The 56,878-nt window shown below is 60.2% G+C and carries 51 protein-coding genes, 2 tRNA genes and 2 pseudogenes; 28 read left to right on the top strand and 27 right to left on the bottom strand.

The genetic code is table 11. The annotated features are described in order from the left end of the window. Window positions 1–127 precede the first annotated feature (127 nt). Complete coding sequence (locus AWB69_RS28755; RefSeq protein ID WP_062090225.1) at window positions 128–589, top strand: GNAT family N-acetyltransferase; 462 nt, start codon at window positions 128–130, stop codon at window positions 587–589. A gap of 33 nt (window positions 590–622) precedes the next feature. On the opposite strand, the gene AWB69_RS28750 is transcribed toward AWB69_RS28755, so the two are convergent. From AWB69_RS28750 to AWB69_RS28725, 6 genes are all read right to left on the bottom strand, one after another. Continuing rightward, window positions 623–1,627: an asparaginase gene (locus AWB69_RS28750; RefSeq protein WP_062090224.1), complete on the bottom strand. Its 1,005-nt coding sequence runs from the start codon at window positions 1,625–1,627 to the stop codon at window positions 623–625. 60 nt (window positions 1,628–1,687) lie between these two features. Then, the gene (locus tag AWB69_RS28745; protein WP_062090223.1) at window positions 1,688–2,614 is read right to left on the bottom strand and encodes a CysB family HTH-type transcriptional regulator; all 927 of its coding nucleotides are present in this window, start codon (window positions 2,612–2,614) and stop codon (window positions 1,688–1,690) included. A 38-nt stretch (window positions 2,615–2,652) separates the two neighbouring features. Beyond that, window positions 2,653–3,711, bottom strand: coding sequence for a sulfate/molybdate ABC transporter ATP-binding protein (locus AWB69_RS28740; protein ID WP_062090222.1), 1,059 nt, complete (start codon window positions 3,709–3,711; stop codon window positions 2,653–2,655). Between the two features lie 15 nt (window positions 3,712–3,726). After that, the gene (gene cysW / locus AWB69_RS28735; RefSeq protein ID WP_062090221.1) at window positions 3,727–4,656 is read right to left on the bottom strand and encodes a sulfate ABC transporter permease subunit CysW; all 930 of its coding nucleotides are present in this window, start codon (window positions 4,654–4,656) and stop codon (window positions 3,727–3,729) included. Further along, the gene (gene cysT, locus AWB69_RS28730) at window positions 4,653–5,549 is read right to left on the bottom strand and encodes a sulfate ABC transporter permease subunit CysT (protein ID WP_062090220.1); all 897 of its coding nucleotides are present in this window, start codon (window positions 5,547–5,549) and stop codon (window positions 4,653–4,655) included. The genes cysW and cysT overlap by 4 nt, the downstream gene beginning before the upstream one ends. 167 nt (window positions 5,550–5,716) lie before the next feature. Further along, window positions 5,717–6,766, bottom strand: coding sequence for a sulfate ABC transporter substrate-binding protein (locus tag AWB69_RS28725; protein WP_062090219.1), 1,050 nt, complete (start codon window positions 6,764–6,766; stop codon window positions 5,717–5,719). 292 nt (window positions 6,767–7,058) lie between these two features. On the opposite strand from AWB69_RS28725, the gene lexA reads away from it, so the two are divergent. The 3 genes from lexA to AWB69_RS28710 all read left to right on the top strand — a co-directional run bounded on the left by lexA (window position 7,059) and on the right by AWB69_RS28710 (window position 9,057). Beyond that, window positions 7,059–7,715, top strand: a complete 657-nt coding sequence (lexA, locus tag AWB69_RS28720; protein ID WP_062090218.1) for a transcriptional repressor LexA — start codon at window positions 7,059–7,061, stop codon at window positions 7,713–7,715. 162 nt (window positions 7,716–7,877) lie between these two features. Continuing rightward, entirely contained in the window at window positions 7,878–8,264 is a 387-nt protein-coding gene (locus tag AWB69_RS28715; protein ID WP_231937275.1) for a hypothetical protein, read from the top strand. Between the two features lie 151 nt (window positions 8,265–8,415). Beyond that, window positions 8,416–9,057, top strand: coding sequence for a DUF2939 domain-containing protein (locus AWB69_RS28710; RefSeq protein WP_062090217.1), 642 nt, complete (start codon window positions 8,416–8,418; stop codon window positions 9,055–9,057). 147 nt (window positions 9,058–9,204) lie between these two features. Here the strand turns inward: AWB69_RS28710 and AWB69_RS28705 are convergent, their stop codons facing one another. Beyond that, a complete protein-coding gene (locus AWB69_RS28705; RefSeq protein ID WP_062090216.1) occupies window positions 9,205–9,711 on the bottom strand; it encodes a universal stress protein in 507 nt (168 codons plus the stop codon). A 400-nt stretch (window positions 9,712–10,111) separates the two neighbouring features. On the opposite strand from AWB69_RS28705, the gene nodI reads away from it, so the two are divergent. Both nodI and AWB69_RS28695 read left to right on the top strand, forming a co-directional pair. Further along, on the top strand, window positions 10,112–11,077 hold the full coding sequence (gene nodI / locus AWB69_RS28700; RefSeq protein ID WP_082913636.1) for a nodulation factor ABC transporter ATP-binding protein NodI: 966 nt from the start codon (window positions 10,112–10,114) through the stop codon (window positions 11,075–11,077). A gap of 69 nt (window positions 11,078–11,146) precedes the next feature. Further along, complete coding sequence (locus AWB69_RS28695) at window positions 11,147–11,947, top strand: ABC transporter permease (protein WP_062090215.1); 801 nt, start codon at window positions 11,147–11,149, stop codon at window positions 11,945–11,947. Between the two features lie 129 nt (window positions 11,948–12,076). Here the strand turns inward: AWB69_RS28695 and gnd are convergent, their stop codons facing one another. The 3 genes from gnd to AWB69_RS28680 all read right to left on the bottom strand — a co-directional run bounded on the left by gnd (window position 12,077) and on the right by AWB69_RS28680 (window position 16,502). Continuing rightward, window positions 12,077–13,063 carry a phosphogluconate dehydrogenase (NAD(+)-dependent, decarboxylating) gene (gene gnd, locus AWB69_RS28690; protein ID WP_062090214.1) on the bottom strand — a complete coding sequence of 329 codons (987 nt, stop codon included), beginning with the start codon at window positions 13,061–13,063 and terminating at the stop codon, window positions 12,077–12,079. A 6-nt stretch (window positions 13,064–13,069) separates the two neighbouring features. Further along, window positions 13,070–15,166, bottom strand: a complete 2,097-nt coding sequence (gene tkt, locus AWB69_RS28685) for a transketolase (protein ID WP_062090213.1) — start codon at window positions 15,164–15,166, stop codon at window positions 13,070–13,072. Between the two features lie 283 nt (window positions 15,167–15,449). Next, window positions 15,450–16,502, bottom strand: coding sequence for an NADP(H)-dependent aldo-keto reductase (locus AWB69_RS28680; protein WP_062090242.1), 1,053 nt, complete (start codon window positions 16,500–16,502; stop codon window positions 15,450–15,452). A 205-nt stretch (window positions 16,503–16,707) separates the two neighbouring features. Here AWB69_RS28680 and AWB69_RS28675 point away from each other — a divergent pair, with 205 nt between their 5' ends. From AWB69_RS28675 to AWB69_RS28665, 3 genes are all read left to right on the top strand, one after another. Beyond that, window positions 16,708–18,150 carry an MFS transporter gene (locus AWB69_RS28675; RefSeq protein ID WP_062090212.1) on the top strand — a complete coding sequence of 481 codons (1,443 nt, stop codon included), beginning with the start codon at window positions 16,708–16,710 and terminating at the stop codon, window positions 18,148–18,150. A 217-nt stretch (window positions 18,151–18,367) separates the two neighbouring features. Next, on the top strand, window positions 18,368–18,613 hold the full coding sequence (locus tag AWB69_RS28670; protein ID WP_062090211.1) for an AbrB/MazE/SpoVT family DNA-binding domain-containing protein: 246 nt from the start codon (window positions 18,368–18,370) through the stop codon (window positions 18,611–18,613). Further along, window positions 18,613–19,038 (top strand): type II toxin-antitoxin system VapC family toxin, encoded by a 426-nt coding sequence (locus AWB69_RS28665; RefSeq protein WP_062090210.1) that lies wholly within the window; start codon window positions 18,613–18,615, stop codon window positions 19,036–19,038. Before AWB69_RS28670 ends, AWB69_RS28665 begins: the two co-directional genes overlap by 1 nt. Window positions 19,039–19,302: 264 nt before the next feature. Here the strand turns inward: AWB69_RS28665 and AWB69_RS28660 are convergent. Together AWB69_RS28660 and dusA are read right to left on the bottom strand one after the other, a co-directional pair. Next, window positions 19,303–19,378: transfer RNA gene (locus AWB69_RS28660), tRNA-His, on the bottom strand. 99 nt (window positions 19,379–19,477) lie between these two features. After that, window positions 19,478–20,479 (bottom strand): tRNA dihydrouridine(20/20a) synthase DusA, encoded by a 1,002-nt coding sequence (dusA, locus tag AWB69_RS28655; RefSeq protein ID WP_062090209.1) that lies wholly within the window; start codon window positions 20,477–20,479, stop codon window positions 19,478–19,480. 284 nt (window positions 20,480–20,763) lie between these two features. On the opposite strand from dusA, the gene AWB69_RS28650 reads away from it, so the two are divergent. Then, window positions 20,764–21,057: a hypothetical protein gene (locus AWB69_RS28650; RefSeq protein WP_063977937.1), complete on the top strand. Its 294-nt coding sequence runs from the start codon at window positions 20,764–20,766 to the stop codon at window positions 21,055–21,057. Window positions 21,058–21,318: 261 nt separating this feature from the next. Next, window positions 21,319–21,744, top strand: coding sequence for a hypothetical protein (locus AWB69_RS28645; protein ID WP_062090207.1), 426 nt, complete (start codon window positions 21,319–21,321; stop codon window positions 21,742–21,744). Here AWB69_RS28645 and AWB69_RS28640 read toward each other — a convergent pair. From AWB69_RS28640 to AWB69_RS28625, 4 genes are all read right to left on the bottom strand, one after another. Then, complete coding sequence (locus AWB69_RS28640) at window positions 21,741–22,847, bottom strand: enoyl-CoA hydratase/isomerase family protein (RefSeq protein ID WP_062090206.1); 1,107 nt, start codon at window positions 22,845–22,847, stop codon at window positions 21,741–21,743. The genes AWB69_RS28645 and AWB69_RS28640 overlap by 4 nt on opposite strands. 63 nt (window positions 22,848–22,910) lie before the next feature. Further along, on the bottom strand, window positions 22,911–23,525 hold the full coding sequence (locus AWB69_RS28635) for a TetR/AcrR family transcriptional regulator (RefSeq protein WP_062090205.1): 615 nt from the start codon (window positions 23,523–23,525) through the stop codon (window positions 22,911–22,913). Between the two features lie 108 nt (window positions 23,526–23,633). Next, window positions 23,634–23,915 carry a DUF1488 family protein gene (locus AWB69_RS28630; protein WP_062090204.1) on the bottom strand — a complete coding sequence of 94 codons (282 nt, stop codon included), beginning with the start codon at window positions 23,913–23,915 and terminating at the stop codon, window positions 23,634–23,636. Between the two features lie 61 nt (window positions 23,916–23,976). After that, a complete protein-coding gene (locus AWB69_RS28625) occupies window positions 23,977–24,348 on the bottom strand; it encodes a hypothetical protein (protein WP_231937274.1) in 372 nt (123 codons plus the stop codon). A gap of 87 nt (window positions 24,349–24,435) precedes the next feature. Between AWB69_RS28625 and AWB69_RS28620 the strand changes: the two genes are divergently transcribed. Both AWB69_RS28620 and AWB69_RS28615 read left to right on the top strand, forming a co-directional pair. Then, window positions 24,436–24,741, top strand: coding sequence for a hypothetical protein (locus tag AWB69_RS28620; RefSeq protein ID WP_062090202.1), 306 nt, complete (start codon window positions 24,436–24,438; stop codon window positions 24,739–24,741). A 135-nt stretch (window positions 24,742–24,876) separates the two neighbouring features. After that, on the top strand, window positions 24,877–25,194 hold the full coding sequence (locus AWB69_RS28615; protein WP_156529001.1) for a hypothetical protein: 318 nt from the start codon (window positions 24,877–24,879) through the stop codon (window positions 25,192–25,194). A gap of 31 nt (window positions 25,195–25,225) precedes the next feature. On the opposite strand, the gene AWB69_RS28610 is transcribed toward AWB69_RS28615, so the two are convergent. Together AWB69_RS28610 and AWB69_RS28605 are read right to left on the bottom strand one after the other, a co-directional pair. Further along, window positions 25,226–25,564: an SMR family transporter gene (locus tag AWB69_RS28610; protein ID WP_062090200.1), complete on the bottom strand. Its 339-nt coding sequence runs from the start codon at window positions 25,562–25,564 to the stop codon at window positions 25,226–25,228. A 3-nt stretch (window positions 25,565–25,567) separates the two neighbouring features. Next, window positions 25,568–26,071 carry a heme-degrading domain-containing protein gene (locus tag AWB69_RS28605; RefSeq protein ID WP_062090199.1) on the bottom strand — a complete coding sequence of 168 codons (504 nt, stop codon included), beginning with the start codon at window positions 26,069–26,071 and terminating at the stop codon, window positions 25,568–25,570. A gap of 450 nt (window positions 26,072–26,521) precedes the next feature. Here AWB69_RS28605 and AWB69_RS28600 point away from each other — a divergent pair, with 450 nt between their 5' ends. From AWB69_RS28600 to AWB69_RS28585, 5 genes are all read left to right on the top strand, one after another. After that, window positions 26,522–30,232, top strand: a complete 3,711-nt coding sequence (locus AWB69_RS28600; protein ID WP_062090198.1) for a YadA family autotransporter adhesin — start codon at window positions 26,522–26,524, stop codon at window positions 30,230–30,232. A 258-nt stretch (window positions 30,233–30,490) separates the two neighbouring features. Continuing rightward, a tRNA-Met gene (locus tag AWB69_RS28595) sits at window positions 30,491–30,567 on the top strand. 192 nt (window positions 30,568–30,759) lie between these two features. After that, on the top strand, window positions 30,760–31,146 hold the full coding sequence (locus AWB69_RS46110) for a DUF2946 domain-containing protein (protein ID WP_075644008.1): 387 nt from the start codon (window positions 30,760–30,762) through the stop codon (window positions 31,144–31,146). Window positions 31,147–31,229: 83 nt separating this feature from the next. Beyond that, window positions 31,230–31,601 carry a copper homeostasis periplasmic binding protein CopC gene (copC, locus tag AWB69_RS28590; RefSeq protein WP_062090197.1) on the top strand — a complete coding sequence of 124 codons (372 nt, stop codon included), beginning with the start codon at window positions 31,230–31,232 and terminating at the stop codon, window positions 31,599–31,601. A 7-nt stretch (window positions 31,602–31,608) separates the two neighbouring features. After that, window positions 31,609–32,055 (top strand): copper chaperone PCu(A)C, encoded by a 447-nt coding sequence (locus AWB69_RS28585; RefSeq protein WP_062090196.1) that lies wholly within the window; start codon window positions 31,609–31,611, stop codon window positions 32,053–32,055. A gap of 182 nt (window positions 32,056–32,237) precedes the next feature. Here the strand turns inward: AWB69_RS28585 and AWB69_RS28580 are convergent, their stop codons facing one another. Next, window positions 32,238–33,365, bottom strand: coding sequence for a J domain-containing protein (locus tag AWB69_RS28580; RefSeq protein ID WP_062090241.1), 1,128 nt, complete (start codon window positions 33,363–33,365; stop codon window positions 32,238–32,240). Between the two features lie 242 nt (window positions 33,366–33,607). Then, window positions 33,608–36,091 carry a penicillin-binding protein 1A gene (locus AWB69_RS28575; protein ID WP_062090195.1) on the bottom strand — a complete coding sequence of 828 codons (2,484 nt, stop codon included), beginning with the start codon at window positions 36,089–36,091 and terminating at the stop codon, window positions 33,608–33,610. A gap of 648 nt (window positions 36,092–36,739) precedes the next feature. On the opposite strand from AWB69_RS28575, the pseudogene AWB69_RS28570 reads away from it, so the two are divergent. Then, window positions 36,740–37,004 (top strand): annotated as a pseudogene (locus AWB69_RS28570) (plasmid mobilization protein); the annotation flags it as partial. A 363-nt stretch (window positions 37,005–37,367) separates the two neighbouring features. On the opposite strand, the pseudogene AWB69_RS50885 reads toward AWB69_RS28570, so the two are convergent. After that, window positions 37,368–37,532: pseudogene (locus AWB69_RS50885) on the bottom strand (DUF2177 family protein); the annotation flags it as partial. Window positions 37,533–37,922: 390 nt separating this feature from the next. On the opposite strand from AWB69_RS50885, the gene AWB69_RS28565 reads away from it, so the two are divergent. Next, window positions 37,923–38,603 carry a PspA/IM30 family protein gene (locus tag AWB69_RS28565; RefSeq protein ID WP_062090194.1) on the top strand — a complete coding sequence of 227 codons (681 nt, stop codon included), beginning with the start codon at window positions 37,923–37,925 and terminating at the stop codon, window positions 38,601–38,603. 274 nt (window positions 38,604–38,877) lie between these two features. Beyond that, window positions 38,878–40,065 carry a tetratricopeptide repeat protein gene (locus AWB69_RS28560; protein ID WP_062090240.1) on the top strand — a complete coding sequence of 396 codons (1,188 nt, stop codon included), beginning with the start codon at window positions 38,878–38,880 and terminating at the stop codon, window positions 40,063–40,065. Between the two features lie 377 nt (window positions 40,066–40,442). Here the strand turns inward: AWB69_RS28560 and glgX are convergent, their stop codons facing one another. After that, window positions 40,443–42,647, bottom strand: coding sequence for a glycogen debranching protein GlgX (glgX, locus tag AWB69_RS28555; RefSeq protein WP_062090193.1), 2,205 nt, complete (start codon window positions 42,645–42,647; stop codon window positions 40,443–40,445). Between the two features lie 411 nt (window positions 42,648–43,058). Between glgX and AWB69_RS28545 the strand changes: the two genes are divergently transcribed. The 4 genes from AWB69_RS28545 (at window position 43,059) to AWB69_RS28530 (ending at window position 46,663) form a co-directional block, all read left to right on the top strand. After that, a complete protein-coding gene (locus AWB69_RS28545; RefSeq protein WP_062090239.1) occupies window positions 43,059–44,474 on the top strand; it encodes a DUF2252 domain-containing protein in 1,416 nt (471 codons plus the stop codon). 251 nt (window positions 44,475–44,725) lie between these two features. Then, on the top strand, window positions 44,726–45,172 hold the full coding sequence (gene mscL / locus AWB69_RS28540) for a large conductance mechanosensitive channel protein MscL (RefSeq protein WP_062090191.1): 447 nt from the start codon (window positions 44,726–44,728) through the stop codon (window positions 45,170–45,172). 372 nt (window positions 45,173–45,544) lie between these two features. Then, window positions 45,545–46,036 carry a hypothetical protein gene (locus AWB69_RS28535; RefSeq protein ID WP_062090190.1) on the top strand — a complete coding sequence of 164 codons (492 nt, stop codon included), beginning with the start codon at window positions 45,545–45,547 and terminating at the stop codon, window positions 46,034–46,036. Window positions 46,037–46,453: 417 nt separating this feature from the next. Further along, a complete protein-coding gene (locus tag AWB69_RS28530) occupies window positions 46,454–46,663 on the top strand; it encodes a dodecin (protein WP_062090189.1) in 210 nt (69 codons plus the stop codon). Window positions 46,664–46,801: 138 nt separating this feature from the next. Here AWB69_RS28530 and AWB69_RS28525 read toward each other — a convergent pair whose 3' ends face one another. From AWB69_RS28525 to AWB69_RS28510, 4 genes are all read right to left on the bottom strand, one after another. Further along, on the bottom strand, window positions 46,802–47,905 hold the full coding sequence (locus tag AWB69_RS28525) for a BMP family ABC transporter substrate-binding protein (RefSeq protein ID WP_062090188.1): 1,104 nt from the start codon (window positions 47,903–47,905) through the stop codon (window positions 46,802–46,804). A gap of 73 nt (window positions 47,906–47,978) precedes the next feature. After that, entirely contained in the window at window positions 47,979–48,908 is a 930-nt protein-coding gene (locus AWB69_RS28520) for an ABC transporter permease (RefSeq protein ID WP_062090187.1), read from the bottom strand. An 8-nt stretch (window positions 48,909–48,916) separates the two neighbouring features. After that, window positions 48,917–50,023, bottom strand: a complete 1,107-nt coding sequence (locus AWB69_RS28515) for an ABC transporter permease (RefSeq protein WP_062090186.1) — start codon at window positions 50,021–50,023, stop codon at window positions 48,917–48,919. Then, a complete protein-coding gene (locus AWB69_RS28510; RefSeq protein WP_062090185.1) occupies window positions 50,023–51,612 on the bottom strand; it encodes an ABC transporter ATP-binding protein in 1,590 nt (529 codons plus the stop codon). Before AWB69_RS28510 ends, AWB69_RS28515 begins: the two co-directional genes overlap by 1 nt. Window positions 51,613–51,881: 269 nt before the next feature. Between AWB69_RS28510 and AWB69_RS28505 the strand changes: the two genes are divergently transcribed. Then, window positions 51,882–52,814, top strand: coding sequence for a LysR substrate-binding domain-containing protein (locus AWB69_RS28505; protein WP_062090184.1), 933 nt, complete (start codon window positions 51,882–51,884; stop codon window positions 52,812–52,814). Between the two features lie 6 nt (window positions 52,815–52,820). Here AWB69_RS28505 and AWB69_RS28500 read toward each other — a convergent pair whose 3' ends face one another. After that, window positions 52,821–54,191: an 8-oxoguanine deaminase gene (locus tag AWB69_RS28500; RefSeq protein WP_062090183.1), complete on the bottom strand. Its 1,371-nt coding sequence runs from the start codon at window positions 54,189–54,191 to the stop codon at window positions 52,821–52,823. Window positions 54,192–54,710: 519 nt separating this feature from the next. Here AWB69_RS28500 and uraH point away from each other — a divergent pair. Both uraH and AWB69_RS28490 read left to right on the top strand, forming a co-directional pair. Continuing rightward, complete coding sequence (gene uraH / locus AWB69_RS28495) at window positions 54,711–55,064, top strand: hydroxyisourate hydrolase (RefSeq protein WP_062090182.1); 354 nt, start codon at window positions 54,711–54,713, stop codon at window positions 55,062–55,064. 92 nt (window positions 55,065–55,156) lie between these two features. Beyond that, a complete protein-coding gene (locus AWB69_RS28490; RefSeq protein WP_062090181.1) occupies window positions 55,157–56,350 on the top strand; it encodes a urate hydroxylase PuuD in 1,194 nt (397 codons plus the stop codon). Window positions 56,351–56,878: the final 528 nt, after the last annotated feature.

The following is a 56,878-nucleotide window of genomic DNA, read 5'->3' as shown; positions in this document are numbered from 1 at the left end:
TGGCCGCTTCCGGCACGTGGCTCCTGGAAAACGAGCGCGGCTGGATCTTTTTGCCTTTGCTGAAGCGCACTATGATCTCCCACACTATTTCGCACTGTTCCAATCACCTGTCGGGAAACGCACGACCATGACATCAACACTCCCTCCTCAGATCAGATCGGTGGTCGTTGCTGACTTTGATGCGTGGTTGACGCTATGGCGCGGTTATCAGGCTTTCTACAAGACCGATATCCCCATGGACACCACGCTGCGCACATGGATGCGAATGCTCGATCCATCGGAGCCGGTATTTGCTGCAGTGGCGGTAATGGATGGCCGCGTAGTCGGGATGGTGCACTGGATCATGCATCGGTCGTGCTGGACTACCGGCGACTATTGTTATCTGCAGGACCTATACGTGGAACCGGATATTCGCGGAGCCGGGATTGGACGCAAGCTGATCGAGCATGTCTATGCCAAGGCCGAAGAAGCACAATGCTCGCGCGTCTGGTGGCTGACGCATGAAACCAATACCGACGCAATGCAGTTATACGACCGCATCGCGGACCGGTCGGGGTTTGTGCAGTATCGGAAGATACTGGGCGGATAGAACGCTAGCGCCGGAAGTCCGGCGTCGCCACGATCAATAGGTATCGAACACGCGCTGCAGGTCTGCCGACGCAGTGCCCGCCGCCAACGCCAGCATCAGCAGCACACGCGCCTTGTACGGGTTCAAAGCGTCTGCCGTGATCGAACCAAGTGCATCGTCCGGCGCGGCGCCATTGCGCATCACATGCCCCGCTCCTACCCGCGAGGACCGCACCACCGCCACGCCTTGCCTGACGGCTTCGGCAACGGCCTGTTGAAGCGTTGAATGAAGTGAGCCATTGCCCGTCCCGGCGATCACCAGGCCTTTGACGCCGGCGGCAATGAATGCATCGATAGCGGCGCGCGACGCCCCCGCATAACTCGTCACGATCTCGACCGCGGGCAGATCAGCGGACATCTGGAACGGGCTGCGCAGCGTATGCGGCCTCACCACTGAGCGCTGGAATTCCACCTGGCCGTCCTGCACCCAACCAAGCGCACCGCCTTCGGGGGACCGGAAGGCGTCGACGGCAAAAGTGCTCGTCTTGGTCACATCGCGGGCGCAGTGAATCTGGTTGTTGAACGCGACCAGCACGCCCTGCTTCCACGATACCCGGCTTGCCGCCACCGTCACGGCGTTGAGAAGATTCAGGGGGCCATCGGCGGACAAGGCTGTCGCCGGCCGCATGGCTGCCGTCAGCACCACGGGCTTCTCGCTTTTGACGGTCAGATGCAGCAGGTAGGCGGTTTCCTCGAGCGTGTCGGTACCGTGCGTGATGACAATCCCGTCGATATCGTCCTGCGCCAGCAACGCGTTCACCCGCGCGCAGAGTGTGGCCCATAGCGCCGGAGTCATGTCCTTGCTGTCGATGCTCGCTACTTGCTCGGCGTGGATCTGCGCGACTTGCGAGAGCGAAGGCACGGCGCCGAGCAGTTTATCGACGCCGAGTACGCCGGCCTTGTAACCCGAGGTTTTCGAGGCATCGCCGGCCTCGCCGGCGATGGTTCCGCCGGTGGCCAGCACCGCAATCCGCGGCAATGAAGTGTGTGAGGAGTTCATGGCCGTAATTGTAGCGGAGCGGCGGCCGGCTGCTTTTTAAGCCGTTGAGCTTTTCAAGGCTTAGGCAGCTTCCCGCAGTTGCGCCGCGATCTGCGCTTCGTCGAGTTGCGGCGCGAACATCTCGATCAGCCTGTACGCATACGCCCTCAGGAAAGCGCCCTTCCTCAAGCCCACGCGCGTGGTGCTGGCTTCGAACAGATGTTGCGTGTCGAGCGCGACGAGTTCGGTATCGCGTTTTTCGTCGAAGGCCATCGCGGCCACAATGCCGATGCCCATGCCCAATTCCACGTACGTCTTGATCACGTCGGCATCGATAGCGGTCAGCACCACGTCCGGCAGCGCGCCCGCTTTCGCAAACGCCTGGTCAACATGCGAACGGCCGGTGAAATCGTGGTCATACGTAACGATCGGATATTCCGCGATCTCGTCGAGCGTGATGTTCTCGCGGCCGACCAGCGGATGCCCCTTTGGCACGACCACCGTGTGATGCCACGAGTAGCACGGGAACGTGACGATATCCGGGTACCGGTCGAGTGCTTCGGTCGAGATGCCAATATCCGCTTCGCCATTGATAATCATCTGCGCGATCTGTTGCGGGCTGCCCTGACGCAGCGCGAGATGGACCTTCGGGAACACTTCCGTGAACTGGCGGATCACTTTAGGCAACGCGTAACGCGCCTGCGTGTGGGTGGTCGCGACCACCAGATGGCCGTTGTCCTGATCGGCGAACTGGCGGGCCACGCGGCGCAGGTTCTCGGCATCGAGCAGCATCCGCTCGATCACCTGATGCACCTCTTTGCCCGGCTCGGTCAGACCCGTCAAACGCTTGCCGCGTCGAATGAAGATATCGACGCCGAGTTCGTCCTCGAGGTCCTTGATCTGCTTCGATACACCCGATTGCGACGTATAAAGCACGTTCGCGACCTCGGTCAGATTCATGTTCTGCCGGACGGCTTCGCGTACGAAACGCAATTGCTGGAAGTTCATGTCAGCCTCTCTTTTTCAGTATGCTTGATTCAGTAAGCTCAATGCGCCGGGAACACACGCAGAACACGCGGCACGGCGGTCACGCCATCGCCAATATTCAGATTTAATCCACGCCAGGTTTCGCGATCCAGTTCCGCTTCCAGCACATTGCCTTCGGCGCCTTCCAGGTCCACGCGCACCGAGCCGCCGAGCGTGACGACACGGCGGACATCGACCACGATGCCATCTCGATGACCGCTCGCCGTCGGGAACAGTGTCAGGTCGTGCGGCCGTACGTAAGCCACCGCAGGACCCGCGAAATTCGCCTCGGTAACGATCGGCTGCGCGGCGCCTTGCGCCACAAAACCGTTCGCATCCACACTGCCCTTGAGCCGGTTCGCCGCGCCAAGGAACTCATAGACGAATGACGTCTGTGGATGATCATAGACATCTTGCGGACTGCCGACCTGCTCCACGTGACCACGATTGAGCACTACGATCCGGTCGGCGACTTCAAGCGCCTCTTCCTGATCGTGCGTGACGAAAATAGTCGAAATATGCAGGTCGTCGTGCAAACGCCGCAGCCAGCTGCGCAGTTCCTTGCGGACCTTGGCGTCGAGTGCACCGAACGGCTCGTCGAGCAGCAGTACTTTCGGTTCGACTGCCAGCGCCCGGGCCAACGCAATCCGCTGCCGCTGCCCACCGGAAAGCTCCGATGGAAACCGCTGCGCCAGCCAGTCGAGCTGCACGAGCTTGAGCAATTCATGCACTTTCTCGCGGATCACCGCTTCGGACGGCCGCTCCTTGCGCGGTTTCACGCGCAGGCCGAACGCCACGTTCTCGAACACGGTCATATGCCGGAACAGCGCGTAATGCTGGAATACGAAACCGACCTGCCGCTCGCGCGCGCCCACGGCCGCGACGTCCTCGCCGTTCAGCACGACCGAACCGGTGTCCGCGTATTCCAGCCCCGCGATCACGCGCAGCAGCGTGGTCTTGCCACAGCCCGACGGCCCGAGCAGCGCGACGAGCTCGCCCGACGGGAAGTCGAGCGAGACGTTGTCCAGCGCGACGAAATCGCCGAAGCGCTTCTGCAAATTGCGAACGATGATGCTCATGGTGATTTTCGCCTTCTAGTTCTGGATTGACGCGACCGGCATATCGGCGGGCCGTGCCTGCACCGCTTCAATCGATTGCGACATGCGGCGCTCGGCGAGCAGCTTGAGCGCGAGCGTGACGAGCGCGAGCAACGCAAGCAGCGACGCCACGGCGAAAGCTGCCGAAAAGTTGTACTCGTTGTAGAGGATCTCGACATGCAGCGGCATGGTGTCGGTTTGTCCGCGAATGTGGCCCGATACCACCGATACCGCGCCGAACTCGCCCATCGCCCGGGCATTGCAGAGAATCACGCCGTACAGCAGACCCCACTTCACGTTCGGCAAGGTCACGCGGCGGAAGATCTGCCAGCCCGACGCGCCAAGCACGTGTGCGGCTTCTTCCTCATCGTTGCCTTGCGCCTGCATCAGCGGGATCAGCTCGCGTGCGACAAACGGGAACGTGACGAAGATCGTCGCCAGCACGATGCCGGGCACGGCGAAGATGATCTGCACGTTGTGATCGATGAGCCAGGGGCCAAACCACCCCTGTGCGCCGAACATCAGCACGTAGATCAGCCCTGAGACGACTGGCGAGACTGAAAACGGCAAATCGATCAGCGTCGTGAGGAGGGCTTTGCCGCGGAATTCGAACTTCGCGATGGACCACGACGCCGCCAACCCGAACACCACGTTCAGCGGCACCGCAATAGCGGCAACAATCAGCGTGAGTTTGATGGCTGACCACGCGTCGGGGTCTTTCAGCGAATCGAAGTAGTAGTCCACGCCCTTCGCAAACGCCTGCGCAAACACGGCAACGAGCGGCACGACAAGAAACAGCGCCAGGAAAATCAGCGCGATGATCGTCAGGACCCAGCGCACGGCGCGCGGTTCGGTGACCGGATCGAGCTGGTGTTCCGTCACGCGGGACACGGTCGCGCCTACCGCATTCTGGTTGGCCGCACTCATGCTTTCGCCCCGTCGATATGCAACGCACCGGCCGAAGCGGGTGCGGGACCCGCTCCGCCGCGGCTCGTACGCCGTTGCAGGAACCATTGCAGCGTATTGATCAGCAGCAGCATCAGGAACGACACGCACAGCATTACCACGGCGATCGCGGTCGCCCCGGCGTAGTCGTATTGTTCGAGCTTGGTGATGATCAGCAGCGACGTGATTTCGGACTTCATCGGTACATTTCCGGCGATGAAAATCACCGACCCGTATTCGCCCAGTGCACGCGCGAACGCGAGCGCGAAACCGGTCAGGATTGCGGGAAACAGCGATGGCAGCACCACGCGGCGAAACGTCAGCCAACGCGTGGCGCCAAGGCACGCGGCCGCTTCTTCCTGCTCGCGCTCGAAATCTTCCAGCACGGGCTGCACGGTTCGCACGACAAACGGCAAGCCAATAAACGTCAGCGCCACGAGCACGCCCAACGGCGTGAAAGCCACCTTGATCCCGAGCGGCGCGAAAAACTGGCCGATCCAGCCATTCGGTGCGTACACGGCGGCCAGCGCGATGCCGGCAACAGAAGTCGGCAACGCAAACGGCAGATCGACGACGGCGTCCACCACGCGCTTGAACGGGAACGTGTAGCGCACCAGCACCCAGGCCACCAGGAAGCCGAACACGGCGTTGATCAGCGCGCCGCCGAGAGCCGCCGTAAACGTCAGCCGATACGACGCCATCACACGCGGCGAAGTCACCGCGCGCACGAACGTCGCCCAGTCGAGCGTGGCCGTCTTGGCGAAGGTCGCGGCGAGCGGAATCAGCACCACGAGGCTCAAATACGCCACCGTGATGCCGAGCGTCAGGCCGAAGCCCGGCAGTGCGCTGGGCTTGCGGAAAGTGAAAGTCGTCATGCGTGAATCATCCAGTTCCGCCGCGCCGCGGGGACGGCGCTTCGGGGTCGAGCTTCGGGTGGGTTTCCTGGCCGTCTATGCGGCCGTGGTTTTATTCAAGCTTCTTTTACGACTACAGCACCGCGAGCGCGCAAGCGCCGGCGATGCTGCCCTTCAAACCGCCATGCTTACTGCGGCTGGTAGATCGAATCGAACACCCCGCCATCGGCGAAATGCGTCTTTTGTGCGTTGGCCCAGCCACCGAACGAGTCGTCGATGGTGTAGAGCTTGATCTTCGGGAACTGCTTCGTCAGCGCGGCGGGAACAGCCGTGGAACGCGGCCGATAGAAATTGCGCGCGGCGATCTCCTGACCTTCTTCGCTATACAGATACTTGAGGTAAGCCTCGGCCAGTTTGCGCGTGCCGTGACGATCGACCACCTTGTCGACGACCGCCACCGGCGGCTCGGCCAGGATGCTCACCGACGGCACCACGATCTCGAATTTGTCCGAACCGAATTCCTTCAACGACAGGAACGCCTCGTTTTCCCACGCGATCAGCACATCGCCCTGACCACGTTGCACGAAACTCGTCGTCGCGCCCCGTGCGCCCGAATCCAGCACGCCGGCATTCTTATAGAGCTTGGTCACGAAGTCCTTCGCGGTCGTCGCGTTGCCGCCTGGCAGATGTTCTGCATACGCCCACGCCGCAAGGTAGTTCCAGCGCGCGCCGCCCGACGTCTTCGGATTCGGCGTCACGATAGACACACCCGGCTTGAGCAGATCCGGCCAGTCCTTGATCTGCTTCGGGTTGCCCTTGCGCACGAGGAACACGATCGTCGATGTGTACGGCGACGCGTTGTCCGGCAAGCGCTTTTGCCAGTCCTGGGCGACCAGTCCCTTGGCTGCGAGCGCATCAATGTCGTAAGCGAGCGCCAGCGTCACGACGTCAGCCTGCAAGCCGTCGAGAACCGAGCGCGCCTGACCGCCCGAGCCGCCGTGCGATTGCTTGAACGTGATGGTTTCACCGGTTTCAGCCTTCCATTTCTTGCCGAATGCCTGATTGAATTCCTGGTACAGCTCACGCGTCGGGTCGTACGACACGTTGAGGAACGACGTGTCGGCATGCGCTTGCGCGATCATTCCCGCGGTCATCCCGCTCGCCGCCGCTGCCCCGATCACCGCCGTGGCAAACAGCTTCCTTGCACGTGCGCCCCACCCCGAATTCCGACTCAGCATTGCCCCGTTCTCCGCCTTATGTGTTTGAGCAGCCGAGTCTATCGACGGGCTTTCATTATTAAAAATAATTGTTATTCATTCTTTTAGATGAAAAAGTGCTAATGACGGCTGGAAGCGGCGTTGCGGCCATCAAACAGGCGTTGAAGCACCGGATTTTGGGCTCCGTGTGGTTCTGACGACGCCGAACTTAAAGTAAAGCTTGAAAAGCGTCGAATACTGTATAAAACTACAGGTATCTGTTCATCCATACAGTGGACGACCGGCCATAAAGGGGCAAAAGCACGTGACCAAAATGAGCAAACTGACTGCGCGGCAGCAAGAGGTTTTCGAACTGATCCAGCGTGCGATCGAACGCACGGGCTTTCCGCCCACACGCGCCGAGATCGCAGCCGAACTTGGTTTTAGCTCCGCTAATTCCGCCGAAGAGCATCTCCGGGCGCTGGCGCGTAAAGGGGTGATCGAACTGGCCGCGGGTTCATCGCGCGGCATTCGCTTGCTGACCAATGGCGGCCTTGACGATGGTCCTCATCAGTTCACGCTGCCCCATGCCAGCATCATGCAATTGTCGTTGCCGCTGGTCGGGCGCGTGGCGGCCGGTAGCCCGATCCTCGCGCAGGAACATATCTCCCAGCATTTCGCCTGCGACCCGGCGCTGTTCTCCAGCAAGCCGGACTATCTGTTGAAGGTGCGTGGTCTTTCCATGCGCGACGCGGGCATCTTCGACGGTGATCTGCTCGCCGTGCAGAAGAAAAACGAGGCGAAGGACGGGCAGATAGTCGTGGCCCGGCTCGGCGACGACGTCACGGTGAAACGCTGGAAACGTCGTCCGGATGGTGTTGAATTGATCGCTGAAAATCCTGATTACGAGAACATCTTCGTGGCGTCAGGCAGTGATGACTTTGCGCTGGAAGGTATTGCGGTCGGGTTGATTCGTTCCGGCGAGCTTTGATTTCTGGTTTCTGATTTTGCAGGGCGGCGGGTGTTCCGGGTGTTCCCGCTCCCAGCCGCGCTGCCCTTGAATTCCGGCCCTATAAAGCGTGACGGACATCGCATCCGCGATGAACCGGTGCGCGTCCTATTGTTATCGATCATCGGTTATCGGAGAAACATCATGGAACGATTCGCCCGGCTGTTTTCTGCTTCTTTTTTATCCGCATCGTTCGCGCCGACGGCACGTGCGCCGCTGTCGTTTCGGCAATTCCGCGAGTTCGGCCGCTTGCGGCACCTGCGCTCGCTGATCTCCTGCAAGACACCAAAGCCCGCCGACACCCCCGATCTCTTCGACGAACTGCCCGTCCTGCCTTCGCGGCAACCGGCATTCGCCCGGGTATCGCTGAGTGCATCGGTGCATACGCAGGCCGAACAACGTGCGCCGGTGCGGGTTTATCGCGGTGAATCGCGGGTCATCATGGTCGGCAATATTGCAGCGGTATCGCGCATGATCGACCGCTGTATCGACGAGGAGCGTGCGGGCGCTGAAGGCGGATTACTCGCCTGATTCGAAGAAACAATAGAATTTACAGGGGTGAAGCAGGGATAATTCTGGCGCCGTTGCGGTCCATCTGAAGGGTCGAGTCGTTTCTGGTTTCTACTCTCTACTCGTGCATTCGAGCCGCATCCACCTCATCAGCCAAAAGGCGCCTTAGCGTATGTCCCGTACCAGCAAGTCCGTTGTCATTGCGTTGTTGGTTGTTATTGTCGTGGCGGTACTCGGCTGGATCTATGCGTCGCCGTATATAGCGCTCGACCGGTTGAAGCGCGCCGCCGACGCCCGTGACGCTCAAACGGTGAATCAGTATGTCGACTTTCCGCTGCTGCGTGAAAGCCTGAAGGACCAGGTCGGGCAGTTGTTGACGCGAAAGATCGACATACAGAAGAGCGGCAATCCGTTAGCGATGATCGGCGCCATGATTGGCGCAGCGCTAATCGGCCCGCTGGTTGACTCGTATGCCACGCCCGACGGCGTGGCCGCGATCCTCAATGGCATTCCCCCACGAGGCGATCCGGGCGAGAAACCACCGGTTCCGTCCGAGGCAAGCGGCGCTGTTGCCGTGGCTCCGGGAGCCGTGCCAGCGCCTCAGCCGCAGCCGGCGCCCGCCCAACCGGCGCCTACCGTCGCTTCGCCGCCCGCACCGAAGCCGCCGCCGCAAACTACGGCGGGGTATCGAAGTTTCGATACCTTCGCGGTGAACTACCAGCACGGCACCGGCGACGCACGCTATTCAGCCATTTTTCGGCGCTACGGGTTGTTCTCGTGGAAACTGGTCGCGGTGGAGCTGAACGGCAGCTAGGCGATTGATCGGCTTTCCCACAGCAACAGGACTGTTCGCCCTGTTGCTGCGGGTTGATAGCCTGATCCTGATAGCCTGATAGCGAACCCCGGCTTGGCCGTTTTTTTGCTCCGGGCCCGCGCCCTCAGCCCACGCCGGCGGGCCGCATCAAACATTCGCCTCGGCTTTCGCGGGCATCGCGGCGTGTGCAGCGTCTTCCTCCTCGGCAGATGTACCCGTTGGCGACACTGCCACCAAAATGCTGCATGACACCCGATCCATCAGCGGCGTGTTGCCCGAGCCCATCCACCAGCGCGCGAGACCCGTGCGGCACCGGTGTCCCACCACCACCAGATCCACCTGCAAGCTCTGCGCGAGCCCCGCGATTTCATCGATAGGATGGCCGAACGCAAAGTGGCCCTGCGCCGGAACACCCCGTTCGGTCAGCCACTCCACGCCTTCGCGCAGGATGTCCCGGGCGGCGTCTTCGAAACGGCCGCATGCCATATCGGTGAGGAGGCCGGCGCTTTGGGCGATGCTGGAGCGCATGTCGACAACGGCAAGCACATGCGTTTCGGCTTTCAGGTCAAGCGCCAGATTCGCGCCGTCACGTAACGCCTTGCGCCCCTCGCGGGAACCGTCGTAACACAACAGGATTTTTCGGTAGCTCGCCATGGTGGTTCTCCGCGCTGCATGAAGGCAGCAAAGGGCATCAAAAAACGGTCGTCATAGTCTTGCAGATTCTGCCCCGTGGGCCGGGCGGGCGACAAAACCCGGGCCGCGTTGCCTTCATCATGGTGCGTCCCTGAAACGGTGGCAACGATGGAAAACGCTAATGCGGCCCGGTCGCTTGGCGAACGCCAAGCGGACACCGTGCCAGGTCCGTGAGTCCCTTGATGGGCGGGCCTTCAGGTCATTAGCCCAAGCTTCGCGAAAGCGTCCGGCGACCACAAAATGGCCCCCGTGCGCGCCCGCAGTGCAGTTCAGACAGAGGGACGCGCCTCGTTGGTGCAATCGATTAAACTAGTTAGCTTGTTTTAAGAGCCAACTTCCGACCCAACACCTGAGTTCGCGCATGTCAGATGCAGCAGTGTTACCCGCCGACGCAAACCGCACGACTGCCGCGCCGGGAAATCCGGCGATCGAGTTTATTGACGTCGAAAAACATTACGGTGACAAGACCGTCGTCAACGGCCTGTCGTTCCACGTTTTGCCCGGCGAGTGTTTCGGCCTGCTTGGCCCCAACGGCGCGGGCAAGACCACCACGCTCAAGATGCTGCTCGGCCTGACCGCGCCGGATGCAGGCACGATCCGTCTTGTGGACGAACCCATTCCCGGTCGCGCCCGTTATGCCCGGCGCCGCGTGGGCGTGGTGCCGCAATTCGACAACCTCGATCCGGACTTCACCGTCCGCGAAAACCTGCTCGTTTTCGGCCGTTATTTCGGCATGAGCGGCAGCGAGATTGAAGCCGTGGTGCCGTCGCTGCTCGAATTCGCCCGGCTGGAAAGCAAGGCGAACGCACGGGTAGGTGAGTTGTCGGGCGGAATGAAGCGTCGGCTCACGCTCGCGCGCGCACTCGTCAACGATCCCGACGTGCTGGTCATGGACGAACCGACCACCGGACTCGATCCGCAAGCGCGGCACCTGATCTGGGAACGGCTGCGCTCGCTGCTTGCACGCGGCAAGACGATTCTGCTCACCACGCACTTCATGGAGGAGGCCGAACGGCTTTGCGACCGGCTGTGCGTGATCGAGGAAGGCCGCAAGGTAGCGGAAGGCAAACCCGACGACCTGATCCAGCGGGTGATCGGCTGCGACGTGATCGAGATCTACGGTCCCGATCCGCAAGCCCTTCGCGAAGAACTCCTGCCGTTCGTCGCCCGTATGGAGATCAGCGGCGAGACCCTGTTTTGTTACGTCGATGACCCCGCGCCCGTGCATCAGCGCGTAAAGGGACGGCCTGGCGTGCGTTATCTGCACCGGCCGGCAAATCTTGAAGATGTGTTTTTGCGCCTGACCGGGCGCGAGATGGTGGACTGATCGATGTCGAGCGAACCGAATGTGAACACCGCTGAGTCCCCTGAGTCCTCTCCTAGTGCAACGCGTACGGTGCGCCAGCCTCAACGCGAACCGCTCCTCAGCGCGATGCCCGCGAACGCATCGAACTGGATGTCGGTCTGGCGGCGGAATTATCTCGTCTGGAAAAAACTCGCGATTGCGTCGATGTTCGGCAACCTCGCCGATCCCATGATTTATCTGTTCGGACTGGGTCTCGGGCTCGGCCTGATGGTCGGTCACGTGGACGGCGTTTCGTACATCGCGTTTCTCGCGGCAGGGACGGTGGCCTCGAGCGTGATGATGTCGGCGAGTTTCGAGGCCATGTACTCCGGCTTCTCGCGCATGCATGTGCAGCGCACGTGGGAAGCGATCATGCATACGCCGCTGACTTTGGGCGACATCGTGCTCGCGGAAATTGTGTGGGCCGCGAGCAAGTCGGTGCTTTCCGGCGTGGCGATCATGCTGGTGGCCGGCGTGCTCGGCTACGCGAGTTTTCCGACCATGCTTTATGCGTTGCCCGTGATTGTCCTGACCGGTCTGGCGTTCTCCAGCACGGCGATGATCGTGACCGCGGTGGCGCCGAGTTACGACTTCTTCATGTTCTACCAGACGCTCGCGCTCACGCCCATGTTGCTGCTATCCGGCGTGTTCTTCCCGCTCACGCAATTGCCGGCGGTGGCGCAAAACGTCTCGCTATTGTTGCCGTTGTCGCACGCGGTCGCGCTGATCCGGCCCGCGATGCTCGACCGGCCGGCAGAACATGTCGTGCTGCATGTGGCCGTACTTGCAGCCTATGCCATCGTGCCGTTTTTCATCTGCGCGGTATTGTTCCGTCGACGGATGATGCGTTAACCGCGTGACCGGAAGGTAAGACCGGTCGAAGCTGTTTCAATAAAGAGAAAAGCCGTTCCAACTCACGTTGAAACGGCTTTTTTACCCATCTTCAACCCGCTTGCCGCTCAGGAAAATCCAGCAAAAAGATCACTTCAGTCCGGGCGTGAATTCCTTGTGACCACCGAACCCGAAGCGCATGGCCGACAGCATACGGTCGGCAAACGAATTTTCTTCACGCGACCGGAACCGCGAATACAACGCCGCCGATAGAACTTGCGCCGGCACTGCTTCCTCGATCGCCGCCTCGATCGTCCAGCGCCCTTCGCCGCTATCGGCCACTTCGGCGGAGTATTTATCAAGCGTGCTATTGCCGGCCAGCGCACCCGCCGTCAGATCGAGCAGCCACGACGACACCACGCTGCCACGCCGCCAGACTTCGGCAATATCTGCAATGTCCAGATCGTAGCGCTGTGCCTCTGGCAACTCGGTCGACGACTTGTGCTTGAGGATGTCGAATCCTTCCGCGTACGCCTGCATCAAGCCGTACTCGATCCCGTTATGCACCATCTTCACGAAATGGCCGGATCCCACCGGACCCACGTGCATATAGCCGTTTTCTACACGTGTATCGCGGCCTTCGCGATTCGGCGTGGCGGGAATATCGCCGCGCCCGGGAGCCAGCACGGAGAGAATCGGATCGTGCCGCTGCACCACGTCCTTGTCGCCGCCGATCATCATGCAATAACCGCGCTCGAGGCCCCACACGCCGCCGGACGTGCCGACATCGACGAAATGGATGCCCTTCTCCTTCAGCTTCGCCGCATGGACAATGTCGTCCTTGTAGAAGCTGTTGCCGCCGTCGATGACCGTGTCGCCCGCGTCAAGGATCTCGTAGAGATCGTTCAGCGTGTCTTCGGTGATCTTGCCCGCCGGCAACATCAGCCAGACCGAGCGCGGCGCGGCAAGCTTCTTCACGAGATCGCCCAGATCACTCGCACCGGTCGCGCCGTCGGCCACGACCGCCTGCGTCGCTTCGGGCGCATGGTCGTACACCACGCAGGTCTGCTCGCCCCGCATCAACCGGCGTGCAATGTTCGCGCCCATACGGCCTAGTCCAACGATTCCGATCTGCATGATGGCTTACTCCTTATGGCTGGTTTTGGCGCGTTCGATCTGCTTTTTCGCTTCGTCGTAGACGTGTTCCGGCGTGAAGCCGAATTTCTTCTTCAGGTCGGCGAGCGGAGCCGACGCCCCGAACGTATGCATCACGATCTGCGAACCGAGGCGGCCGACATAGCGGTCCCAGCCGAGCGCGCCTGCCTGCTCCACGCACACACGCGCGGCGATATCCGGCGGAAACACGGAATCCTTATAAGCGTCGTCCTGCCGTTCGAACAGGTCCCATGACGGCATGGAGACGACCCGCGCCGCGATTCCCTCGCTCTTGAGCTTCTCATAGGTGTCGACGCATACCGACACTTCGCTGCCTGTCGCCATCAGGATAACTTCGGGTTTCTTGCCGCCTTCAGCGTCGGCGAGAACATACGCGCCTTTGTGAACCCCCTTCGCCGATGCATACTTTGACCGGTCAAAAGTCGGCAGCGGCTGGCGCGAGACCACAATGCACGCCGGCCGTTGCGGTTCGGACAATGCGGCACGCCACGATTCGGCGACTTCGTTCGCATCGCCCGGACGATAGGTGCTGAGCCCCGGCACCCCGCGCAATGACGCCAGTTGCTCGATCGGCTGATGCGTCGGACCGTCTTCGCCCACACCAATGGAATCGTGCGTGAACACGTAGATCACCGGCACTTCCATGATCGACGAAAGCCGGATAGGCGGCTTCATGTAGTCGCTGAAAATCAGGAACGTGGAACCGTAGGGCCGCAGGTTCGACAACGCGATGCCGTTGCAGATTGCGCCCATTACGTGCTCGCGAATACCGAAGTGCAGGTTGCGGCCGGCGTAGTTGTCGTACTCGAAACTGCCCGCGCCTTCGAACTTCATATCGGTTTTCGTCGATGGCGACAAATCCGCTGAACCGCCGATCATCCAGGGGAAACGCTTTGCAATGGCGTTCAACACCTTGCCCGATGATTCCCGCGACGCCATGCCCTTTGCATCGGCGTCGAATGTGGGAATATCCGCGTCCCAACCCTCCGGCAACGCGTGCGCTTCGATCTGCGCAAACTCCTTCGCCAGATCCGGATACTTCTTCGCGTAGTCATCGAAACTCTTTTGCCACGCAACGCGTGCCGCCTTGCCACGCGTGCCGATGCCCTCGTTGAAGTGCTCGTACACACCGTCCGGCACGAGGAAACTCGAGTCCTCCGGCCAGCCGTAAAACTTCTTGGCGAGCTTGATTTCATCTACGCCCAGTGGCTCGCCATGCGCCGCGGAGGTGTCCTGCTTATGCGGCGCACCCCAGCCGATAATGCTCTTCACCACGATCAGCGTAGGTCCGTCGGTGTTGGCCTTCGCCTGGTTCAGCGCGGCTTCGAGCGCGGCGCCGTCGTTGGCGTCGTCAACGTGCATCGTGTTCCAGTGGTAGCCCTTGAACCGCGTTTCCACGTCGTCGCTATACGCAAGGTCCGTGTGGCCTTCAATGGTCACGCGGTTGCTGTCGTAGATCCAGGTCAGATTCGACAACTTCAGATGCCCCGCCATGGAGGCCGCTTCGTGCGAGATGCCTTCCATCATGTCGCCGTCGCCGCACAGCGCATACACGTGATAGTCGAAAATCTGCGCATCCGGCTTGTTGAAATGCGACTCGTACCAGCGCCCGGCCATCGCCATGCCGACGCTATTTCCCAGCCCCTGCCCGAGCGGACCCGTCGTGGTTTCAACGCCTGACGTCATGCGGTATTCCGGATGGCCCGGCGTCTTGCTGTCGAGTTGCCGAAAATGCTTGATGTCATCCAGCGATACAGCCGGACCATCCGTTGGCTTACCGGCGTGATCGACGGCTTTCACCCCGGTCAGGTGCAGCAGCGAGTACAGCAACATGGACGCGTGGCCAACCGACAGCACGAAGCGGTCGCGATTCGGCCACAGCGGTTCAGCCGGGTCATAACGCAGATGGTTTTGCCACAGGTGAAAGCCCACCGGCGCAAGCGCCATCGGGGTGCCCGGGTGACCGGAATTGGCTTTTTGCACGGCGTCCATGGACAGCGTGCGGATGGTGTTGATGGCGAGGGTGTCGAGATCGGAAGAGGACTTCGAGGGGGTTTGTGGCATGAGCGACGACTCCTTTGCGTAGGGCGCGCTGAGGCACGAGAGGCACCACAGCGGCAACCGGGACCTTCGAGCAAGTGTAATGCCATGACAACTGGCGCGTCACCAACGAGCAGCGAAGCGCGCGCCAGCCAAGCACTGGCGCGGCTTATGACAGACGATTACGACATCAACCGAGACAACAACTTTACGCTTGAAACCATGCAAAAACGGATGCAGCGGGTAAAAAATCGTGGCCGTTCTCACTCAGCGTACGACAAGCGTATGACACTTTTCAGCGAAACGATCAGGGTGCGGGATTCGGCTGGGCTTCGTGAAGCGCATCGATTTCGGCCAGGATCTCATCCGACAATTTCACGTCCAGGCTGCCGATGTTCTCGTGCAATTGCGCGAGCGTCGTTGCGCCGATCAGCGTGCTGGTGGTGAACGGCCGGCTGTTCACGAACGCAAGCGCGAGTTGCGCCGGACTCAGGCCGTGACGCCTGGCGAGTTCCACGTAAGCGCTGATCGCCTTGACCGCATGCGGCTTGCTATAACGGGCAAATCGCTCGAACAGCGTGATGCGAGCGCCCGCCGGACGCGCACCGCCCTCGTACTTGCCGGATAACCAGCCGAACGCCAGCGGCGAATACGCCAGCAGGCCGACGCCTTCCTTGTGCGTGAATTCCGACAGCCCCGTTTCGAACGTGCGGTTCACCAGGCTGTACGGATTCTGGATGCTCACAATTCTCGGCAGGCCGAGTTTGTCGGCAGCCTGAAGGAATTGCGCGACACCCCAGGGTGTTTCGTTCGATACCCCGACGTAGCGGATCTTGCCTGCCTTCACGAGATCGCCGAGCACCGTCAGCGTCTCTTCGATAGGCACCGTGTATTCGTCGTTGACCCACGGATAGTTCGCGCGTCCGAACGTCATGGTGCTGCGGTCGGGCCAGTGCAACTGGTACAAATCGACGTAATCCGTCTGCAGCCGTGCGAGGCTGGTATTAACGGCTTCGGTCAGGTTGGTCCGGTCAAACTGGTTGCCCGCGCCGCGGATGTGCCGCGGGTTGTGCGGCTGGCGTGCGGGTCCCGCGATCTTGGTGGCGAGCACGATCTTCTCGCGTGCGCCCGGGTTCGCTGCCAGCCACGTGCCGATGTACGCCTCCGTGCGCCCTTGCGTCTCAGGGCGCGGCGGCACCGGGTACATCTCGGCGGCGTCGATCAGGTTGATGCCGGCATCGAGCGCGGCATTGAGCTGCGCGTGCGCATCGGCTTCCGTGTTCTGCTCGCCCCAGGTCATCGTGCCCAGTCCGATCAGGCTGACATTGACATCCGTTCCACCGAGTTTCCGGTACTCCATTGCTTGCTTCCCCATGTTGGTGTTCAGGTTTTAAAGGCGCTCGCCGAGTGTCGACGCTACCATAGCGCGGCCCTTGCTGCATCGATGCCCATCGCCACGTCGCGCTCCCGGCCCGGTAAGCTATCGGCATGCGCTGCAGTTGCCTTTCATTAGCTTTTCAATATCGCCGCCTTCATTCAAGATCCGAACACGAGAGACGCCTTCGATGCAGGCCCCCGACCTTTCCCGCACCACGTCCGGCGCGGCGAACCCACGCGGTTCCTCCGTCATCGTGATGCTGGTCGCGGCGACCTTCTTCATGGAGAACCTCGACGGCACGATCATCGCCACGGCGCTGCCGCAAATGGCGCGCTCGTTCGGGCTACACCCCGTCGACCTGAGCCTCGGCATTACATCGTATTTGCTGACGCTTGCCGTATTCATCCCCATTAGCGGCTGGGCCGCCGATCGCTTCGGCCTGCGCACCGTGTTCGGCAGCGCGATCGCCGTGTTCACGGTTGCGTCCGTGCTCTGCGGCATGACGTCGACGCTGCCCACGTTCACGGCGGCACGTGTACTGCAGGGGATTGGCGGCGCGATGATGGTGCCCGTCGGGCGGCTCGCTGTATTACGCGCCACGCCCAAGGAAGGCTTGATGCGCGCCATCTCGATCATTACCTGGCCCGGTCTTGTCGCGCCCGTGATCGGGCCGCCGCTGGGCGGGTTTATCACCACGTATTCGTCATGGCGCTGGATCTTTTACCTGAATCTGCCGCTCGGGGTGATCGGCTTGATCGTGGCGCTTCGTTACCTCGATAACACCCGCGATCACGCCGGCCGCCGCTTCGATTTCCTGGGTTTCGTGCTATGCGGTCTTGCCTGCACGACCCTGCTCTACGCAATGGAACTCGTCGGCCGCAACGACACGCCCTGGGCGCTTGCAAGCGGGCTGATCGCGCTCGGCGTGCTCGCGGGCGTGGCGGCATGGTGGCATGTGCGCCGCGCGGCCGAACCGCTCCTCGATCTCAACGCACTGCAGATCAAGACCTTCAGGGTAGCGATGGGCGGCGGCTCGCTGTTTCGCATCGCCATCAGCGCGGCGCCGTTCCTGTTGCCGCTGATGTTCCAGGTCGGCTTCGGGCTGAACGCGTTCGAATCCGGGCTGCTGACGTTGTCGGTCTTCGCCGGCAATTTATCGATGAAAGTCGTCACCACGCCGGTCATGCGGCGCTTCGGCTTTCGTCCGGTGCTGATCGTGAACGGATTCCTGGCGGCTGCGTCGCTGGCGATGATGAGCTTGATATCGCCCACGACGCCGACCTGGATCATCGTCGCCGTGTTGTTTGCGAGTGGCCTGTCGCGCTCGCTGCAATTCACGGCGCTGAACACCCTCAGTTTCGCCGATGTCGCGAAGGCGCAGATGAGCGGCGCGTCGGCGTTGTCCAGTACGCTGTTCCAGTTGACGATGGGGATTGGCGTCGCGGTGGGTGCCATCGCTTTGAGACTCTCGGAATGGATGCATGGTCACGACGCGCAGACTGTCGTGCCGGCAGATTTCAGTATCGCGTTCCTGATCGTGGGGGCGGTGGGATTGCTCGGGGTGGCGGATCTGTTCAGCCTGCATCGCGATGCGGGTGCGCAGGTCAGCGGGCATGGAGGGAACAGGTGAGGCTGGTTAAACCTGAACATCAGGGAAAGCTATCGCACACCGGGTTAGACAAGACGACGCGGCAAAACAAACTCGGAAAAAACAGAAGCCGTTTCGAATTTTGTTATTCGGAACGGCTTTGCCTGCGGCGTAACAAGGTTGAAAGCCGCGATTGCGTAAACTGAATCCGGTGATATTATGTATATACGTAAACGTATATCAATCGGAGCGCTGTAAGATGAACCTGCAAATTGCAAAATGGGGCAATAGCCTTGCGCTGCGCATTCCTGCCGAATACGTGCGCCGCATTGGCGTGAAGGAAGGCGACCACGTTCAGGTTGACTTGACTATCGACGGCGGTCTTAGCATTCGCGCTTCTAAATGGAACCGCGCCGCTTTCGCTCGGGAGCTTGAAACGACCCGCGAGGCAATGCCAATATCGCAGCCTGTCACGGAAGAGTTGCGGCGCGGAGCGCGTTACTGATGGCGACTTACGTAGACACGTCTGTGCTGGTAGCGTTGTGTGTAAATGAACCCATGAGCGTCGCTGTTGCACGTTGGTATGCAGCGTGCACCGAAGAACTGACCTCCGCCGCATGGTGTGTGACTGAATTTGCAAGTGCCCTCGGCATCAAACAACGGACAGCTCAAATATCCGCCAGGCAAGGGGCGTCCGCATGGCAGGCGTTCGAGCGCCTTTGCGCAAGCGATTTGCAACTACTGCCCGTTGAGCCGTCTACGTTTCATCGCGCCGCCGTGTTGACCTTGGACGCAGCAACCGGGCTTCGTGCTGGTGACGCGCTGCACCTTGCTGCCGCGATGGATGCCAAAGTAAAAACGATGGCAACACTCGATGACGTGCTGGCCCGCAATGCCAAACGTATGAAAATCAAGCCTCTTGATTTTTAAGCGCCTGAGGTATCAGGCAAAGCGGCGGCGCGGGTGCTGTTTCGGAAACGCTTCTCAGCGAGTTGCCGTGATCGATTGCCGATCCGTTTGAATGCCCCACGCACGCTCGCAAGTTTTAGCCAAATCAACATCCAGATTTGGCTAAGACCGTACCTGAGTTGTATATCGGCAGATCTTGACCAAATCTGACTGCACAGTAGTTACATGGATTCCAGAAAACAAAAAGCCCAACTCGTGAAAGTCGGGCTTTTTGCTTTAATCTTTTGGGGTGGCTGATGGGGCTCGAACCCACGACAACAGGAATCACAATCCTGGACTCTACCAACTGAGCTACAGCCACCACTGTCTTACTTCTTACCGCCTCTCTAGCTCACCAAGAACTGGCTTGCTGAATCGAGAAACGAGATTATACGAACAAAGATTCGCTTTGCCTAGTCCCTTATTCGATCAATTCGACAGCATCTCGCAGATGAGTGCGCGCTTCATCGAAAATGGCCATATCGCCGGTTGCGAGGCGGCGGCTATCCGAGAGCACGCGACGCCAGCCACGCGCACCCGCCACGCCTCGATACAAGCCCAGCGCGTGCCGCGTAATGCCACCGAGGAACGTCCCGCGCGCCACTTCCTGACGCGCGTAGTCGATCAAGCCGGTCTCGACTTCCTCGCGCGACAACACGGGCGTTTGCACGCCGTAAAAACGCGAATCGACGCCTGCGAGCACGTAGGGGTTGTGATAAGCCTCGCGGCCAAGCATCACGCCGTCGACATGTTTCAAATGCTCTTCCACTTCGTCCAGCGTCTTGATACCACCATTGATCGATATCTCCAGATGCGGGAAATCGCGCTTCAACTGGTACGCATATTCATACTTCAGCGGCGGAATCTCGCGATTCTCCTTCGGGCTCAAGCCCTTCAGGATCGCATTACGCGCGTGGACGATAAACACCTCACATCCTGCATCCGCAACCGTACCGACGAAATCCCGCACGAACGCATAGTCCTCAACCGCATCCACGCCGATCCGATGCTTGACCGTGACCGGAATCGATACCGCATCACGCATGGCCTTCACGCCATCCGCGACTAGTTGCGGCTCGTTCATCAGGCACGCGCCAAAAGCACCGCGTTGCACTCGCTCGGACGGGCAGCCGCAATTCAGATTGATCTCGTCATAGCCCCATTGCTCACCGAGCTTCGCGCTGCGGGCGAGATCGGCCGGTTCGCTGCCGCCAAGCTGCAACGCGACAGGCGCCTCGCCTGGCGTGAACGCGAGATGGCGTGCGACATCGCCGTGCAGTAGCGCGCCGGTCGTGACCATTTCGGTGTAGAGCCACGTATGCCGCGTCAATATCCGATGGAAAGACCGGCAATGACGGTCAGTCCAGTCCATCATTGGAGCAACGCTGACGCGGCGCGGGCTGGGTTTTGATGCTGTTGACATGGGGAACTGCTAATTTTTAAGCGTGAGACGCGTTTTTTTGGCGTCGAATACACAATTTTACCGTAACGCTCGGCACTGAGCATTGGCTGCGGTCCGCAAGCGGATCAGCTGCAAGATCCGGGGCTCACCCCGCGCAAATCGATCTTGCCTTGCCGCTGAAGCCCTGACTGCTGACTACGCCGCACCAAAAAAACGAATCTTCCACCCTCTCCGATGTCACAAAACTAAACGGCAGCGCCTTGCAGCGCCTCGACAGAAACGCGCGCGCCGATCCGGAGAAAACCATGAAATCCCGCGCCCTTGGAACCCTGCCTGGCATTGTGGCCGCGGCGGCTTCGTTGATTGCTGGTGTCAGCGCTGTAACGACCGTGCAAGCCCAGACTGTGCCTCCTGTCGACTCGGCGTCGATGGTAAAACCACCCCCCGCGCCGGGAGCATCTGATGCGCCCAAGGCCCCGAATGCAAGCGGATCGCGCGCCTACAACCCCGACAACATGCCGATGAAACGCCCTGCGCTTCCGGCCAACGGCGACCGCATGCTGCACAACAATCCGGCGAGCGACGCGATCGCGAAATAACCTCGGCACGAGCGTGGCTCGGCGCACGTGACGCTTCTCGTCGAAGTTCACCTGCCGCAGATAGGATCCGCACGTGGCGCAGGCCTGCTGCCGATCTGCGTCGATAAACCGGAAAATATCGAGCAACATTGGCAAGCACCCCGTTGCATCTACCGCAAAGCTCCACCTGATTGCACCATAACGCGGCATACCCGCCCCTATAATGACGCCACCTTAAAATATTGGCGCAGCCGCGGCTAGCGTCCCAAGCGGTGGTTTTTAATGCAAAAAGTCATTCTGCCGTTCGTTGCGGGCTTTCTCGCCGCGCTGTTTTTCCGTGAAGCGACCATCGCGTTGCTGCATGCAGCCGGGGTGGTCGATCCAGCCGGTTATTCCACAGTTCCGTTCCTTCCGCTGGGCATTCCCGAATTCATCGTCAACGCATTATGGAGCGCGGTTTTCGGCATCCTGATGGCGTGGCTGCTGCGGGTCTCGCCCGAGCGCGCGGCGCCGTGGGTCGGCGCGCTGGTATTCGGCGGCATCGTGCTGACGGCCGCAAGCGTGTTCGTGGTGGACCCGCTGCGCGGCATCTGGCCAAGCGGCAACATGCTTCCCCGCCTCGCGCTCGGATTTGCATCGAATGCGATGTGGGGCTGGGGCGCGCTCGTCTTCCTGCGCGCCTTCACGGCCGGCAGCGAAGCGGACTAATCTGCGAGCGCAGCCAGCGGATGGTCGGGCCCGGTCCACGGGCTGTCGAACATCCGCAGCACCTCTTCCCGCGTCACCGCTTCCACACGCACCACCTTCCACGCGGGCTGGTTGTCCTTATCGACAATGCGTGCCCGAATGCCTTCCATCACGTCGCCATGATCGAACGTTGCACGCGTAAGCCCGAGGTCGCGCCGCAGCGTCTCGGCCATGCTGGACGATTTCGCGCGGTCGACAAGTTCCAGCGAGACATCGATCGACAACGGCGAACGCTCGCGTAGCTCGGCAGCCGTATGCGCGGCCCATTCGCCTTCCGGCCCGCTCGTCGCGCTCTCCAGCGATTTCAGACACGCCGCGCCGTTGCCGGACGCAAAATGCCTGTCGATAAACACCCGGTCCCGCTCAAGATCACTCGCCTTGCCCGCGTCCGGCCGACCCTCTGCCTCGATAAACCGCACGACGTCCGCGCCCGTCGCGAAGGTCCTTTCCTTCAGCGCATCTACCAGCCCGGCCAGCGAGTCGTCTTCCATGCAGGTATCGGCGAGACCGGCGTAGAGCGCATCGGCAGCATCGATCGTCGCGCCCGTCGCCGCGAGATAGCGCCCGATCGCGCCCGGGGTGCGCGCGAGAAACCAGCTAACGCCCACATCCGGAAACAGGCCGATACGCGTCTCGGGCATGGCCAGCTTCGTCGACGCGGCAACCACCCGCACGCCGCCCGTCTTCCTCGCGCCTTGCGAAATGCCCATTCCCCCGCCCATCACCACGCCGTTCATCAACGCGATATACGGCTTCGGATACGTGAAAATCGCATGATTCAGGCGGTATTCATCCGTGAAAAATTCGTCGATGACCGCGCGCTCACCCGCCTTCGCCGATTGATACAGGAAACGGATATCGCCGCCCGCGCAGAACGCGCGCGGATGCGGGCTGTAGATGACCACCGCGTGCACCGTCGCGTCGTCGCGCCAGGCTTCGAGCGCGCCGTGAATGGCATGCAGCATGGACGTGGACAGCGCGTTCAGCGCTTTCGGACGGTTCAGCGCGACAAAGCCGATCCCCTTTGCGCGTTCAATACGAATTTCGTCGATGGATTCAGTCATATGCAATGCAGGTTTCTATTCGTGTGAGGGGAAATAGAGCGGGAAATGGAACCGGAAAGCACGTCAACCCGCGGTTGCGGACGGCCGTCGACGAACAGGTTTCTTGTTCACGCCCGGCAAATACAGATTCAGCATTTCATCTATCAGCGTACCGGTCGGCGCGGCGAAAACTGTCGGGGCCGTCAAGCTCAACGACACGATCCCGTGCAACGCTGCCCACAACGTCCCGGCCCGGGCGGCAGGGTCATGAACAAGCGCCAGCGTCCGGGTCAGCACGGAGAGCACCGTCTCGCCGGCCGATGCCATGTCGCTGAACGCGTCATCGGTATAGGCGGGATTCTGCATGAAAATCAGCCGATACACCTCGGGATGTGCCTGCCCGAACTTGACGTATGCATGCGCCATGGCCCTCAAGCGCTCAACCGGCTCTGCTATGCAATCGTGCACGCGCAGTGCCTCAAGCAGCTGCGCGTGACCCTCGACGCAAAGCGCATACGCAATCGCATCGCGGCCGGCGAAATGCAGATAAAGCGAAGCGGGCGAATAACCGATGACCTCGGCAAGCTTGCGCATGGACAACGCGTCAAATCCCTGGCGCACGACGATTGCCCGCGCCGCATCGAGGATATGGCTGCGTAATAACGGCTGATTCGGGAGGTGGGGCTTCGAGCTGACCATCCCGCGCATTTTCCGCAGGACGGGATCCAAGTCAATTCAAACCTGAACGGTGTTTAGCCCGATGAGCGCTAATTCACGCCAGATCAGATTAATGGCTATAACCGCCGGTCAACTCACCAAGCCCGGCGGAAAGTGCCCGCTTTTCAACAACACGGGCGCGCCCTGGCTGATCGACAGATGTTCCCGCGCGACCGCTTCAATTGTCGGACGAGCGGCGTCGAAGGCGCGAATCCAGCCGCCGCTGTCTAAACTTTCCACACCAAAATGATCCTCCAGCGCCTCGACCGAGATTGCGCACGGCACGCGCTCGCCATCGACCAGCGCGGCAAATACCACAGTGAGATTCGTGTCGCGATACGCGGGTGCGTCGGCTGGGAAAAGGATGTTCATGGCTGCCTCGCACGCAAGAAAACAGATCGCAACGATGGTACTCGCGGAGCAAACCTGCAGTCTACCCCGCAGGTGTCATGCTTGCGCGCATCAGCCCTGCAGGCACATCGACGATCATCAGGGAGACGGCGTCGGGATCGGCGTAGTCGAACCTCAGATGCCGGCTCATGTCTCTTACCCGCTCGCAAAATTGCTCCTGCGCCGGGTGCGTGGCGAGATCGAACAGGCTCAATGCTTCCGTCTCGAACCGATAGTGCACGCCCCACGCAATATTGCCTGGGTGACTTGCCATGCCGCCGGTGCGCCAACTCACGAACAAACACGGTTTTTGATCCGTGCCGATCTCGCTGATATCCGCGCCGCTCGGGAACAAATCGAGCAGCGCCTCGGCTACACAACGCATGGCCGGGTGACGGATATTGAGCGTACGCATCAGCTATTTCTCAGCAATCTGTCAATGTAAGCGCGCGCCGACGCGCCAATGTAATACCCCCGATACGGGCGGTTGACACGTTCTGCCATGGTCTTCCTCTCGATGTTTTATAAGTATTCGTGCGCTGCCCGCGCCTTCAGTAAGGTTTTAACACCGGCAATTAGTTCGCTGCCGTTGCAACCTGTTGCATTTTCCTGCTACGCCTTCGCCAAGGCGACTGGAAAGCAAGCCGCTGCGCTACGCATCGCAAGGCACGCGCCAGCAAGCACCATTTCAAACACATTGATGGAGACCGGCTTGATCCAGGTCAACACGGGCGAATTTTTCCGCGGTCAGCGGTGTGTGGGAAAATGCGTTGCGAAACGTGAAACGCATTTGAGAATCATGTCGTGAGAAAGCGATTTGAAAAGAAGGATCGGCCGCGTCCACGCGTTCCGCCTGAGCTTTTCACGGTTATCCGGCGTTTGTCACCTGAGGAACACAATGAAGCAATTTGCACGGCGCCTGCCGACCCCCTCCCCATTGCGTATGGCGCGAGCTCTACAGGCGGCAGGCCTTGCCCTGGCGGCCGCGGGCGTTTTAGGCCTTGGCGGATGCGCATCGTCGACCGATGCGTCGCTGATTCATCTCCCCGATGGCCAGAGCGGCTACGCCATCAACTGCAGCGGCGCCGACGCCAGCACGACATGGGCGAGTTGCTACGTCATGGCCGGCGAGAAATGCGGCGCGACCGGCTACACGATCGTATCGAAGGATAACGAGGAAGGCGGACCATCGGGCGGCAGCATCACCAACGTGGTATCGGCGAATGTTAAAAACCGTTCGATGGTCGTACGTTGTAACTGATGTTCAGCGTCCTGCCGCTAAACATGTGAGGTCAGTGTGGGCTGACCCTCGAAAACACGTTCAGCACAACCACGCCCGCCACGATCAGGCCCATGCCGAGCACGGCGGGCAGATCGGGGATCTGCTTGAATAGCACCGCCGCCACCAGCGTGATCAGCACAATACCCGCGCCTGACCACACGGCATACACAATGCCAACGGGCAGCGACTTCAGCGTGAGCGAGAGCAAGTAGAACGAGATGCCGTAGCCGATCACCACGATGACGGACGGCACCAGCCGCGAGAATCCCTCCGATGCCCGCAAAGCCGATGTCGCCACGACTTCGGCGACGATCGCGACCGCGAGCAGCATATAAGGCGATGGACGCATGGGTTACGCCTTGTCCGATGCAAACGCGAGCGTGCTTGCGTCGTGACCGAGCACGGCGCACAGCGCTTCGACCACGAACTCGTGATCCTTGCGTTGCGGCAAGCCCGATACAGTCACCACGCCGATCACCCCGGCTCCTTTTACGGTGAGGGGGAATGCGCCGCCGTGCGAAGCGTACTCGGCGGCGGGGAGACTGTACTTATCGGCGAGGGTGGCGGATGCCTGCTGCAGGCTCAGGCCGATCGCGTAGGAACTCACGCGAAAATGCTCGACGGTGCGCGCCTTGCGTTGCACCCAACGGGCGTTATCGGGCGTGGTGCCGTCGAGGGCGGCGAAGAACAGCGGCTGTCCGAAGGTGCGCACTTCGATCGCCACCGCCGCGCCTCGTGCAACAGCCATCTCGCGCAATTGCGAACCGATTTGCCATGCGCGGTTGGAGTCAAATTGCGGGAAGACAAGCGTCTTCTCCTGATGAGCGATGGTCTGGAGATCTTGAGCGATATTCATAAGCAATGGCTTCCTGGCGAGTGAAAAGTCGGGCGACGCGATCTTGATGTCATTCAGTGCCCGACGTGAATGACACAAATTGTGACATGCCTCGGCGAAGGGGCTTGTATTGGAGCGTCATTTAACTGCTCGGCGACGACTGATACGTTTCATTAGCCCTTCGTTTTTCAATCCTCCATTTTCTTATAAATTCTTAATTCGGCTTAATTCACGCGGCTATCTCAATTAATTCGGGTAGCTAATATGTTGTTTAAATTACATCGCGAGGTTAATTAGGAGCATTCTCATTAAGGCATTTCATCTCGCTCAGTAGAGTTCGAACCTTGTCCACGCAGCCATCAGCGAGTCCACCTGGATTCGGCACTGGCGCTGACCCGGTATGCAGATCTGATCTCTTTAATCTGCGTGCTTGCGTCACGGATCCGAATCAACTCTACGCAGGAATGCAAAATGAACAAGGTTTATAAGTCAGTCTGGAATGAATCCGTTGGCGCATGGGTCGCGGTCGCTGAAACGGCTGCTGCGCGTGGCAAAAAATCATCGGGAAGGGCTCGCGCGTCTTTGGGTCTCTCAGCGATGGCCGTGGCTGGCGCCAGCCTCGGATTGCCCTCCGCGGCAACCGCAGACCAGGTCGCCATAGGCGCGGGATCAGTGGCGAGCGGAAGCAACACCACGGCCATTGGTACCAAGGCCATATCGAGCGGCGCAAACGAATCCATCGCCATCGGTTCCGACGTTCAGAGCACCGCTAACGATGCGGTCTCAATAGGCTCGCAAATCCGCAATGCAGCAGCATCATCCATTGTTATTGGCAGCAATGACGTCGCGCTCGATGCAGCGTCCACGCAAAGTGTTTTATTCGCACCGGATACGGGCGCAGTAACAAACTCCGCCCATTCGTTCTCGTTCAACCCATATGGCGGAACCGGCACGTCGAACTCGAGCGACGCCATTAATCTTTCCGGCACAGCCGCGGGCGCGATCGGCGGCGTGACGATTGGCTCAAAGTCGTCGGTTACCGCAGCCAATACAGTGGCGGTGGGCGCATCGGCAGTCGCGTCCGCAACGGACGCCCTTGCACTTGGTCATGGTGCAAAAGCATCGTTCTCCAATTCCGTTGCGCTGGGCGCCAATTCGGCTGCGACTCGTGCGAACACCGTCTCGGTTGGTGCTGCGGGCAAGGAACGCCAGATCACCAATGTGGCACCGGGCTCGGAGCTTACCGACGCGACCAACGTCGGACAACTCAACGCGCTTTCCGATGTTGCCGTCAAGTACGACACCAACCCGAATGGCTCAGTGAACTATCAAAGCGTGACGCTTGGCGGTTCAGCCGCCACCAAGCCAACCAAAATCACGAACCTGATAGCAGCCGACCTTGCCACATCCAGTTTGGACGCGGTCAACGGTTCGCAGTTGTATGGAACCAACCAGCGCGTAGGTTCACTCGAAACGTTCGAAACGAATATCAACAACGGTGGCGGCATCAAGTATTTCCACTCAAATTCGTCGCAGGCCGATTCGTCCGCGACGGGAGCGGACGCGGTCGCCATTGGCGGCTCGGCACAGGCATCGGCCAACAATTCGGTCGCACTGGGCGCCAACTCGGTCGCGAATCGCAAGGATTCCGTGTCGGTAGGCGCGGCCGGCAACGAGCGCCAAATCACCAATGTGGCAGCAGGTACACGAGGTACGGATGTTGTCAACGTCAACCAACTGCAGAGCGTGACTACCCTGCTCGGCAACGGCGCAACGCTGAACGCCGACGGCACGGTCAATGCCCCTGTCTACACCGTCGCTGGCGCCACCGCCAACACCGTGGGCGACGCCGTCACCAAGATCGACACAGCATTGACGAGCAAGGTCGCGTACGACTCGACCAGTCATACGCAAGTGACGCTGGGCGGCACGGCCCCGACCGCGCAGGTCAAGCTCACCAACGTGAAGGCCGCTGATCTGAACGCGACCAGCACCGACGCCGTCAACGGTTCGCAGTTGTTTGGAACCAATCAGCGTGTCGGCTCGCTCGAAACGTTCGAAACGAATATCAACAACGGTGGCGGCATCAAGTACTTCCATTCCAACTCCACACTTGGCGATTCATCGGCCACAGGTGCAGATTCGGTAGCGGTCGGCGGCGCAGCCGTCGCATCTGCGAAGAATGCAGTGGCGCTCGGCTCGAACTCGGTTGCAGACCGTGACAACACGGTATCCGTCGGCGCGGCAGGCCACGAACGCCAGATCACCAACGTGGCAGCGGGCACCGCGCCCACCGACGCAGTCAATTTCGGGCAACTGACAAGCGTATCGCAGGATGTCGCAAAGCTTGACAGCTTTGCGGTGAAGTACGACACCTTGGCCGGCCAGCCAAACTACGAAAGCGTGACGCTCGGCGGCGCAGGCGCTACGAAACCGACCAAGCTCACGAACCTGGAAATTGGCGACCTGACCTCGACCAGCACGGACGCCATCAACGGCTCGCAGCTGTACTCGACCAATCAGCGCGTTGGCTCGCTCGAAACGTTCGAAGGCAATATCAACAACGGCGGCGGCATCAAGTACTTCCACACGAATTCGCAACTCGTCGACTCATTGGTGACGGGGAAGGATTCGGTCGCTATCGGTGGCGCAGCCAATGCATCTGCGGACAATGCGGTCGCACTTGGCTCGAACTCGGTTGCTGATCGTGCGAACACGGTTTCTGTCGGCGCAGCAGGCAAGGAACGTCAGATCACCAACGTGGCAGCGGGCACCGCGCCCACTGACGCAGTCAATGTCGGCCAACTCACTGTGGTGTCGAATAACCTCGACACGCTCGGCAGCTTCGCCGTCAAGTACGACACGGACACGGACGGCACACCGAACTACGAGCGGATCACGCTGGGTGGCGCAGCGGCCACGAAACCCACGTTGCTGACGAACCTGGACAACGGCAAGTTGACAGCCGACAGCACCGACGCCGTGAACGGGTCGCAGTTGTATGCGACCAACCAGAACGTCGCCGCGCTTCAGGACTTTACGAACAACGTCAACAACGGTGGCGGCATCAAGTACTTCCATACCAACTCCACACTTGGCGATTCATCGGCGACGGGTACGGATTCGGTGGCTATCGGTGGCGGCGCCTTGTCGTCGGGCAAGAATTCGGTAGCACTCGGTTCGAACTCGGTCGCGGACCGGGACAATGCGGTATCGGTCGGCGCGGTTGGCAGCGAACGTCAGGTCACCAACGTCGCGGCCGGTACGGCCACCACCGACGCAGCCAACGTCGGGCAGCTCAACGCCGTATCGAGCAGCGTCACCTCGCTTAGCGCAAGTGCGATCAAGTACGACACCAACGCCGACGGCGCGCCGGACTATGCCAATGCAACACTCGGCAACGGCAATGCGACAGGCACCTCGCTGCATAACGTCGCGGCAGGCACGAGCGACAGGGACGCGGTCAACCTGAGCCAGGTGAACAGCCTCATTGGTCAGGTCACGAACATTGCCAACAATGCGTATAACCCGCTCTTCACAGCAGACGGCGATCGCAACTCGGAAATCGCCACATCAAGCGGCAGCTATTCCGTCGCATCGGGTGCAAACGCGGTGGCGTCCGGCGTCAATGCGGTAGCGTCCGGCGCAACGTCGGTCGCAAGCGGCGCCAATGCTGTTGCGTTGGGGGCGAATACATCGGCTACGGCAAGCAACGCGGTCGCGTTGGGCGCAGGCTCGGTGGCGGATCGTGCGAATGCGGTATCAGTCGGTACGACAAACGCCGGTGGCCAGCGTCAGATCACGAACGTCGCGGCTGGTACGGACGGTACCGATGCCGTCAACGTGAACCAGATGCAGCAGTCGGTGAACACGGGCGTGAAGTCGGCGAAGGGTTACACGGATGCACTTCGCTCCGACATGAACAGCAGCCTGTCGATCGCGAACAACCACATCAACAGCGTCGGTGCGATGAGCAGCGCGATGGCGATGATGGCGGGCAGCGCGGCAGCCGTCGCCGACAAGGACAACCGCTTCGCGGCAGGCACGGGTGTGTATCGTAACAAGGCAGCAATCGCGCTCGGGTTCCAGAAGCGCTTCGGGACCAACATGGTCATCACGGTCGGCGGTTCGACGACCGGCGAAGAAAGCACAGGAGGCGCAGGTTTCGCCTTCGGGTTCTAAGCAGCATACGAGCAACCCGGCAGCGTAGTGGAAACACACGGCCGCAGATCTCTCCGGTGAGATTTGCGGCCGTGTTTTCATATGCGCTCAACGCTGTTCGGATAACGTCACCCCGTTACTCGCAGCGCCTCAGGACATGAGAGCACGAACAGTCTCGACGCTCCTCACCAACTCAAGCTGTGCTCGATCAATCCATCAAAACCCAGGCAACATGACAAACATGTTGCACTGCGACGCCCGTTGTCTTATAATCTTTTTCGCGGGGTGGAGCAGTCTGGCAGCTCGTCGGGCTCATAACCCGAAGGTCATAGGTTCAAATCCTATCCCCGCAACCAAGGATTAAAAGTCAAAAGCCCGGTTCTCCGGGCTTTTTTCATTTCTTGCGTGAACGCTGTCTCAGCCACCGGGTTCTGGCTGCTCCTGGTCTTGTGCTGCGCTGAATGGTCGCCATGGAAGCGCACAAAGTCGCTCATGCACGCGTGGCATAATCAGCGGCTAAACCCGCTTTGGAAGCCAACGTCAGTCTCATGCGCCGTCGCCTCGTCCGCAAGTTCGGCAGCCTCCTCGGATTGCTTGCGATCCTGATGACCGCGCTCGCTCCGGCCGTGTCGCAAGCACTTGCCTCCGGCGCGCAGCCCGAGATAATCCTGAGCGCGTTCTGCTCGGCAACATCACCGAGCCCGCAGACCGGCACTGACAAACCCACTTCTTCCCAGCACTCCGCGGCAGGTCATTGGAACGCATGCGGGTACTGTAATCTCGCGGCGCATTCACCCGCAGCACCGCTTGGCTCAAGTGCATATCACGCGCATGCCACATTGGGACCGTTGCCCGATAACGCCCCTGCACAACCCTTCCCGCCGTATGCGCCAGTCTTCGCTGCACAACCTCGTGCACCGCCAGTCTTCGTCTGATTCTTCTTCGCGCTGCCGCCGGCTAAGTGGCCGGCACGCACCATTCGTGTCACCCGGATCAACCGAGATCACACAGGATCAGCATGAACACGTCCCTCGTAAACATGGTCAGGCATGGCGGCCTTGGCGCCCTGCTCCTCGCCACGGCTCAACTGGCTCTTGCGCATGCGCATCCCACGCAGCAAACGCCCGCACCTGGCGCGACCATCGAAGCACCGCATGAAGTAACCATCGATTTCACGGAAGGTCTCGAACCCGCATTCAGCACGCTGACTGTGGTCAATGCAGCGGGCAAGCAGGTCAACAGCGCGAAATCAGTTGTCGATGCGACCAACAAGAAACATATGAGCGTCGCCCTCGGCGATCTGAAGACAGGCGCGTATCAAGTGAAATGGACTGCCGTGGCTGACGACGGTCATCGTACGCAGGGCCATTATCTCTTCAACGTAAAGTGAGCTGAACATGAAAAAGAACACCCTGATTCACGCCGGTTTGCTGGCTTTTTGCGCTCTTGCTGCAACCGGCGCGCAAGCCGTGACGCTCGAAGTACACGATTGCTGGATCCGTTCGATGCCGGCTAAATTGCCGTCGTCGGGCTACTTCGTGATATCGAATAGCGGCGATAAACCCGCTACCCTTACCGGTGCCGAAACGCCCGCGTTCGGCATGGCGATGCTGCATAAGTCGACGAGCAACGGCAGCACATCGACCATGTCGATGGTCGAATCCGCCGAGGTGCCGGCGCACGGTACGCTCGCATTCGCCCCGAGCGGTTATCACCTGATGCTCGAGGACGCACCCAAGCCTGTGAACGTCGGATCAACCATCCCGTTGAAGCTGACGTTCGCGGATCAATCGAGCATCGAGACGACCTGCGTGGTGAAGCCGGCGTCCACGCTCGGCAAGTAAACTCACTAATCTCGCAGCAGCAAAAAAGCGTGCCGCAATCAGATTGCGGCGCGCCTTCTTACTCAGCAGGACCTACAGCGGACCGGCTTGACGAAACGCAGAAGTCCGGCGGCCAGATCCACTCGGAATGCGCGCCTCTATGCGCACCTTGGCGCATATGTCAACGCCAATATCGCGAACGATCAATAAGGCAGATCACCGAATACGTCCATTCCCGCCACCTGCTTTGCGGCCTTGAGCCACGCCTTGAGTTGCCTGATGTCGTCGAACGCCTGCAGATCTTTCTCCAGCGCGCGTATGTCCTTCTTCAGCATCGAGATATCGCTATCCAGATTGCGCACGATAGTGCCGGGGGCGACAACCTCAAACGGCGCGATTCCATAGCTATTCTTGAACGCGGCTTCAACGTGCATGATCTCTTGATCCAACTCGCCGACTTGTTCCTTCAAGATCGTGTTGTAGTGCTTTAGCCGGTCTTCGCTGATGTTATTGATCGCGTTCTGATCAATGTGTTCCAGTTCCAACTGCAACTCCAGCAGTTGCAGCAGATTGTTGTTTGCATAGGCCTGGTTCACACGCTGCATCAGCGAGGTCTTCCGGTCGCGTTCCTCGGGGTCAGTCTCACGATCAGGATGCAGCGCGCTGGCCAGTTTGCGATACACCTCGCGAATAGATTGACTGAGCTGCGCCTGCTCGGCTTGCGCTTGCGCCTCCGCTGCGATTTGCTTGGCTGTCTTTTTCCGCTTGGCGCGACGCTCTTCCCGCGCCTGGCTTTCAGCGAGATCCTGCGCCTCACGCTGCTCAATCTCCGCCTGCACGCGCTTATACACAGCTTCAGGTGAGCTCATATCCAGATCGTCGCCCAGCTCCACTCCGAGCATGTCTTCCAGCACCCATTTCATGTCCTCCAACTCCGACGCCGCCTCACGGTCGTAATCGGATTGGCTGTGCTTGTTGTATAGCGCCTTTAATTCTGGATCGCCGCTTTGCGCAACAAGATCGCTGGCAAGCTCCGCGATCACGTCGGATGCCGTGCGACGTTCTGCTTTCGTCAGACCCTTCTGGTCGCACACCTGATCGAGACGGTGCACTAACCGGATCCGCAAATCCTTCAGCGTCCGTTCGAGAGGCGTAAATTCGCCGACAAATTTGTGGTGGAACGCGGAAACAACGCCCTCCCATGCAGTAAGCCGGGCACGTCGTTTCTCGATTTGCTTGATCAGCGCGTTAAACGCCTTTTGCCCCTTCGACAGAGCGGTCCGGTTGTGATCCGGGGCTATGCCGACGAACTTCAGGTTCGTTCTGGTCACTGTGTACGGTTCCTTCGATTGATATGGGCGCGAGTTTTTGGCAATTTTAGCCAAAAACTGCTCCTAGCCGTGTCAGTCCCTCGTCGCGAGAACGAGCAGGAACACCGCTGATGGATACCCCTGCATGCTGAATCTGGATCACACTGAGCGACGCGCGATCACAATCGACCACTATGGGCGCACGGTATCGCGCGCTCATAGTGATTGATGCGAGCGACGTAAGCACGCCGCGCATCTCCCAATCAATGCCCCTTGAAGAGATCCATGATCTCCTGGCGCTCGGCCGGGTTCACGCTGGGCGGCGGCACGCTCGGGGGCGTCAATCCACCAGGACCGACACCGCCCACCGCATCGCTTGCACCTTCGATCGGATTCGCTGAATCCACGCCGATGCTCGCGACAAAACCGTTGCCCGGCGTTTTATCGGCGAAAAACAACTCGCCGTCGACGGTCGTCAAGCCGTCAGGCATCGCCATCTGCTGCTGTGGGATCTTGGCGAGCGCCCGTTGCATGTACTCCACCCAGATCGGCAACGCAAGCTGTGCACCGAACTCACGGCTGCCAAGCGACTTCGGCTGGTCGTATCCCATCCACGCGATCGCCACGAGTTGATGCTGGTAACCCGCGAACCAGCCGTCCTTCGCATCGTTGGTCGTGCCAGTCTTGCCCTGCAGGTCGTTACGCTTTAGCACGTTGGTGCCCGCGCCCGTGCCACCGGTCGCGACCGAATGGAGCAAGCTATTCATCACATACGCGTTGCGCGGCTCGAGCGTTTGCGGCGCGTTGCTGCCGGCAACCAGCGGATTGGCGCGCGAGATCACCGTGCCGTGTGCATCGGCTACTTCGCCGATCAGATACGGATTGATCCGTGAACCGCCGTTGGCGAACACCGAATATCCACCGGCCAACTGCAGCGGCGTGACAAGGCCGGCACCGAGCGCGAGCGGCAGATAGGGTGGTGTTTTATCGACATCGAAACCGAAGTTCTGCGTGACGTAATCCTGTGCGTACTTCGTGCCTATGTACGAAAGGATGCGGATCGACACAAGGTTCTTCGACTTCTGCAAGGCCGTGCGCATGGACATGGGACCATCAGGCTGGTCATCGTCCTTCGGCTCCCACGCCTGGCCACCCGGGCTGGTCGGCGGGAAATACAGCGGCGCGTCGTTGATGATGGTTGCCGGTCCAAGACCCTTTTCCAACGATGCCGAATAGATGAACGGCTTGAAGCTCGATCCCGGCTGGCGCCACGCCTGCGTAATGTGGTTGAACTTGTTCTTGTTGTAGTCGAAGCCACCAATCAGCGCGCGAATCGCACCGTCCTGCGGCACGAGCGAAACGAGCGCACCCTCGACCTGCGGCAACTGCGTGATGCTCCAGTTGCCCTTCGCGTCCTGTATCACGCGCACGATGGAACCCGGCTTGATCCGCACCGCCGCCGATGCGTTGCTGCGCAAACCAGCGGCGACAAAACGCAAGCCGTCGCCGGTGATGGTCGCCGGATCGGCATTGACGAACGTCACGACCACCTGCTTCGGATTCACCGATGTCACCACGCCCGCGATCAGGTCGCCGTTATCGGGATGATCGGCGAGCGCGTCGTCGATCGCTTCGTCGCGGTCATCCTCGTTCGTCGGCAGATTGACGAAACCTTCCGGCCCGCGATACCCATGGCGCCGCTCGTAATCCATCACGCCCTTGCGCACGGCGTCATACGCCGCTTCCTGATCGGCGGAGTCGATAGTGGTGGTCACCGAAAAACCACGCGTGTATGTTTCGTCGCGATATTGCGCGTACATCAGCTGCCGGACCATTTCCGAGACATATTCCGCGTGGACGCTGTACTCCGTACCAGCCACGCGCGCGTGTATTTCTTCGGCGCTGGCCTGGTCGAATTGCGCCTGCGTGATGAAGTTCAAATCGAGCATGCGCTTCAGGATGTACTGCTGACGCACCTTCGCACGCTTCGGATTGACGACCGGGTTATACGCCGACGGTGCTTTTGGCAAGCCCGCAAGCATCGCGCATTCGGCAAGCGTCAGGTCCTTGAGGTCCTTGCCGAAATATACCCGTGCCGCCGATGCGAACCCATACGACCGCTCGCCCAGATAAATCTGGTTCATGTACAGCTCGAGAATCTGGTCCTTGGTCAGCGCGCGTTCGATCTTGTACGCGAGCAGCATTTCGTAGATCTTGCGCGTGTAGGTCTTCTCGCTCGAGAGGAAGAAGTTACGCGCGACCTGCATGGTGATCGTACTGGCACCTTGCGACGCTCCGCCGTGCATGATGTCGCTCAGCCCTGCGCGCGCAATGCCAATGAAATCGACGCCGCCGTGCTCGTAGAAGCGGTAATCCTCGATCGCGAGGACGGCCTTCTTCATCTGGTCGGGAATCTCGTCGAAGCGCACGATCCGACGCCGCTCCTCGCCAAATTCGCCGATCAGCACGTGATCCGCGGTGTAGATCCGCAACGGCACTTTCGGCTGATAGTCCGTGATTGCGTCTAGCGAGGGCAGATTCGGCCCCATCACCACCAGCGCATACCCGATGATCAGCGCGCCGACTATTGCCGCGACGACAAAGAGCCCGACGAACCACAACACGATGCGCAGCGCGATCGAGGGTCCGGCTGAAGACTTGGCGGGTTGACGGTAACGATTGGGACCATCTTGATCCCGGTCATCGCGTGGAGCGTTTGAGGAATTCGGTCGTTTGATGATTGGCATGACTTGGATTGAACGGCGCGCCCCTAAGGCGCCCGGTGCGCAACGCCATGAAACCGCGTAACGATAAATGTTGGGGTGAGCGAAAGCCGTGGCCGGCTCCGCCGTGTAGCCGATGTGTAGCGCTGCGGCCTGATCGACACAGGGAAACGCTCAAAAAAGCGCTTCCCGGGAATGGACCTGGACTGCTGCGTCGCGTGCCGTTGCCCCCGGACTGGCTGCGCGTTTCTGCGAATGGATCGTTATCGTATTGTAAGAAAAATTGCAACACTGACGGCCCCGCGCAGAATAACAGCGCATTTTAAAGAATTCGAGCGCCGAGCACCGGCAGTGAAGGGATTTTTTTGTAAGTAAATCCCGTATAACAGGCCGCCGCGACGGGTGTGTCCGGCAAGGCCGTCCGTCCGGCGTTATCGCGGAGAGGGTACTAGCACCACTATCTCAATATTGCAAGCGCTCGATGCGGATAGCGTCCGAAGCGCGGCTCGGGGAATGTGCGCACGCGCACGAGACGATGGCAAAACGATATGATGGAAACGTTGGTTGCGTGGTTTGCCGTACCGCCGCGTACGCCGAAAGCGCATCAAATGGCGTTGCCCGTGTCGGATATCGGCCGTTCTGACTTGCCCAGCCCTGCTTAGCGAGGCGCTCATGACTACCAAACCCAGCGAACGCATCGTTGTTTTTGTCACTCCTGCGCAGAAACTTGCGATCACCAGCTCTGCGGACGCTCTTGGCGTCAGCGTCAGCGAACTCATGCGGCGCGCCGTATTGAGCTTCAATGCGACCAGCGAACAGGTGAAGGCCGCAAGTCTTGTAGACCGATTGCGTGCGCCGAAAACGCCTGACCCGCTGAATGTCGCGCTGCGGCAAGTCGCTGAACGAGCCGCCGCGCGCGAGGCCCGGGACGCGGCGCTTGTAGCGAAGGTGGCCAGCAAACGCACGTTGGCAACTGAAGGGCCGAAGCCTTTGGCTGCGCTTGAACCGGACCCGGACGACGTGCTGCCGCAAACCTGCGATTCCGGAGACGACCTCGGTGCACCGGATGAGTCGGACGAAGACGCGTCGTTTTCCAGGCGCTCCTGACCGGGCGGCCCGGAGGTTCAGTCGCGTTTCGAGTTGAACTCCCCGCGTGGTGATAGCGACCACGCCTGGCCACTGCGCCCCATGGGGCGTGCATGGGACGAGCGTCGCGCTTCAGCCTCGGCATCGCCAGGTTGGTGAGATTGCACGCGGCATACGCGACGATTCCGAACACCGCTCCGTTCACCAGTCCCGCGATATGGATCACGTAGAAAATAGCCGCCCCGTCAGAATCGGGTTTCGGCAAAAATAATTCGCCAATCTCGCATTGATACAAATTCCGCAGGGTCACACCAGGCCCGATGGCGTCGAGAATCCGGAAAACGATCGTAGTAACGGCGAATGCAGCGGCCAACGTCATCGGCATGGCCGGCGTTCTTATCTCGTTGAAAAACCTGAATTTCCGTGACGGTATTCGCTAAATCAAACGCATGGTGTACCGTTAAGATAATCCTGTTAAGCCCGGTTTAAGCCGTTGCATGGTTTAATACAGCGGCAAAAATCAGATGCCGTGCAAGGGCGTTGTCATGATGACCAAGGATCATGCTCAGTCGGCGGAACCAGCCGTCAATGTGCGGATTCCCGCTTCGCAACAAAATGTATCGGCGAGCTTGTAATCCGTGCGCCCGGCCCGATTTACCCGACGCGCGACGCCGTGGGCGCCGCGCTTAATCAGACGTTGGCGAACGTTCACAGAATGTTCATCGAACGTTGCTGCCTGGCAGCCGACTTCATTTCCAGGAGGAAACTCATGTCGCTTTTGGATTCCATCTCGCGCACCGTCAAGGGTCTGCTGAACGACGCCGCCGACACCGTGCAGGACCCGTCGCGCGACGCTCGCCAGATCGTGCGCGAGCTCGACGACAGCATCGCGAAGGCCGAGAACTCGCTGATCGAAATCGAGGCGCAGGTCGCCACGCAACAAAGCAAGCGCGATGTTGCTGCCGAGAAAGCGAAGAAGTACGAAGACGGCGCCAAGCGCGCGCTGCAAAGCGGCGACGAAGCGCTTGCCCGCGAAGCTTTGGGTGCGCAGGCAAACGCTGAAACAGAACGCGATGCACTGGCCGCCGAGCTGGTTACCCTGGTGCCGTCGGTGGATCACCTGAAGCAGCAGATCAACGACATGCGCCAGCGGCGCAACGAGCTCAACTCGCGGTCGAACATTCTTCAAGCCAAGCAGCAGATTGCAACGGCGAAAGATGTCGCGGCAACCGCGCTGGGCGGTATTGGCGGCAAGAACCTGTCGGAAGACTTTCAGAAGCTGGAAGACAAGGTCCAGTTGTCGAACGCACGCTCGGATGCCCGGCTGAACTCGGCCGATCAGAAGAGCGGCAAGGCACTCGAAGACAAACTCGCAGCGCTCACACATGGCCCGTCTGTCGAAGACCGCCTGGAAGCGCTCAAGAAGCAGATGAACACGCCGGCGCAGTAAAGTGTCGGTTCTCAGGCCGGCGCGACGGTTTCGCGGCGGCCTGAGACTGAGGTAGGACAAGAACAAGCCAGGACAAGAGCAGGACCAAGGCTTGCGCCCTTCGGGGCGGACGCCGGACAGCGCAAATCAGCAGGGAGGTCAGCCTCCAGGCTGCACGCGGTCGGTTGAAGGCGCGGCGAACGGCGCAAAAGCGCAGTTGGCCGCGAGCAACATTGGGGTATTGCATCGAAATGTCGCATGGAATGGAGACGGGTGCGAACGCCCCGGTCCGCTGATGAAAAAATATGTGATGGCTGTAGTTGCTTCGCTGATGCTGGTCTCAGCGGCGGCCTTCGCCGCCGTGCCGAGCGCCGGCCAGATCGAGCAGTCGATGACACAAGGAAACTGGAGTCAGGCCGACGCCCAGTTGCAGGAAGTGCTGCAGGCGCATCCGAACAACGCCAAGGCGCACTATTTATACGCGCAAGTGCTGGATCGCGAAGGCCGTTCCTCCGACGCGCTCGCTCAGGTTCAACAAGCGCGCACGCTCGACCCCGCCATTAAATTCACTGACCCGGCACGCTTCAATGCCATGGAAGCGCGTATCCGCTCGGATGCAAACCGCGTGAATTCATCGACCAATACGTCTAATTCGACGTCTGCCTCGGTCACGCGCAATCCGTTCAATCAAGGTGCCGTAGCGGCTCCCGAAAGACACGGCCCGTCAATGGGCATGTGGGTGATGCTTGCGGTCCTGTTCGCCGGGATTGCGCTCGTGCTGCGCTGGGGTCTGAAACGCGCGCGTTCCAACGACGACGGCCAGGCCGACGCCGATCGACGCACGCAGTTGAAGCGCGCGACCGAACTGCTCAACGACGTCCGGTCGCTGAAGCTCGACGTCCGTTTATCGACCCAGCCGGGTCACGAAGCGATGCTTCAGGAAGTCGAAGGCATCGAGACACAACTGCGCCAGATGGTCGAAGCGCTGTCCAATTCGAAAAACCCGGTGCCGCCGTACGCGATCGAAGATTTGTCGAACCAGATTGACAGCGTGCGGGCCCGTTCGGAAGGCCGGCCCGATCCACGCGCAACAGCCGCCCCGGCAAGCGCCGATGGCCAATCGGTTTATGCGCAGGAAGCTGAGCGCTTTGGGCGCAACCCGCAAGGTCAGCCGCCTTATTCGCCTTATCCACCGCAACCGCAACAACAGCCGCCGGTCATCGTGCAGCAAGGCGGTGGGTTTGGTGGCGGCATGGGTGGATTGCTGACCGGCGTGCTGCTGGGTGAGGCGCTGTCCGGCGGCAACCGCGAGCGTGTGATCGAACGCGAAGTTCCGGTCGACGACGACGAATTGCGCCGCCGCCGAGGTGGCGACAACAACGGCGGTGGGCTCGACTTCGGCAACGGTTCGAACGACTGGAGCGACAACGGCGGCGGCGTCGACCTGGGCAGCAACGATTCCGGCAACTGGGACAACAGCTGAACTGACTGCCGGCCGCGCCGGCTACGCTGAATGTTAAAAAGCTCCGAACGAAATCACGCAGATTCGTTCGGAGCTTTTTTGTTGGTGTGGCCGGATTCAACGCATGTCCAGGCCAATACCGTCTTCACCCGCCGCCGAGAAAGCGCAGCAACGCCCACAGGAATTTGAAGAATCCCACGATAAATTCCCAGATGCGCTCGAGTTGATCCCAGTTCGCGATGCGCAGGAGTGCCTCGAACATCATGTCGACCGGGTGCGCTGCACGACAGGCTGCGATACGGATAAAAACGAGGGGTGGCAAGGTAAGCGAAACAGCGGGGCGAGGTTCATGACCCGCATGATAGCCGTTACAAACCCCTGTCGTAGATAACGCACCCTTACTCCGCGTTACCGCCCTCCGGTTCGACTTCGTCGGTGAGCGCTTCTTCCAGACGCTGGAAAATCCGTCTGGTCGCGCCGCGTGCATGCAGCGCGAACAGCAGGAGCGACCGGCCGGTTACCTGATAGACCGCTCCCGAATCGAAGTCTTCCAGCTCTTCGCGGATTGGCGCGTTGGTGTCGATCAGGCAACTCCACTGGTCACTGCCGGGAATCTCGGGCAGCGTCAGGTCCACCACGTCGTGATGGGCGTTGAAGACCAGCAGCAGCGTGGCGTCCGATGCGGGACGGCGAATGCCCGTTGCTTGCGCGCGACCGTCAATCACGAGCCCGAAACAGCGCATTAACGGATCGTCCCATTGTTCCGGCGTCAGCTCCTCGCCCGACGGGCTCAGCCATTTCACGTCGGAAAGTTCCAGGTCTTCGTGAAACTCTCCTGTCAGGAAACGTCCACGACGCAGTACCGGCAGCGTGTGCCGCAGGGTCGTAAGTTTGCGAACGAAATCGTTCAACGCACGGCCGTCGTCGTCGATGTCCCAGTTGACCCAGCTGATGTCGTCGTCCTGGCAATACGCGTTGTTGTTGCCTTGCTGCGTGCGGCCGAATTCATCGCCGGCGAGGATCATCGGCGTGCCTTGCGAGAACAGCAGCGTAGCCAGCATGTTGCGTTTCTGACGCTCCCGCAGCGCGCGGATCTCGGGGTCATCGGTCGGTCCTTCCGCGCCGCAATTCCACGAGCGGTTGTCCGAGCTGCCGTCGTTGTTGTCCTCGCCGTTCGCCTCGTTGTGCTTCTCGTTGTACGAGACCAGGTCGTTCAGCGTAAAACCGTCGTGCGCGGTGATGAAGTTCACGCTTGCCCACGGACGGCGGCCACGATGGTTGAATTTATCGCCGGAACCGGTGATACGAGTGGCCAGTTCCGCCGCGACACCCTCTTCGCCCTTCCAGAATTCGCGCACGGTATCGCGGAATTTGTCGTTCCACTCCGCCCAGCCGGGCGGGAAACCACCGACCTGGTATCCGCCCGGGCCGCAATCCCAAGGCTCGGCGATCAGCTTCACGCTGGAGAGAATCGGGTCCTGGCGGCAACTGTCGAGAAACCCGCCGCCTTCATCGAAGCCGTAGGGCTCACGGCCGAGGATGGTCGCAAGATCAAAACGAAAACCATCCACGTTCATCTCGGTGACCCAGTAGCGCAGGCTGTCGGTGACCATCTGCAGCACGCGCGGATGTGACAGGTTGAGCGTGTTGCCCGTGCCGGTATCGTTGATGTAATAACGCTTGTCTTCGGGCAGTCGATAGTACGAAGCGTTGTCGATACCCTTGAACGACAACGTCGGCCCGCGTTCATTGCCTTCGGCCGTGTGGTTGTAGACCACGTCGAGAATGATCTCGAGGCCGGCTTCGTGGAAGCGGTCGATCATCTGCTTGAGTTCCGCGACCGCGCCCGGTCCTTGCGCAAAGAAGCGCGGATCGGCGGCGAAAAAGCCGATCGTGTTGTAGCCCCAGTAGTTGGTGAGGCCTTTGTCGGTGAGATGACTGTCGTTCACGAACGCATGAATGGGCAGCAATTCAACCGATGTCACCCCCAGGCTCTTGATGTGCTCGATCACTTCCTTCGTGCCCAGTCCCTCGAATGTGCCGCGCGCATGTTCGGGTACGGCCGGGTGGCGTTTCGTGTAACCGCGCACGTGGGTTTCGTAGAAGATGGTCTGCTCCCAGGGCACCCGGACGCGCGTCGGGTGGACCCAGGAAAAGCTCTGGTCGACCACCTGGCACTTTTGCACGAACGGCGCGCTGTCGCGTTCGTCGAACGTGAGGTCATCGCCGTCAGCATTCAGCGTGTAGCCGAACACCGCCGGGTCCCACGTAAGCTCGCCCACATGCGCCTTCGCGTACGGATCGAGCAACAGCTTGTTTGGATTGAAGCGATGCCCGTTTTCAGGCTCATACGGACCGTGCACGCGATACCCATAGACCGCGCCCGGCTTCAAACCGAATAAATAAACGTGGAACACTTCATCGGTGTATTCAGGCAATTCGATGCGTTCGAGTTCCTTCTCGCCGTTTTCATCGAAGAGGCACAGTTCGACTTTCGTGGCGTTCGCGGAGAACAAGGCGAAGTTGACGCCCTCGCCGTCCCAGGTCGCGCCCAGGGGAAACGGCGAGCCTTCGGCAATGCGGATATCGTGCGTCGTGTTCATGTATGCGTGTGTCCAGGTGTTGGGAACGTCAACCGAAATCAATATGTGCCCGGTGCTTCAACCCGCCGCGCCGTTAGCGGCTTGCGAGGGTTACGGATTGCTCGCCGGGATCGGACGTCGGATTATTGCGCCATGCACGCAACGCCATCACGAGCCCACGGGCAGAAAGAACAGCAGGTTTCGTGCCCATTGCGAAGCGTCCTTTTCGGACAGCTTCCGGCGGCTGCCAGACACTCGTTATTATCGTGAGGAGCGGTTTCGCGTTTAAGACCGACGACAAATTCTCCATGCGTGCTTGTGGAATCCAGGACTGTACGAAATCGCTACGGGCGAGCATCGTGCTCATGCGTCCCGAGCACGACCATGAAATTGCTGGCGCCTTGCGCTATCGATCAACCGAGGAAAACTGTCTTGCCCACCCATCCCGCCGCATCCTCGAATCCAGCCATCAGCCTGTCCGGTCCGTCCCTCGGCAGCGCTGAGGAAAGCCGCGTTCTTGGCCGCTCACTGCGCGACTCGGTCGCCTTCGACACGCACGCAGCCTGGCGACCGGAAGCCGACCGCCCGGACCCCGTGGCGCGTGTGCTCGCCAACAACGCCGGCCGGCAAGTACGGCTGATCCCGCTGCGGATGTCACGCATGGCCGCGTCGCCGTTTGCGTTCCTGCGCGGCGCCGCGAGCGTGATGGCCTGGGATCTCGCGCACACGCCGTCTATCGGTCATCACGTAATGATTGACGGCGATGCGCATCTGAACAATTTCGGCCTGTTCCGCACGCCTCGGCAGGACGTCGTTTTCGACCTGAACGACTTCGACGAAACGCTGGTCGCCCCGTGGGAATGGGATCTGAAGCGGCTCACGGCCAGCATCAACGTGGCGGCATCCGAAAACGGCGTTGACGTCACCGGCCGCGAGCGAGCGGTGCGCACCGCCTGCGCCGCCTACCGGAGCACGATGTCGACGCTGGCCCAGGTCCCCGCCTACGAACTGTGGCAGATGCGCTCGTATGCGAGCGTGTTGCATATCGAAGCGCCTGTCACGCTCGATCCGGCCGAGAAGGCGACCATTGCCAAGGCCGTCGAGCGCGCGACCAAGCACAGTCACGCGACAATGCTGGCCCGCGTCGCCGAGCCGGAAGGCAAAAGCTGGCGTTTCCGCGACGATCCGCCGATCCTGACCCGTCTTGACGCAGCCGAGAAAAATCACGTTACGGAGGGGCTGCGGGGCTATTTGCAGACCATAGCGGGCGAATGGCGGACTATGCTCGAACGCTACGACGTGGTCGATGTCGCGCATCGCGTGGTGGGTGTGGGCAGTGTCGGGACGCGAGCCTATTTGCTATTGCTGCTTGGCCGTGCGCATGGCGACCCGCTGTTCATGCAGGTGAAAGAAGGCATTGTGCCGGCCGCCGCACCATTCGTGCCGCCGATCGCCGAACCATTCGGCCATCAGGGACGGCGCGTCGTGCAGGGCCAGCGTCTGCTACAGAGCTCCTCCGACCCATTGCTGGGCTGGACCACCATTTCGGGCCGCGACTTCTACGTGCGGCAGATGAAGAACATCCGTGGCTCGATTCCGGTGGACTGGCTCCATGGCGCGACCTTCGACTTCTACGCGTGGTGCCTCGGCTTGCTGCTCGCGCGCGCTCATGCCCGCACCGGCGATGCCGCGCTGATTGCCGGTTATTGCGGCAACTCGGACCGCATGGATGCAGCCTATGCCAAGTGGGCCGAAAGCTACGGAGCGCAGACCGCCGCCGATCATGCCGCGTTTGTCGCGGCGATCGCGCAGGGACGCGTGATAGCTGCACCGCCCGAGAAAGCGTAACAGTGCGATTGTGGAAAACGGGGGCAAACAAGCAGAATCCAACCGCCAAACCCTATCCGATCAGCCGATGATGTCAAAAAACCCGGGACGCAATTGCTACCGATTGGCTATCATTGCCGTTATCCGTTTAAAAAAACGGTGAAAGCTTGAACAGAAAAGCAAAGCCGGGACGGCGGCTGGAAATACGGACGTCGTTAATTGGCACATCCCTTGCTGCTGATTCTTATGATCTTTAATGGAGGAAGCAACGCATGAGCATGATTGAGGAGTTCAAGAGCTTCGCTCTCAAGGGCAACGTGATGGATCTGGCTGTCGGTGTGATTATCGGCGGCGCGTTTTCGACCATCGTCAATTCGATCGTCAAGGATCTGATCATGCCGGTCGTGGGGCTGGTCACGGGCGGACTTGATTTTTCCAACATGTTCATCAAGCTGGGCAACATCCCCCCCACGTTCAAGGGCAATCCAGACTCGTACAAGGACTTGCAGACGGCGGGTGTCGCCGTGTTCGGTTATGGCTCGTTCATTACCGTGCTGATCAACTTCATCATCCTGGCGTTCATCATTTTCCTGATGGTCAAGTTCATCAACAAGCTACGCAAGGCCGAGGAGCCGGCACCCGCGCCTGCCGTAACGCCGGAAGACGTGCTGTTGCTGCGTGAGATCCGCGATTCGCTGAAGGCTTCGCCGCGCGTCTGACTTGAGCGCGTCAGCCAAGCGTCTGACCTGAGCCTCCACAGGACAGGCGGTGTTCCAGAAAAGCCCGTGACGTCGTCGCGGGCTTTTTCGTTTTTTGGATGCAATCAGGGAGTTGGTGGCATTCGTGACACTCGTTTGAATTTTCTGGCGATTTTTCATCGCAGCGGGGTTTCGTAGGTCTATTATTGAGACAGAAACATGCGAGCCGCAGCAGGGTTATCGGCATGATTCGTGCGCCACCGTGAGAGCCGGTCGAGCATGACCGACTTGGCGGTGTCCTAAACTGAATCGCCGTGAATCCACCACTTCGATGTGCTATAAAAGATCGACGTGTCCAGACAAACGAGCGGCCCGCCAGACGGGAGTGGCCGCATGAGGACGCTGCGTTTTTTGCAATTCTTTTTCAGGCGAATTTTTATGTCCTTCCCGAAAAAGCGTAGACGCGCAAAGGTCGACGGTGACGAGTCTTTCCTCGCCGTGCTCAGGCATTTCAAGCCGTTTGGCCAACTCGATACCAAGATTGCACGCGCCCGCGCACAGGATGAACCGGTGTTGTATGCGCATGTTCTGCCGGGGCTTGATGTACTTCTTTGCAGCGTTCGCGGCGCGCAACCGCCGTATCCGGCCGTGGATGAATTACATCGCCGGTGCGTTGAATGTATTACGAACGCGCTGGAACAGCCGCTCGACGGGCTCGAGAATGGCGGTTACTGGTATGAAGCAAACGGCTTCGGATTTCTTGTGTTTGCCAGCCGGGCTCGGACCCAGATTTTGAGCGAATTCGGCGCGTCCGCGACTGCGAGGTCCAGGCGCGGCGCGCGGCGGCAGGACGCGGGGGATGCGGCTTCTCGACCATTGAGGTAGGTTTTTCGCTCGCGCCGGTGGACGGGGTTTTGGCGGAGGGGTTCTGGGGTTAGCGGTCGGGGTCGGTGCCGGGTTGCTAGATTCCGGGGGTAGCGGTCGGAGTCTATGTCGGGTTGCTGCTTTCGGCCTTAGCGGTCTGCGAGAGTGAGATATTCTCTTTATCACTATTAGCGGATGTGTGAGCCCCTCCTTCTCCGAACACGGATACCCACACGCTTCGCCACCAGTGATTGAACCTGCCCAAGGTTCACCCCGCGCTGCGCGCGAACAATCTCGCACGAAATAATCCCCACCACCTCCGCACTCCCCCGTAGAAAAACCAAGTGCGCTCCGTCCCCCCTTGGCGCATGATTTGCTCAATCCTACGAAGGCAAATCAACGTGCAATGCCATCAACACGACACCCAAGGAGAAGACAATGAGCAATCACGTCTACAAACAAATCGAACTCACCGGGTCGTCGACCCAATCAAGCGACGATGCAATTCGCGTGGCACTCGAAAAAGCCTCAAAAACCCTCCGCAACCTGCACTGGTTCGAAGTCATCGGCACCCGCGGCCAAGTCGAGGACGGCAAGGTCGCGCATTGGCAGGTCACGCTTAAAGTTGGACTGCGAATCGACGATTAAGATTAATCGCGACGCAGACAATAAAGGCCGCGCTTAATCAAAGCGCGGCCTTTTCTTATGACGGAAACGATGACAAACAACCGGTAAGTTTTGCGAACCGCAAATCATCCCGCAGCCTCGCCTACCCCCACCGATTACTTACTTCGGCAGCGACCCATCCACGCCTTCCACATACCAGTTGATACGCTGTAGTTCCGGATCGGTCAGATTCTGGCCTGCCGCAATCTTGACCGCACCCGACTGGTCCTTCACCGGACCCATGAACACGTCCCACTTGCCGCTCTGCAGTTGTTCACGCTTGGCCTCCACAGCCTGCATCGCCTTCGCCGGCACCACTGCCGTGTTGATGTCCTCAAGATTCACCGCCTTTTGCGGCATCCCCAGCCAGACCGGATCCGTCTTGACCTTGCCATCCAGAAGCTGCTGGACCATCGTGTTGTAATACACCTCCCAATGTTGCACCACCGAGCCCAGATGAGCGCTCGGACCAAACTTCTGCATATTCGAATCCCACCCGAATGCATACACCTTCTTCTCTGCAGCCGTCGCCAGCGTCGCGTTCGAATCAGTGTTCTGCAACAACACGTCAGCACCCTGCCCAATCAGCGTCTCCGCCGCCTGCTTTTCCTTGCCCGGGTCAAACCAGCTATTAATCCAGATCACCTTCGTATGGATCTTGGGATTGACCGAACGCGCGCCCAGCGTATATGCGTTGATATTGCGAATCACTTCAGGAATAGGCACCGATGCAACAAACCCCAGCGTGTTCGTCTTCGTCACGTAACCCGCTGCAACGCCGGCAAGATAGGCACCCTGGTACATACGGTTGTCGTAGACGCCGAAGTTCTTGGCCTTCTTGTAGCCCGTCGCGGTCAGGAACGTAATGTCCGGATAATCGCGCGCCACCTTCAGTTCAAAGTCCTGGTATCCAAAACTGGTCCCCACGATCACCTTGTTACCCTTCGCGGCCAGGTCGCGGAACACGCGCTCCGAATCCGCCGATTCCGGCACGTCTTCCACCCGCGTGATCTTGATCTTGTTACCGTACTTGGCCTCCACTTCCTTCGTGCCGGCATCGTGGGCAAAGGTCCAGCCTGCATCGCCGGGGTTTCCGAGGTAGACGAATGCAACGCCCGGCGCATCAGCAGCCCGTGCAGGGCCGGCGACCATCGTGGCGGATAGCGCGAGCATCGTGCCCACGGCTCCGGCTGCGCCCAAGGTGTTCAGCCAGCTTTTCTTCATCGTGATTCTCCTGTCGATGGTTCGATGATGTTTGTAAAAATCATGCTGCAATATCAGGCCGTGGTTCGGACCGTCAGCTAGCCGCAAAAAACGGCTTGCCGAGCGACGCAGGTGCATTCAACTTGATCGTGTTCGGATTGCGCGAGATGAGCACCAGCACGACGATGGTCGCAACGTACGGCAGCATGGCGAGGAACTGCGTCGGGATGGGCACGCCAATGGCCTGCGCATAGAACTGCAGCGCCATCACCGCGCCGAACAGCAACGCCCCGATCAGCAACCGCCCCGGCCGCCACGTCGCGAACACGACCAGCGCCAGCGCGATCCAGCCGCGCCCCGACGTAAGCTGTTCCTGCCACAAATGCAGATAGACGATCGAGTAATAACCGCCCGCAATCCCCGCCATGCCGCCGCCAAAAAGCGTCGCGCCGTAACGCACGCCAACCACTGGAAAACCCACGGAATGCGCGACCGATGGCGACTCCCCCACCGAGCGCAGCACCAGCCCGGCGCGGGTTCTATACAAAAACCAGCCGATCACGCCGAACATGATGAACGCGAGATAACCGAGCGGCGTCAGCGTGAAAAACGCCGGGCCGATCACGGGAATGGAGGTAAGACCGGGAATGGGCAGCACGTCGATAGTCGCGCGCACCGCCGCCGACGTATAAGGCTTGCCGATATACGCCGAGAACCCAATGCCGAATATGGTCAGCGATAAACCCGTGGCCACCTGGTTCGCCAACATGGTGATGGTGAGGAACGCGAACACTAGCGACATCAGCACGCCCGCGACAATCGCGCCCACAATGCCCAGCCACGGATTGCCGGTGATCGCGGTCACGGCATAACCGGTGACGGCGCCCATCAGCATCATGCCTTCCACGCCAAGGTTCAACACCCCTGACTTTTCCGCGACGAGCTCCCCGGCGCCGGCGAACATCAGTGGAATGGCAGCTACAACGGCGCTTGAAGAGAGCGAACCGGCCTGATTGATGTCCATGGTTTTATCTATGAATGTGCATGCGCCGCGACCCGGCGCCGCACGCGATAGTTGACGAACAGGTCTGCACCGAGCAGGCAGAACAGCAGCAGCCCCTGGAACACGCCGGCAAGCGCCTGCGGCAATTGCAGCGACGTCTGCACCGCCTCGCCACCGAGATACAGCAACGCCATCAGCAGGCTCGCCAGCACGATGCCCACCGGATGCAAGCGTCCGACAAACACCACGATGATCGCTGTAAAGCCGTACCCCGGCGACCAGCTCGCCTGCAATTGCCCGATCGGTCCGGCCACTTCACCCATGCCGGCCAACCCGGCCAGACCGCCGCTCAGGAGCAGCGAGGTCCAGATGGCCTTTTTATCGGAGAAACCGGCGTAGCGGGCTGCCAGCGGCGCCAGGCCACCCACGTTCATCCGATACCCCGCGAAGCTCTTGCGCATGAACAGCCACACCAGCGGAATCGCAATCATCGTCAGGAACACGGACGCATTGATCCGCGTTCCCTTCAGCCATGCCCAGCCCCAATCGCTGTAAAGGCGTGGGTATTGCGCCGAATCGCCGAACATCGCCGAGATCGGGAAGTTCATGCCCTCGGGATCGCGCCACGGACCGCTCACCAGGTAGATCAGCAACTGCGTCGCGACGTAGGTGAGCATCAGGCTCGTCAGGATTTCGTTAGTGTTGAAACGGCTCTTGAGCAACGCGGGAATCGCAGCCCACGCCATGCCGCCTATCACGCCGCCAATCATCATCAGCGGCAGGATCCACCAGCCCGTGGCGTCGCCAACATGAATCGCTATGCCACCCGCCACGATCCCGCCCAGCAGCATCTGCCCTTCAGCGCCAATGTTCCACACGTTCGCCCGATATCCCACCGCCAGCCCCAGCGCTATCAGGCACAGCGGCGACGCCTTCAGCACGAGTTCGGACCAGCCGTTCACGTTCGACAACGGTTCGATAAAAAAGCCGTGCATCGCGCGCAGCGGGTCCTGGCCCACGAGCGTAAAAATCAGGAAACCGATAATCAGCGTCAGCACCGCGGCGACCAGCGGCACGGCAAGCTGCATGGCGCGCGACGGAGTGGGCCGCGCTTCGAGTCGATAAGGAAAATTCATTATGTCGGGGCCGTGGTGTCGAGGGCGACGGGGTCGGCACGATTGCCATCGAAGAGACCCGCCATGAAGAGGCCGATTTCTTCCGCGTTGGTCGAACCAGTCTCGCGGACCGGCGAAAGTTTGCCGCGCGCAAGGACGGCGATGCGATCGCAGATATCGAAGAGTTCTTCCAACTCTTCCGATATCACGAGGATCGCGACGCCGCGTGCCGCCAGATCCAGTAGCTGTTGCCGGATGAAACCTGCTGCGCCGACATCGACGCCCCAGGTCGGTTGCGCGACCACCAGCACCTTCGGCTCCTGCAAGATCTCGCGTCCCACGATGAACTTCTGCAAGTTGCCGCCTGACAGGCTTTGAGCGAGCGCGCCGTTGCCGCCGCAGCGGACGTCGAACGCGCTGATGCAGCGGTCGGCGAACGCACGCATGGCCTTCGTGCTGATCCAGCCGCCGCGCACCATGTGTTCGCGATGCCCGGTCAGCAGCGCGTTTTCCGCCAGCGACATGGCCGGCACCGCGCCGCGCCCGAGCCGTTCCTCGGGCACGAAGGCGAAGCCGAGTGCACGCCGTCCGGCCGCGCTGTAGCGCGCGGCCGGACGGCCGACGATGCTGATGGCGTCGGGGGCCACATGTTTATCGCGGATCTCGCCTGAGAGCGCGGCCAGCAACTCGGCCTGCCCGTTTCCCGACACCCCAGCGATGCCGAAAATCTCCCCCGCGTGCACCGAGAACGAGACGTCCTGCAGCGACGTGCCGAACGGATCGGCGCTCGCCACCGACAGGTTCTTCACCGCGAGCTTCGCCTCGCCCGGCGTATGTTCGCGACGCGTGTAGTCGGGCAGCGAATGGCCGACCATCAGTTGTGCGAGCGATGCGTGGGTTTCCTTGCGCGGATCGACGCGCCCCGTGACCCTGCCGCCACGCATGACGGTCGCGGTCTGGCACAGCGCCTGGATTTCGTCGAGCTTGTGGCTGATATAGAGAATGCTGCATCCCTCCGACGCCAGCCTTCTCAGCACCGTAAAGAGCTTCTTGACCGCTTGCGGCGTGAGCACGGACGTGGGTTCGTCCATGATCAGCAGGCGCGGGTTCTGCAGCAGGCAGCGCACGATCTCCACGCGCTGGCGTTCGCCCACCGCGAGACTATGTACGTGGCGTTGCGGATCGACATCGAGCCCGTAATTCGCCGATACCTCGCGAATCCGCTTGCCGAGCGTCTTGAGATCGAATTTATCGTCGAGGGCTAGCGCAATGTTCTCGCCCACCGTCAGCGTCTCGAACAGCGAAAAATGCTGAAACACCATTCCGATGCCCAGCTTTCGCGCCGCCGCCGGACTGCCGATCTCAACCGGTTCGCCCTCCCAGAGGATCTCGCCTTCATCCGGACGAACCGCGCCGTAGATGATCTTCATCAGCGTGGACTTGCCCGCGCCGTTCTCGCCGAGCACCGCGTGGATTTCACCCGGTTCGACAATGAGCGTGACATCGTCGTTGGCCTTGACGGCGGGATATTGCTTGCTGATGCCGTGAAGCGCGAGGCGCGAAGTAAGCACACCGCCCGGCTGAATGGATGAGGAAATGGCGTCGCCCATATGGACTCAGAAAGTGCGGAAATTGCGCAAAACCGGGATGACCGGGATGGCAGCAACGGAAACTTGCAGTCTGCGAGTAAAAGATACCCAAAACGGTGCGGGCCGTCGATTGCTCAAAATAGTGCGCGCAATTAGCAACAGCACGGTGTTGCATAGCTTGCAACGAATGTGCTTGAGGGTATGCCCAGCTTGACGGAAACAATGTGTCATATTAAAAACGATATGTTCTGCACCCTGGTCGATCAGCCTGACCGTATATTGGAGAGAAGATGAGTCAGCAACGCGAAGCGATCGACACTTACCTGTTACGCGTCCTTCACACCCTTTTGATGGAGCGCAGCGTCACGCGCGCGGCCGTCAAGCTCAATCAGTCACAACCTGCGATCAGCGCGGCGCTCAGGCGCCTGCGCGACATCACCGGCGATCCGCTGCTCGTGCGCGGAAAAGCGGGCATGGTGCCGACCGAGTACGGCCTGCGCCTGCTCGAACCCACACAAAACGCACTGCGCGAAATCGAACGCATCAAGGTTCAGCAACACAACTTCGAGCCGGCAACTTCGGTGCGCTGTTACCGCATTGGCTGCCCGGATTATCTGAACGTGCTGTTCGTGCCCACCGTGGTGGAGCGCTTTCGTGTAGCCGCGCCCAACGCCACGCTCGAATTCCATTCGCTCGGACCCGCCTTCGACTACGAACTTGCGCTGGAGGAAGGCAAGCTCGATATTGTGGTGGGCAACTGGCCCGAGCCGCCTGAACAGTTGCATCTCTCGAATCTCTTCGTCGACAAGATTGTTTGTCTCGTCAGTTCGAATCATCCGTTTGCCCGCCGCGGCGCGCTCACGCTCGATCAATACCTCAACGCGCCGCACTTGGCGCCTACGCCGTATTCCGTTGGCCAGCGCGGCGCGATTGATGTTCATCTGGCGCGCGAGCGGCTCAAGCGCCATGTGGTCGTCACGCTGCCCTACTTCAATCTCGCGCCGTACGTGCTGATCAAGTCGGATCTCGTGTTCACCACCACGCGTCTTTTCGCCGATCACTACGCCAAGTTCCTGCCGCTGACCGTGGTACCCGCACCGCTCGACTTTCCGCCGATGCAGTACTACCAGCTGTGGCACGAGCGCTGCCATTACTCCGACGAAGTGCGGTGGCTGCGTCACCTTGTTGCCGATGCCACGCGCTCGCTGATCGAAACGCCTTGAACGCCGTTAATTCGCCATTGCCATAAGCTGACCCGCCAGCCGGTTGTGACGCTCGACGATCGGTCCAAGATCGACCGTCGTCAGTTGACCGTGACGCACGACCACCTTTCCGTCGATAACACTTGTCGATACCTGCGACGGCGCACAGAACACCAGCGCCGCGACAGGGTCGTGCAACGCGCCGGCGAAGCCGTGCTGGCTCAGATCGAAGGAAACGAAATCGGCCGCCATGCCCGGAGCCAACGCGCCGATATCATCCCGGCCCAATACTTTCGCGCCACCCAGCGTCGCGATTTCGAGCGCTTCGCGTGCGCTCATGGCGTCTGGACCGAAACCCACACGCTGCAATAACAACGCTTGCCGCACTTCTGCGACCATCTGCGCGCCATCGTTCGATGCCGATCCATCCACACCTAGTCCAACGCTCACGCCCGCGTCCCGCATCGCCCGGACAGGTGCGATGCCCGACGCCAGCCGCATGTTCGAACACGGACAATGTGCGACACCCGTACCCGTGCGTCCAAACAACTCAATACCGGCGCGGTCAAGCTGCACACAGTGCGCGTGCCAGACATCCGGGCCGACCCAGCCCAGATCTTCCGCGTACTCGGCCGGCGACATGCCGAACTTCTCGCGGCTGTACGTGACATCGTTCACGTTCTCGGCCAGATGTGTATGCATCGATACCCCGTATTCCCGGGCCAGCACCGCGGAGTCGCGCATCAGCTCACGGCTGACCGAGAACGGCGAGCAGGGAGCCACGACCACGCGCAGCATCGCGTAGCGGCCTTCATCGTTATACGTTTCGATCAGGCGCTGTGTGTCCTTCAGGATTGCATCTTCTTTCTCGACCACTGAATCGGGCGGCAAGCCGCCGTCCTTCTGCCCGACGCTCATGCTGCCGCGCGCCGCGTGAAAACGCATGCCGATCTGCTGCGCCGACGCGATGCTGTCGTCCAGCCGCGCACCGTTCGGATAAATGTAGAGATGGTCGCTCGACGTCGTGCAGCCCGAGAGCAGCAATTCGGCCATGGCGGTCAGCGTCGACACCTCGATCATCTCGGGCGTCAGGTTCGCCCATATTTTGTACAGGCTGGTGAGCCAGCCGAACAACTCGGCATTTTGCGCGGCCGGGACGGCCCGCGTGAGGCTCTGGTACATGTGGTGATGCGTGTTGACGAGGCCGGGAATCACCAGATGGCCTGACAGGTCGAGCACCTCGTCCGCGTGTTGCGGCAAGTCGCTCGTCGCGCCTACCTGCGTGATCCGGTTGTCTTCGACGAACAAGCCGCCGTTGGGAATCTCGCGCCGCGTCTCGTCCATGGTCACGAGCACGCGCGCGTTCTTCACCAGCAATGTCCGGGGTTTCTGTTGCATGTCGATCTCCGCTATTTCTCTGTTTTACCGAGGGCGCAAAAGCACAAAGTCAGCACTTGAATCCGCGCCAATTACCCGGTTACCCAGCGTCGATCGCCGTCTTCGGGATGCCCAGCGAGCCGCGCTGTGTAAGGCTGCGGTGGCCGCTGTGCAAGACGCTACTGTCCGTAGCCAAAAAGCCCGTGACAATGCGGACACTGCCATAGTTGTCTTCACAGACTCAATATGATCGTGAATTTTGGCTCGCGTAGCATCGCCGGGAAGCGGTAAAAAGGGCTGAAACGCTGACGTTTTCTTTACGAAAGCGCAATAAGCAGGCAGCCGTTATGTGCTGGTGATTATCTTGCCTATCGCGGGCGTTATGATCACTGCAACTTTTTACAATGCTGTACACGGCGCGCATCCTCTCACGCCGACGGGTATGTAGCCACGCTTGTGGAGCCTCGATCCGCCGCTGATTGTCAGAACACAGACGGTTCGATGCGCAGCCATTCCTCGCACACTACAAGGACAAAGCGAATGGGCAAGCTCACAACCCACGTACTCGATACCGCGCACGGCCGCCCCGGCTCCGGTATCAAGGTCGAACTTTTCGTGCTGACCGGCGACGTCCGGCGCGCGCTTCTCACCACACATACCAACTCGGACGGCCGTTGCGACGCGCCGTTGCTACAGGACGACGCGTTTGTCGCTGGCGAATACGAACTCGTGTTTCACGCGGGCGATTATTTCGCAGCGAGCGGCGTTGATCTGCCGGAGCCACGGTTTGTGGACCGGGTGGTGCTGCGCTTTGGTATTGCCGACGCCACGTCGCACTATCACGTGCCACTGCTTGTATCGCCCTGGGCATACAGCACTTATCGCGGTAGCTGAGTTTTTATCTGACGCGCAGTGTGCTGGCTGACGCTTGTGCCTCTTGCGTCCGTCCGATGAATCAATAACAGAATTCGTAGTGGAGACGTTTCATGCAAGGCTTTATTGTTGACTGGCTGAATCTTGCTTTGCGCTGGCTGCATGTGGTGGTAGCGATCGCCTGGATTGGCGAATCGTTTTATTTCGTGGCGCTCGACAACAGCCTGAAGCCGCCGAAAGATCCCGCTGCGACCAAGCGTGGTGTGTTTGGCGAGTTGTGGCACGTGCACGGCGGCGGCTTTTACAACATGCAGAAGTACACGGTTGCGCCGCCGAACATGCCCGACGACCTGCATTGGTCGAAGTGGCCTTCGTACACCACGTGGATGTCCGGCTTTGGCTTGTTCATGGTGTTGTATCTGTTCTCGCCGAGCACTTATCTCATCGATAAGAACGTGCTCGATATGGGGCCCGTGGTGGCGGTTTCATCGGCGCTGGGCTTCCTGCTCGCGGGATGGATCGTGTATGACTCGCTGTGCCGGCTGCTGGGCAATCGCGACGGTTTGCTCGGGATCTGCGTGGGCGCCTATGTGATTATCGCGGCATGGCTTGCATGCCATGTGTTTGCCGGGCGTGCTGCGTATTTGATTACGGGCGCGACGTTGGCCACGATCATGTCGGCGAACGTGTTTTTCGTGATCATTCCCGGTCAACGCAAGATGGTCGAGGCCATGCTGAAGGGCGAAGTGCCCAATGCCATTTATGGCAAGCGCGGTAAGCAGCGTTCGGTGCACAACACGTATTTCACGTTGCCGGTGGTGTTCGTGATGTTGTCGAATCACTACGCGATGACCTATACGCATCCTTATAACTGGGCTGTGTTGCTGATCATCATGTTGGCTGGTGCACTGATTCGGCAGTTCTTTGTGATGCGTCATCGTGGGCAGGTGTTGTGGTACTTGCCGGTGATTGGTGTGCTGCTGATGTTTGGCGCGTTTGCGTGGACCATGCCGAAGGCGGTGCCGACGGTTGCGCCAGTGGCGGGTGCGCCGGCGATTCGCGTAGCCGATATTGAGCCGATCCTGCAGCAGCGGTGCGCCACGTGTCACGCAGCTCATCCGACGATGATGGGGGCTGCGCCGGCGGGGGTCTTGCTGGATACGCCGGAGTCGATTTCGTTGAATGCGCAGCGGCTTTATCAGCAGGCTGTTGTGTTGAAGGCAATGCCGCTAGGGAATGTGACCCAGATGACCGATGGTGAGCGCTCAAAGATCGCCGCGTGGTTTCAGGGTGGTGCTTTGAAGTAAGGCCCTGGAAATTGCTCGCGCCGGTGGACCGGGAGGTCTGCTGGCGCTGTTGGGTTTTGGTCGTTGCGAGAGGTTAGCGAGTGGATTGGTGCGAGGGTTCTGCGGTAGCGGTCTGAGTCAGTGCCGGGTTGCTAGATTCCGGGGGTAGCGGTCGGAGTCTATGCCGGGTTGCTGCTTTCGGCCTTAGCGGTCTGCGAGAGTGAGATATTCTCTTTATCACTCCTTCTCGCGAATCCTGACATGAACACGCTTCGCCACCAGTGCTCTCGGGCAAGCACCAGCACCCCACGGTCAGCACGGCCTCACGCGTTTTTGGGACCTTGTTTCTCCGTGGGTTGGCGACGTGGTTCGACGTGCGTACAAATTCGGTCGAAGGTTGTTCGCGGATAGCGCGGGATGTCCCTTGGGCAGGTTCAGTCACTGGTGGCGAAGCGTGTGGGTATCCGTGTTCGGGAGGGTGTAATTAGTTTTGTGTAAACGGTCATTTGGCAGGAGACTGCCAGCATCCAGGAGCAACGATGACCGTAG

Origin of the sequence: Caballeronia udeis (genome assembly GCF_001544555.2) — a bacterium.
GTDB classification, from domain to species: Bacteria; Pseudomonadota; Gammaproteobacteria; order Burkholderiales; family Burkholderiaceae; genus Caballeronia; species Caballeronia udeis.
Note: the sequence above shows the minus strand (reverse complement) of the source record. Positions and strands in the feature narration are given on the sequence as shown.

Coding starts and splice junctions, on each gene's coding strand:
- AWB69_RS28755 (WP_062090225.1), top strand. CDS start 128: ATGACATCAACACTCCCTCCTCAGATCAGATCGGTGGTCGTTGCTGAC.
- AWB69_RS28750 (WP_062090224.1), bottom strand. CDS start 1,627: ATGAACTCCTCACACACTTCATTGCCGCGGATTGCGGTGCTGGCCACC.
- AWB69_RS28745 (WP_062090223.1), bottom strand. CDS start 2,614: ATGAACTTCCAGCAATTGCGTTTCGTACGCGAAGCCGTCCGGCAGAAC.
- AWB69_RS28740 (WP_062090222.1), bottom strand. CDS start 3,711: ATGAGCATCATCGTTCGCAATTTGCAGAAGCGCTTCGGCGATTTCGTC.
- cysW (WP_062090221.1), bottom strand. CDS start 4,656: ATGAGTGCGGCCAACCAGAATGCGGTAGGCGCGACCGTGTCCCGCGTG.
- cysT (WP_062090220.1), bottom strand. CDS start 5,549: ATGACGACTTTCACTTTCCGCAAGCCCAGCGCACTGCCGGGCTTCGGC.
- AWB69_RS28725 (WP_062090219.1), bottom strand. CDS start 6,766: ATGCTGAGTCGGAATTCGGGGTGGGGCGCACGTGCAAGGAAGCTGTTT.
- lexA (WP_062090218.1), top strand. CDS start 7,059: ATGAGCAAACTGACTGCGCGGCAGCAAGAGGTTTTCGAACTGATCCAG.
- AWB69_RS28715 (WP_231937275.1), top strand. CDS start 7,878: ATGGAACGATTCGCCCGGCTGTTTTCTGCTTCTTTTTTATCCGCATCG.
- AWB69_RS28710 (WP_062090217.1), top strand. CDS start 8,416: ATGTCCCGTACCAGCAAGTCCGTTGTCATTGCGTTGTTGGTTGTTATT.
- AWB69_RS28705 (WP_062090216.1), bottom strand. CDS start 9,711: ATGGCGAGCTACCGAAAAATCCTGTTGTGTTACGACGGTTCCCGCGAG.
- nodI (WP_082913636.1), top strand. CDS start 10,112: ATGTCAGATGCAGCAGTGTTACCCGCCGACGCAAACCGCACGACTGCC.
- gnd (WP_062090214.1), bottom strand. CDS start 13,063: ATGCAGATCGGAATCGTTGGACTAGGCCGTATGGGCGCGAACATTGCA.
- tkt (WP_062090213.1), bottom strand. CDS start 15,166: ATGCCACAAACCCCCTCGAAGTCCTCTTCCGATCTCGACACCCTCGCC.
- AWB69_RS28680 (WP_062090242.1), bottom strand. CDS start 16,502: ATGGAGTACCGGAAACTCGGTGGAACGGATGTCAATGTCAGCCTGATC.
- AWB69_RS28675 (WP_062090212.1), top strand. CDS start 16,708: ATGCAGGCCCCCGACCTTTCCCGCACCACGTCCGGCGCGGCGAACCCA.
- AWB69_RS28670 (WP_062090211.1), top strand. CDS start 18,368: ATGAACCTGCAAATTGCAAAATGGGGCAATAGCCTTGCGCTGCGCATT.
- AWB69_RS28665 (WP_062090210.1), top strand. CDS start 18,613: ATGGCGACTTACGTAGACACGTCTGTGCTGGTAGCGTTGTGTGTAAAT.
- dusA (WP_062090209.1), bottom strand. CDS start 20,479: ATGTCAACAGCATCAAAACCCAGCCCGCGCCGCGTCAGCGTTGCTCCA.
- AWB69_RS28650 (WP_063977937.1), top strand. CDS start 20,764: ATGAAATCCCGCGCCCTTGGAACCCTGCCTGGCATTGTGGCCGCGGCG.
- AWB69_RS28645 (WP_062090207.1), top strand. CDS start 21,319: ATGCAAAAAGTCATTCTGCCGTTCGTTGCGGGCTTTCTCGCCGCGCTG.
- AWB69_RS28640 (WP_062090206.1), bottom strand. CDS start 22,847: ATGACTGAATCCATCGACGAAATTCGTATTGAACGCGCAAAGGGGATC.
- AWB69_RS28635 (WP_062090205.1), bottom strand. CDS start 23,525: ATGGTCAGCTCGAAGCCCCACCTCCCGAATCAGCCGTTATTACGCAGC.
- AWB69_RS28630 (WP_062090204.1), bottom strand. CDS start 23,915: ATGAACATCCTTTTCCCAGCCGACGCACCCGCGTATCGCGACACGAAT.
- AWB69_RS28625 (WP_231937274.1), bottom strand. CDS start 24,348: ATGCGTACGCTCAATATCCGTCACCCGGCCATGCGTTGTGTAGCCGAG.
- AWB69_RS28620 (WP_062090202.1), top strand. CDS start 24,436: ATGGTCTTCCTCTCGATGTTTTATAAGTATTCGTGCGCTGCCCGCGCC.
- AWB69_RS28615 (WP_156529001.1), top strand. CDS start 24,877: ATGGCGCGAGCTCTACAGGCGGCAGGCCTTGCCCTGGCGGCCGCGGGC.
- AWB69_RS28610 (WP_062090200.1), bottom strand. CDS start 25,564: ATGCGTCCATCGCCTTATATGCTGCTCGCGGTCGCGATCGTCGCCGAA.
- AWB69_RS28605 (WP_062090199.1), bottom strand. CDS start 26,071: ATGAATATCGCTCAAGATCTCCAGACCATCGCTCATCAGGAGAAGACG.
- AWB69_RS28600 (WP_062090198.1), top strand. CDS start 26,522: ATGAACAAGGTTTATAAGTCAGTCTGGAATGAATCCGTTGGCGCATGG.
- AWB69_RS46110 (WP_075644008.1), top strand. CDS start 30,760: ATGCGCCGTCGCCTCGTCCGCAAGTTCGGCAGCCTCCTCGGATTGCTT.
- copC (WP_062090197.1), top strand. CDS start 31,230: ATGAACACGTCCCTCGTAAACATGGTCAGGCATGGCGGCCTTGGCGCC.
- AWB69_RS28585 (WP_062090196.1), top strand. CDS start 31,609: ATGAAAAAGAACACCCTGATTCACGCCGGTTTGCTGGCTTTTTGCGCT.
- AWB69_RS28575 (WP_062090195.1), bottom strand. CDS start 36,091: ATGCCAATCATCAAACGACCGAATTCCTCAAACGCTCCACGCGATGAC.
- AWB69_RS28565 (WP_062090194.1), top strand. CDS start 37,923: ATGTCGCTTTTGGATTCCATCTCGCGCACCGTCAAGGGTCTGCTGAAC.
- AWB69_RS28560 (WP_062090240.1), top strand. CDS start 38,878: ATGAAAAAATATGTGATGGCTGTAGTTGCTTCGCTGATGCTGGTCTCA.
- glgX (WP_062090193.1), bottom strand. CDS start 42,647: ATGAACACGACGCACGATATCCGCATTGCCGAAGGCTCGCCGTTTCCC.
- mscL (WP_062090191.1), top strand. CDS start 44,726: ATGAGCATGATTGAGGAGTTCAAGAGCTTCGCTCTCAAGGGCAACGTG.
- AWB69_RS28535 (WP_062090190.1), top strand. CDS start 45,545: ATGAGGACGCTGCGTTTTTTGCAATTCTTTTTCAGGCGAATTTTTATG.
- AWB69_RS28530 (WP_062090189.1), top strand. CDS start 46,454: ATGAGCAATCACGTCTACAAACAAATCGAACTCACCGGGTCGTCGACC.
- AWB69_RS28525 (WP_062090188.1), bottom strand. CDS start 47,905: ATGAAGAAAAGCTGGCTGAACACCTTGGGCGCAGCCGGAGCCGTGGGC.
- AWB69_RS28520 (WP_062090187.1), bottom strand. CDS start 48,908: ATGGACATCAATCAGGCCGGTTCGCTCTCTTCAAGCGCCGTTGTAGCT.
- AWB69_RS28515 (WP_062090186.1), bottom strand. CDS start 50,023: ATGAATTTTCCTTATCGACTCGAAGCGCGGCCCACTCCGTCGCGCGCC.
- AWB69_RS28510 (WP_062090185.1), bottom strand. CDS start 51,612: ATGGGCGACGCCATTTCCTCATCCATTCAGCCGGGCGGTGTGCTTACT.
- AWB69_RS28505 (WP_062090184.1), top strand. CDS start 51,882: ATGAGTCAGCAACGCGAAGCGATCGACACTTACCTGTTACGCGTCCTT.
- AWB69_RS28500 (WP_062090183.1), bottom strand. CDS start 54,191: ATGCAACAGAAACCCCGGACATTGCTGGTGAAGAACGCGCGCGTGCTC.
- uraH (WP_062090182.1), top strand. CDS start 54,711: ATGGGCAAGCTCACAACCCACGTACTCGATACCGCGCACGGCCGCCCC.
- AWB69_RS28490 (WP_062090181.1), top strand. CDS start 55,157: ATGCAAGGCTTTATTGTTGACTGGCTGAATCTTGCTTTGCGCTGGCTG.